Annotated in this window: 52 protein-coding genes and 1 tRNA gene (1 of these 53 running past the window's edge); 17 read left to right on the top strand and 36 right to left on the bottom strand. The window is 67.3% G+C overall.

Annotation, left to right across the window (positions count from 1 at the left end; all coding sequences use genetic code 11):
* Both def and recR read right to left on the bottom strand, forming a co-directional pair.
* On the bottom strand, window positions 1-303 hold the 5' portion of the coding sequence (gene def / locus LRP66_RS00265; RefSeq protein WP_230480445.1) for a peptide deformylase. 219 nt of this gene lie to the left of the window's left edge; the window shows 303 of its 522 coding nt (coding positions 1-303); it begins with the start codon at window positions 301-303; its stop codon lies off the left edge, out of view.
* A 44-nt stretch (window positions 304-347) separates the two neighbouring features.
* Window positions 348-944 carry a recombination mediator RecR gene (gene recR, locus LRP66_RS00260; protein ID WP_230480444.1) on the bottom strand — a complete coding sequence of 199 codons (597 nt, stop codon included), beginning with the start codon at window positions 942-944 and terminating at the stop codon, window positions 348-350.
* 54 nt (window positions 945-998) lie between these two features.
* Here recR and fmt point away from each other — a divergent pair, with 54 nt between their 5' ends.
* Window positions 999-1904, top strand: a complete 906-nt coding sequence (fmt, locus tag LRP66_RS00255) for a methionyl-tRNA formyltransferase (RefSeq protein WP_230480443.1) — start codon at window positions 999-1001, stop codon at window positions 1902-1904.
* On the top strand, window positions 1901-2650 hold the full coding sequence (gene truA / locus LRP66_RS00250) for a tRNA pseudouridine(38-40) synthase TruA (protein WP_230480442.1): 750 nt from the start codon (window positions 1901-1903) through the stop codon (window positions 2648-2650). The genes fmt and truA overlap by 4 nt, the downstream gene beginning before the upstream one ends.
* On the opposite strand, the gene LRP66_RS00245 is transcribed toward truA, so the two are convergent.
* The 10 genes from LRP66_RS00245 to smpB all read right to left on the bottom strand — a co-directional run bounded on the left by LRP66_RS00245 (window position 2632) and on the right by smpB (window position 15667).
* Complete coding sequence (locus LRP66_RS00245; RefSeq protein WP_230480441.1) at window positions 2632-3828, bottom strand: class I SAM-dependent RNA methyltransferase; 1197 nt, start codon at window positions 3826-3828, stop codon at window positions 2632-2634. The genes truA and LRP66_RS00245 overlap by 19 nt on opposite strands.
* Window positions 3829-3832: 4 nt before the next feature.
* Entirely contained in the window at window positions 3833-5212 is a 1380-nt protein-coding gene (locus tag LRP66_RS00240) for an NAD(P)H-hydrate dehydratase (protein ID WP_230480440.1), read from the bottom strand.
* Complete coding sequence (locus LRP66_RS00235; RefSeq protein WP_230480439.1) at window positions 5209-5586, bottom strand: hypothetical protein; 378 nt, start codon at window positions 5584-5586, stop codon at window positions 5209-5211. Before LRP66_RS00235 ends, LRP66_RS00240 begins: the two co-directional genes overlap by 4 nt.
* Window positions 5573-7294, bottom strand: coding sequence for a dihydroxy-acid dehydratase (gene ilvD / locus LRP66_RS00230; RefSeq protein ID WP_230480438.1), 1722 nt, complete (start codon window positions 7292-7294; stop codon window positions 5573-5575). The genes LRP66_RS00235 and ilvD overlap by 14 nt, the downstream gene beginning before the upstream one ends.
* Before the next feature lie 190 nt (window positions 7295-7484).
* The gene (locus LRP66_RS00225) at window positions 7485-7847 is read right to left on the bottom strand and encodes a response regulator (RefSeq protein ID WP_443026645.1); all 363 of its coding nucleotides are present in this window, start codon (window positions 7845-7847) and stop codon (window positions 7485-7487) included.
* Window positions 7848-7874: 27 nt separating this feature from the next.
* Window positions 7875-10283, bottom strand: coding sequence for a hybrid sensor histidine kinase/response regulator (locus tag LRP66_RS00220; protein WP_230480437.1), 2409 nt, complete (start codon window positions 10281-10283; stop codon window positions 7875-7877).
* Between the two features lie 75 nt (window positions 10284-10358).
* Window positions 10359-12392, bottom strand: coding sequence for a M13 family metallopeptidase (locus LRP66_RS00215; protein WP_230480436.1), 2034 nt, complete (start codon window positions 12390-12392; stop codon window positions 10359-10361).
* 67 nt (window positions 12393-12459) lie between these two features.
* Window positions 12460-14517, bottom strand: coding sequence for a M13 family metallopeptidase (locus tag LRP66_RS00210; RefSeq protein ID WP_230480435.1), 2058 nt, complete (start codon window positions 14515-14517; stop codon window positions 12460-12462).
* A 95-nt stretch (window positions 14518-14612) separates the two neighbouring features.
* The gene (locus LRP66_RS00205; RefSeq protein ID WP_443026644.1) at window positions 14613-15188 is read right to left on the bottom strand and encodes a DUF2062 domain-containing protein; all 576 of its coding nucleotides are present in this window, start codon (window positions 15186-15188) and stop codon (window positions 14613-14615) included.
* Window positions 15188-15667 carry an SsrA-binding protein SmpB gene (gene smpB / locus LRP66_RS00200; protein WP_230480433.1) on the bottom strand — a complete coding sequence of 160 codons (480 nt, stop codon included), beginning with the start codon at window positions 15665-15667 and terminating at the stop codon, window positions 15188-15190. Before smpB ends, LRP66_RS00205 begins: the two co-directional genes overlap by 1 nt.
* Before the next feature lie 138 nt (window positions 15668-15805).
* On the opposite strand from smpB, the gene LRP66_RS00195 reads away from it, so the two are divergent.
* A complete protein-coding gene (locus LRP66_RS00195; protein ID WP_230480432.1) occupies window positions 15806-16702 on the top strand; it encodes an endo alpha-1,4 polygalactosaminidase in 897 nt (298 codons plus the stop codon).
* A 7-nt stretch (window positions 16703-16709) separates the two neighbouring features.
* Here the strand turns inward: LRP66_RS00195 and LRP66_RS00190 are convergent, their stop codons facing one another.
* The gene (locus LRP66_RS00190) at window positions 16710-17021 is read right to left on the bottom strand and encodes a hypothetical protein (protein WP_230480431.1); all 312 of its coding nucleotides are present in this window, start codon (window positions 17019-17021) and stop codon (window positions 16710-16712) included.
* A 90-nt stretch (window positions 17022-17111) separates the two neighbouring features.
* A complete protein-coding gene (gene dapA / locus LRP66_RS00185) occupies window positions 17112-18011 on the bottom strand; it encodes a 4-hydroxy-tetrahydrodipicolinate synthase (protein ID WP_230480430.1) in 900 nt (299 codons plus the stop codon).
* Window positions 18012-18102: 91 nt separating this feature from the next.
* On the opposite strand from dapA, the gene LRP66_RS00180 reads away from it, so the two are divergent.
* The 4 genes from LRP66_RS00180 to LRP66_RS00165 all read left to right on the top strand — a co-directional run bounded on the left by LRP66_RS00180 (window position 18103) and on the right by LRP66_RS00165 (window position 21920).
* Window positions 18103-20109 carry a lytic transglycosylase domain-containing protein gene (locus LRP66_RS00180; RefSeq protein WP_230480429.1) on the top strand — a complete coding sequence of 669 codons (2007 nt, stop codon included), beginning with the start codon at window positions 18103-18105 and terminating at the stop codon, window positions 20107-20109.
* A gap of 30 nt (window positions 20110-20139) precedes the next feature.
* Complete coding sequence (locus LRP66_RS00175) at window positions 20140-20622, top strand: GreA/GreB family elongation factor (RefSeq protein WP_230480428.1); 483 nt, start codon at window positions 20140-20142, stop codon at window positions 20620-20622.
* Window positions 20623-20734: 112 nt separating this feature from the next.
* Window positions 20735-21115 (top strand): DoxX family protein, encoded by a 381-nt coding sequence (locus tag LRP66_RS00170; protein ID WP_230480427.1) that lies wholly within the window; start codon window positions 20735-20737, stop codon window positions 21113-21115.
* Window positions 21116-21140: 25 nt separating this feature from the next.
* The gene (locus LRP66_RS00165; protein WP_230480426.1) at window positions 21141-21920 is read left to right on the top strand and encodes an NYN domain-containing protein; all 780 of its coding nucleotides are present in this window, start codon (window positions 21141-21143) and stop codon (window positions 21918-21920) included.
* A gap of 280 nt (window positions 21921-22200) precedes the next feature.
* Here LRP66_RS00165 and LRP66_RS00160 read toward each other — a convergent pair whose 3' ends face one another.
* Together LRP66_RS00160 and ettA are read right to left on the bottom strand one after the other, a co-directional pair.
* Window positions 22201-23385, bottom strand: a complete 1185-nt coding sequence (locus LRP66_RS00160; protein WP_230480425.1) for a sensor histidine kinase — start codon at window positions 23383-23385, stop codon at window positions 22201-22203.
* Between the two features lie 173 nt (window positions 23386-23558).
* Window positions 23559-25238 (bottom strand): energy-dependent translational throttle protein EttA, encoded by a 1680-nt coding sequence (ettA, locus tag LRP66_RS00155; RefSeq protein ID WP_230480424.1) that lies wholly within the window; start codon window positions 25236-25238, stop codon window positions 23559-23561.
* Between the two features lie 105 nt (window positions 25239-25343).
* On the opposite strand from ettA, the gene LRP66_RS00150 reads away from it, so the two are divergent.
* From LRP66_RS00150 to bfr, 4 genes are all read left to right on the top strand, one after another.
* On the top strand, window positions 25344-26741 hold the full coding sequence (locus LRP66_RS00150) for a M20/M25/M40 family metallo-hydrolase (protein WP_230480423.1): 1398 nt from the start codon (window positions 25344-25346) through the stop codon (window positions 26739-26741).
* Window positions 26742-26932: 191 nt separating this feature from the next.
* The gene (locus LRP66_RS00145; RefSeq protein WP_230480422.1) at window positions 26933-27199 is read left to right on the top strand and encodes a hypothetical protein; all 267 of its coding nucleotides are present in this window, start codon (window positions 26933-26935) and stop codon (window positions 27197-27199) included.
* 145 nt (window positions 27200-27344) lie between these two features.
* Window positions 27345-27420: transfer RNA gene (locus tag LRP66_RS00140), tRNA-Ile, on the top strand.
* 93 nt (window positions 27421-27513) lie between these two features.
* The gene (gene bfr / locus LRP66_RS00135; RefSeq protein ID WP_230480421.1) at window positions 27514-28035 is read left to right on the top strand and encodes a bacterioferritin; all 522 of its coding nucleotides are present in this window, start codon (window positions 27514-27516) and stop codon (window positions 28033-28035) included.
* 52 nt (window positions 28036-28087) lie between these two features.
* On the opposite strand, the gene der is transcribed toward bfr, so the two are convergent.
* From der to LRP66_RS00110, 5 genes are all read right to left on the bottom strand, one after another.
* Entirely contained in the window at window positions 28088-29458 is a 1371-nt protein-coding gene (der, locus tag LRP66_RS00130; protein ID WP_230480420.1) for a ribosome biogenesis GTPase Der, read from the bottom strand.
* 86 nt (window positions 29459-29544) lie between these two features.
* The gene (locus LRP66_RS00125) at window positions 29545-30867 is read right to left on the bottom strand and encodes an outer membrane protein assembly factor BamB family protein (RefSeq protein WP_230480419.1); all 1323 of its coding nucleotides are present in this window, start codon (window positions 30865-30867) and stop codon (window positions 29545-29547) included.
* Window positions 30864-31532: a tetratricopeptide repeat protein gene (locus LRP66_RS00120; protein ID WP_230480418.1), complete on the bottom strand. Its 669-nt coding sequence runs from the start codon at window positions 31530-31532 to the stop codon at window positions 30864-30866. The genes LRP66_RS00125 and LRP66_RS00120 overlap by 4 nt, the downstream gene beginning before the upstream one ends.
* 116 nt (window positions 31533-31648) lie before the next feature.
* On the bottom strand, window positions 31649-32515 hold the full coding sequence (gene panB / locus LRP66_RS00115; protein ID WP_230480417.1) for a 3-methyl-2-oxobutanoate hydroxymethyltransferase: 867 nt from the start codon (window positions 32513-32515) through the stop codon (window positions 31649-31651).
* A 49-nt stretch (window positions 32516-32564) separates the two neighbouring features.
* Window positions 32565-32909: an ArsC family reductase gene (locus LRP66_RS00110; RefSeq protein ID WP_230480416.1), complete on the bottom strand. Its 345-nt coding sequence runs from the start codon at window positions 32907-32909 to the stop codon at window positions 32565-32567.
* Window positions 32910-33124: 215 nt separating this feature from the next.
* Here LRP66_RS00110 and LRP66_RS00105 point away from each other — a divergent pair, with 215 nt between their 5' ends.
* Both LRP66_RS00105 and LRP66_RS00100 read left to right on the top strand, forming a co-directional pair.
* Window positions 33125-35179: an NAD(+) synthase gene (locus LRP66_RS00105; RefSeq protein ID WP_230480920.1), complete on the top strand. Its 2055-nt coding sequence runs from the start codon at window positions 33125-33127 to the stop codon at window positions 35177-35179.
* 108 nt (window positions 35180-35287) lie between these two features.
* A complete protein-coding gene (locus tag LRP66_RS00100; RefSeq protein WP_230480415.1) occupies window positions 35288-35932 on the top strand; it encodes a GntR family transcriptional regulator in 645 nt (214 codons plus the stop codon).
* Window positions 35933-35935: 3 nt separating this feature from the next.
* Here LRP66_RS00100 and LRP66_RS00095 read toward each other — a convergent pair whose 3' ends face one another.
* Both LRP66_RS00095 and LRP66_RS00090 read right to left on the bottom strand, forming a co-directional pair.
* A complete protein-coding gene (locus tag LRP66_RS00095) occupies window positions 35936-36940 on the bottom strand; it encodes a zinc-dependent alcohol dehydrogenase family protein (RefSeq protein ID WP_230480414.1) in 1005 nt (334 codons plus the stop codon).
* A 63-nt stretch (window positions 36941-37003) separates the two neighbouring features.
* Complete coding sequence (locus tag LRP66_RS00090) at window positions 37004-38251, bottom strand: S1 family peptidase (protein ID WP_230480413.1); 1248 nt, start codon at window positions 38249-38251, stop codon at window positions 37004-37006.
* Between the two features lie 70 nt (window positions 38252-38321).
* On the opposite strand from LRP66_RS00090, the gene LRP66_RS00085 reads away from it, so the two are divergent.
* The gene (locus LRP66_RS00085) at window positions 38322-38552 is read left to right on the top strand and encodes a hypothetical protein (protein ID WP_230480412.1); all 231 of its coding nucleotides are present in this window, start codon (window positions 38322-38324) and stop codon (window positions 38550-38552) included.
* A 121-nt stretch (window positions 38553-38673) separates the two neighbouring features.
* Here the strand turns inward: LRP66_RS00085 and LRP66_RS00080 are convergent, their stop codons facing one another.
* The 9 genes from LRP66_RS00080 to LRP66_RS00040 form a co-directional block, all read right to left on the bottom strand.
* Complete coding sequence (locus tag LRP66_RS00080) at window positions 38674-39255, bottom strand: alpha/beta hydrolase (protein ID WP_230480411.1); 582 nt, start codon at window positions 39253-39255, stop codon at window positions 38674-38676.
* Between the two features lie 75 nt (window positions 39256-39330).
* Window positions 39331-39750, bottom strand: coding sequence for a hypothetical protein (locus tag LRP66_RS00075; RefSeq protein WP_230480410.1), 420 nt, complete (start codon window positions 39748-39750; stop codon window positions 39331-39333).
* A 186-nt stretch (window positions 39751-39936) separates the two neighbouring features.
* Window positions 39937-40545, bottom strand: coding sequence for a TetR/AcrR family transcriptional regulator (locus tag LRP66_RS00070; RefSeq protein WP_230480409.1), 609 nt, complete (start codon window positions 40543-40545; stop codon window positions 39937-39939).
* Between the two features lie 81 nt (window positions 40546-40626).
* Window positions 40627-42030, bottom strand: a complete 1404-nt coding sequence (locus LRP66_RS00065) for an amino acid permease (RefSeq protein ID WP_230480408.1) — start codon at window positions 42028-42030, stop codon at window positions 40627-40629.
* Window positions 42031-42072: 42 nt separating this feature from the next.
* Window positions 42073-42783 carry a GntR family transcriptional regulator gene (locus tag LRP66_RS00060; RefSeq protein ID WP_230480919.1) on the bottom strand — a complete coding sequence of 237 codons (711 nt, stop codon included), beginning with the start codon at window positions 42781-42783 and terminating at the stop codon, window positions 42073-42075.
* 8 nt (window positions 42784-42791) lie between these two features.
* Complete coding sequence (locus tag LRP66_RS00055) at window positions 42792-43706, bottom strand: dihydrodipicolinate synthase family protein (protein WP_230480407.1); 915 nt, start codon at window positions 43704-43706, stop codon at window positions 42792-42794.
* A gap of 70 nt (window positions 43707-43776) precedes the next feature.
* Window positions 43777-45570 (bottom strand): DUF885 domain-containing protein, encoded by a 1794-nt coding sequence (locus tag LRP66_RS00050; protein ID WP_230480406.1) that lies wholly within the window; start codon window positions 45568-45570, stop codon window positions 43777-43779.
* A gap of 16 nt (window positions 45571-45586) precedes the next feature.
* Window positions 45587-46597, bottom strand: a complete 1011-nt coding sequence (locus LRP66_RS00045; protein ID WP_230480405.1) for an Ldh family oxidoreductase — start codon at window positions 46595-46597, stop codon at window positions 45587-45589.
* Complete coding sequence (locus LRP66_RS00040) at window positions 46594-48969, bottom strand: glycoside hydrolase family 127 protein (protein ID WP_230480404.1); 2376 nt, start codon at window positions 48967-48969, stop codon at window positions 46594-46596. Before LRP66_RS00040 ends, LRP66_RS00045 begins: the two co-directional genes overlap by 4 nt.
* 99 nt (window positions 48970-49068) lie before the next feature.
* Here LRP66_RS00040 and LRP66_RS00035 point away from each other — a divergent pair, with 99 nt between their 5' ends.
* Window positions 49069-51810, top strand: a complete 2742-nt coding sequence (locus LRP66_RS00035; protein WP_230480403.1) for a DUF5695 domain-containing protein — start codon at window positions 49069-49071, stop codon at window positions 51808-51810.
* Here the strand turns inward: LRP66_RS00035 and LRP66_RS00030 are convergent.
* A complete protein-coding gene (locus LRP66_RS00030) occupies window positions 51756-52235 on the bottom strand; it encodes a (deoxy)nucleoside triphosphate pyrophosphohydrolase (RefSeq protein ID WP_230480402.1) in 480 nt (159 codons plus the stop codon). The genes LRP66_RS00035 and LRP66_RS00030 overlap by 55 nt on opposite strands.
* A 46-nt stretch (window positions 52236-52281) precedes the next feature.
* Here LRP66_RS00030 and LRP66_RS00025 point away from each other — a divergent pair, with 46 nt between their 5' ends.
* Both LRP66_RS00025 and LRP66_RS00020 read left to right on the top strand, forming a co-directional pair.
* On the top strand, window positions 52282-52461 hold the full coding sequence (locus tag LRP66_RS00025) for a Flp family type IVb pilin (RefSeq protein ID WP_230480401.1): 180 nt from the start codon (window positions 52282-52284) through the stop codon (window positions 52459-52461).
* A 125-nt stretch (window positions 52462-52586) separates the two neighbouring features.
* Complete coding sequence (locus tag LRP66_RS00020; protein ID WP_230480400.1) at window positions 52587-52760, top strand: Flp family type IVb pilin; 174 nt, start codon at window positions 52587-52589, stop codon at window positions 52758-52760.
* Between the two features lie 166 nt (window positions 52761-52926).
* Here LRP66_RS00020 and LRP66_RS00015 read toward each other — a convergent pair whose 3' ends face one another.
* The 3 genes from LRP66_RS00015 to LRP66_RS00005 all read right to left on the bottom strand — a co-directional run.
* Window positions 52927-53877: an acetyl-CoA carboxylase carboxyltransferase subunit alpha gene (locus LRP66_RS00015; protein ID WP_230480399.1), complete on the bottom strand. Its 951-nt coding sequence runs from the start codon at window positions 53875-53877 to the stop codon at window positions 52927-52929.
* Window positions 53878-53888: 11 nt separating this feature from the next.
* Entirely contained in the window at window positions 53889-54788 is a 900-nt protein-coding gene (locus LRP66_RS00010; RefSeq protein ID WP_230480398.1) for a tyrosine-type recombinase/integrase, read from the bottom strand.
* Window positions 54785-56414, bottom strand: a 1630-nt coding sequence (locus tag LRP66_RS00005) for a hypothetical protein (RefSeq protein WP_230480397.1), incomplete at its 5' end; no start/stop codon positions are given. The genes LRP66_RS00010 and LRP66_RS00005, both read right to left, overlap by 4 nt.

Below are 56414 nucleotides of genomic sequence, written 5' to 3'. Positions count from 1 at the left end.
CGAGAGGCAGCCCTCGTTATAGGTGGACAGCTCTTCGCTGACCGACAGGACCTCCGGGTTGATATAGGCCCTGGGGTTCTTGACCGGCTTGCCTTCCTCATCCTCTTCCTCCTGAAGATCGATGACGAGGACGCGCTTGTCGACGCCGACCTGGATCGCGGCCAGCCCGATGCCGTGCGCATCGTACATGGTGTCGATCATGTCGGTGACGAGCTGACGGATCGAGTCATCGACCGCCTCCACGGGCTTGGAGACGAGACGCAGGCGGGGGTCGGGAACTTCGACGATCGGGAGAATGGCCATGCCGGTTCGCTACGGCGCGGGCCGGGGACCGTCAAGACGGCGCATCAGACCACGGGCCGCCGCGCCCGCAACGCCTGCGCGAGCGTACCCTCGTCGAGATAGTCCAGCTCGCCCCCGACCGGCAGGCCATGCGCCAGTTGGGTGACGCGAACCGGAAAACGCTCGATCCGCTCGGCGATGTAATGCGCGGTCGTCTGGCCCTCCAGCGTGGCGTTCATCGCCAGCACGACCTCGTCGATCCCGCCCCCCTCGATCCGGCCGACCAGCGCGTCGATCGCGAGATCCTCCGGCCGGATCCCCTCCAGCGCCGATAGTCGCCCGCCGAGCACATGGAAGCGCCCCGGAAACAGCCGCGACCGCTCCAGCGCCCAAAGGTCGGCCACCTCCTCGACGACGCACAGCGCGCCCGCGTCGCGCCGGGGATCGACACAGATGGCACATGGATTGGCGGTGTCGATATTGCCGCAGAGGGCGCAGGTTTCCAGCCGCTCCTCCACCGCCGCCAGTGCCGTCAGCAACGGGGTCAGCGCCGCTTCGCGCTTTTTCAGGAGATGCAGCACCGCGCGCCGGGCGGAGCGAGGGCCAAGGCCGGGGATGCGCGCCAGCGCCTGGGTCAGCGCCTCGATCTCGGGGGATGCCATGACGAACAGATAGGGGGTTGCGCGCCATCCCGCCAGCGCAGAGAGACCATCGCCATGCGGATCATCTTCATGGGCACGCCGGGCTTTGCCGTCCCGGTTCTGGAAGGGCTGGCCGAGGCCGGACACGACATCGTCGCCAGCTACAGCCAGCCGCCGCGTCCCGGCGGGCGTCGCGGGCGCCAACTCGTCCCCTCGCCGGTCCAGCAGGCGGCGGAGGCACGCGGCATCCCGGTCCTGACACCGGTCAGCCTGCGCAATCCGGACGAGCAGGCGCGGTTCGCCGCGCATGACGCCGATGTCGCGGTGGTGGCGGCCTATGGCCTGATCCTGCCCCAGCCGATCCTCGACGCGCCGCGCCTGGGCTGCCTGAACGTCCATGGCTCGCTGCTGCCCCGGTGGCGGGGCGCGGCGCCGATCCAGCGGGCGATACTGGCGGGCGATGCGGTGACGGGCGTCGGGATCATGCAGATGGAAGCGGGGCTGGACACCGGCCCCGTCCGGCTGGAGGGATCGACCCCCATCGGGCGAAAGACCACCGGCGAGCTGACCGCAGAACTCGCCGCGATGGGCACCGACCTGATGGTCCGCGTGCTCGCTGATCCCGCACGCTATCCGGCCCGGCCCCAGCCCGCCGAGGGCGTCACCTATGCCGCCAAGATCGACAAGGCGGAAACGCGGCTGGACTTCACCCGAAGCGCGGTCGCGCTGGAGCGGCAGGTTCGCGCCTTTCACCCCGCCCCCGGTGCCTGGTTCGAATATCAGGGCGAGCGGATCAAGATCCTGGCCGCCGCGATCGAGGATCTGGACGGCAGCGCCGGTGAGGTGCTGGACGATCGGCTCACCATCGCCTGTGGCGAGGGGGCCATCCGCCCCGTCACGGTCCAACGCGCCGGGCGCGGCGTGTCCGGTGCCGACGACCTGCTGCGCGGCTTCGCGATTCCGGCGGGCACGCGACTTTGACGCGCTTCGCCCTCAGGGTCGAATTTGACGGGCGCCCCTTCATGGGCTGGCAGCGACAGTCGCATGGGCCGAGCGTGCAGCAGGCGCTGGAGGACGCGATCCATGCGATCACCGGCGAGCGGACCGCCGTCCATGCCGCCGGTCGGACCGATGCGGGCGTGCACGGACTGGCGATGCGCGCGCATGTCGATATCGCCAGGCCGATCGCGCCCTTCCGGCTGATGGAGGCGATCAACGCTCGCGCCCGGCCCGCGCCCGTGGCGGTCCTCGACTGTGTCGAGGTCGCCGACGACTGGCATGCACGCTTTTCATGCATCCGCCGGTCCTACGAATATCGGATCGTCAACCGCCGCGCGCCGCTGACCTTCGAAGCGGGGCTGGCGTGGCAGGTTCCACAGCCGCTCGACGAGCGCGCCATGGCCGAGGCCGCCCGGCATCTCGTGGGGCGGCATGACTTCACCACCTTCCGCTCGGTCCATTGCCAGGCGGACAGCCCGGTGCGGACGCTCGATCTGTTGATCGTCGAGCGGGACGGCGCGCGACTGTACGTCCGCGCCGCCGCCCGATCCTTCCTGCATCATCAGGTGCGGTCGATGGTCGGATGCCTTGCATTCGTCGGCATGGGCCGCTGGTCACCAGACGATGTCGCAGCGGCGCTGGCGGCGCGGGATCGGGCACGACTGGGCCTGAATGCGCCGCCCGACGGACTGTTCTTCGTCGCGGCGGATTATCCCGACGAAGCCTGACGCACGAAGCTCGCCGCCAGTTCGACATGCGTCGACCAGCGGAATTGCCCGACCGGCTGGACCCATCGCAACTGCCAACCCTGCTCGACCATCGCCTTGGCATCGCGCGCGAAGCTCGAAGGATTGCACGAGACATAGGCGACGGCTCGGACCTCCGCACCGGCCAGCGCGTCCGCCTGGTCGCGGGCGCCCGCACGCGGCGGGTCGAGCACGATCGCGTCGAACCGGTCCAGTTCCGCCTTGGTCAGCGGACGGCGATAGAGATCGCGGTGCTCGGCGAACACCGGGCGATGCTGCATGTTCGCAGCGCCCTTCAGCGACAGGATCGCATCGCGCGCGCCCTCCGCCGCATAGACCTTGCCCGGCAGTGCGAGCGCGAAGGTGCCCAGCCCGGCGAACAGGTCGGCGGTGGTGCGCGGCTGGCCGACGGCTTCGCGCACGGCGGCGACGAGCGCCGCCTCGCCGTCCGGCGTCGCTTGAAGGAAGGCACCGGCGGGCAACGGAACGGCGACCCCGCCCAGGGTGATGGTCACCGGCTCCGGCTCCCAACGCGTTTCGGCCCCGAGCCCGTCATCGACCGAAAAGCGTGCGACACCGTGGCGTTCGCAAAAGGCGATGATCGTCTCCGCTGCCTCCAGGCCATCCGGCGAGAAATGGGTCACAAGCACATCCGCGCCCTGATCCGCGATCGCCAGATGCACGTCGCCGCGCCGCCTGAACCCCAACCGCTGCAAAAGCCCGCGGAGCGGCGCGATCAGCGCGAAGAGGCGCGGATCGAGGATATGGCACTCGGCGATATCGATGATCGCGTGGCTCTTCTCCTCGGAAAAGCCGATCATCACGCGGCCGCCCTTGGCCTCGGCATGCAGGGTCGCGCGGCGGCGGCTGCGCGGGGGCGAAAGATGCGCCGGGCGCAAGGGCGCGGTCAGCCCCTGCGCATCGAGCGCCGCCGCGATACGGTCGGTGACGAAGCCCGCATAGCTCTCGTCGTCGAGATGCTGGAGCTGGCAACCGCCACAGCGGGGAAAATGGCCGCAGGGCGGCGTCTGGTGATGCGGGCCGGGGATGACCGCTCCGTCAGCCGACAGGGTATCGCCGGGCGCGGCAAAGGCGGCATGTCGCCCGGTCTCGGTCACGCCCTCACCTCGGGCAGCGACGCGGATGATGATATCGTTCATGCCATCAGCCTCTGACGGCGGAAAGTGCGTCTGCCAAGTCGTCCGCGATGAATGCCGCGCCGCAGGACCGCGCGGCCTGCGCATGGAGCCACACCCCTGCCTCCGCCGCCGCCAGCGGCTCCATGCCCGCCGCGAGCATCGCGCCGATCGCTCCGGCCAGCACGTCGCCGGTCCCGGCGGTCGAGAGCCAGGGGCTGGCCTCGGGGCACAGCAGCGCGCGGCCATCGGGCGCGGCGACGACCGTATCGGCGCCCTTGTGGACGACGATCGCACCGCTGCGCTCGGCCGCCCGGCGGGTCGCACGAAGCTTGCCGTCGGTGACGCTGCCGAACAGATGCTCGAATTCGCCGCCATGCGGGGTGAGGATCTTGGGCGGTTCGTGACGGTGCAAGGCCGCGATGTCGGCAAGGCGGAGCGCGTCGCCGTCGATCACCAAAGGTCGTCCGCTCGACAGCGCGGCGGACAGACGCGCCCGCGCATCGTCGTCGCGTCCGAGGCCGGGACCGACGACCAGTGCCCCGATCCGGTCCTCCGCAAGCGCGTCGGCGGAATAGCGGCGACGCACGATCGCATGAGGCTGTGCCGATGCCGCCGGATCGGTCGACAGATGAAGGACATAGCCCGCCCCTGCGCGCAGCGCGGCCGTCGCGGCCAGTTCGGACGCGCCCGACATGCTACCCGCGACGATCGCAACCATGCCACGGCTGTATTTGTGAGACGCCGCATCCGGCAGAGGCAAGGTCGGACGCCGCATCACGCGCGCCCCGCTATCGACGGCAACGCCGATCTCGACCAACCGCACCTGTCCCATATGCGACGCCGCCGGTTGTAGCAGGTGCGATGGCTTGACCGCGCCCAGCGCGAGGGTCACGTCGAAGCGTGGCACCTCGCCCAGAAGGATACCGTCGTCGCTCGCGATACCGCTGGGCAGGTCGATGGCGATGCGAAGCCACGCTTCCGATGCCAGACGGCGGAGAGCGGACTGCACCTCGCTCGCCGGAGCACGGGACAGACCGGTTCCGAAGATCGCATCGACGAGCACGGGCGCGCCGGGCGCTTCGGTTAGGCTGTCGACGGGACCGTCCCATCCGGCGCGCGCACGCCGGGCGCCCTCGCTCCGGGCCGCGTCACTGGCCGCGACCCGCACCGGCAGACCGCGCCGACGGAGAAGCGAAGCCGCGATATAGCCGTCGCCACCATTATTGCCGGGCCCACAGAGGACCAGCACCTCACGCCCGGCCGCCAGTCGCGCGACGGCTTCGGCGATGCCATATCCGGCGCGCTCCATCAGCGTGGCCTCCGTGGTGCCATCGGCCATGGTCCGACCTTCGGCCGCCCGCATCTCGGCGGCGGTCAGCACCGGGAGCCCCGCGATCGGGATCATCGCGGGCCGACCGTCGCGGGCAGGCGATAGCGATCCTCGCCGACTTGCACTTCGATCTGCCTCGCGTCCGCGACCGAGACCCGTGTCGGCTGCGCGCCGTCGGCGCTCGCCACGCCCTTGCCGTCATGGGTCACGCGCAGGCGGCGGAAGCCGCCATCGGGATGCCGCACGGTCAGGATCACGTCCTGACCGGCGGCCGACTGTTCGACCGTGCAGTCGCGGCTGAACCCCTGCGCACCCGCCAGCGCGCAATCGATCGGCAGGCCCGGCTTTTGCGCGGCGGCGGGGCCATCGGATTGCTCCGACCCCTGCCCGCCCGAACACCCCGCCAGCGCAAGCGCGCCGACCAGCAGCAGCCGATCAGATATCCGCATAGACATGGCGCTCGGACTTGGCGCCGGGATGGGTGACCGCGCCCTGATGCGCGGGGCCGACATTCTGGGCATAGCGCCACAACACGCCCGCCTGATAATCGTTCACCCGCGGGGTCCAGCGCGCGCGCCGTTCGTCGAGCACCGATGGCTCGATATGCAGGTCGATCGTCCCCGCCTCGGCATCGATACGGATGATGTCGCCGTCCTCGACCAGCGCGATCGGCCCGCAATCGGCCGCCTCGGGACCGACATGACCGATACAGAAACCGCGCGTCCCGCCCGAGAAGCGACCGTCGGTGATGAGCGCGACCTTCTCGCCCAGCCCCTGACCATATAGCGCGGCGGTGGTCGACAGCATCTCGCGCATACCGGGACCGCCCTTGGGCCCCTCATAGCGGATGACGACGACGGTGCCCTCGGTGATGGCCCGCGCCTCCACGGCGGCGAAGGCATCCTCCTCGCAGTCGAAGACCTTCGCGACGCCCTCGAACTGGAGGCGCTTCATGCCCGCCACCTTCACGATCGCGCCCTCGGGTGCCAGCGACCCGCGAAGCCCCACCACGCCGCCGGTCGGCGACAGCGGAGTCTTCACGTCGTAGATCACCTTCTGGTCGGGGTTCCAGGTAACCTCGTCGATATTCTCCGCCAGCGTCTTGCCGGTGACGGTGATGCAGTCGCCATGGAGATAGCCGCCCGCGAGCAGCGTCTTCATGAGCATATAGACACCGCCCGCCTCGTACATGTCCTTGGCGACATAGCGGCCGCCGGGCTTGAGGTCGGCGATATAGGGGGTGGTCTTGAAGATCTCGGCCACGTCGAACAGGTCGAAGTCGATCCCCGCTTCGTTCGCCATCGCGGGCAGATGAAGCCCCGCATTGGTCGATCCGCCGGTCGCGGCGACGACGCGGGCGGCGTTCTCGAATGCCTCGCGGGTACAGATGTCGCGCGGGCGCAGGTTGCGGGCGACCAGTTCCATCACCTGCTCGCCCGCCGCCTCGGCGATGCCGTGGCGATCGAGGAAGGGTGCGGGCATCATGTTGCTGTTGGGCAGCGACAGGCCGATCGCCTCGCCGACGCACGCCATGGTATTGGCGGTGAACTGGCCGCCGCACGCGCCGTGGCCCGGACAGGCGACCTTCTCCAGCGCGATCAGGTCGTGAAGCGGACAATTGCCCGCCGCATGCTGGCCCACCGCCTCGAACACGTCGACGACGGTCACGTCGCGATCCTGATGCCGACCGGGAAGGATCGATCCGCCATAGACGAAGATCGACGGCACGTTCAGGCGCAGCATCGCCATCATCATGCCGGGCAGCGACTTGTCGCACCCCGCGAAGCCGACCAGCGCGTCGTAACAGTGGCCGCGCACCGACAGCTCGACCGAGTCCGCGATGACCTCGCGGCTGACCAGCGAGGACTTCATGCCCTGATGGCCCATGGCGATGCCGTCGGTCACGGTGATCGTGTTGAACCGGCGCGGCATGCCTCCGCCCCGTATCACCCCGCCCTGCGCGGCATCGGCCTGCGCGTCGAGCGTGGTGTTGCACGGCGCCGAGTTGTTGCCCGCACTGGCCAGCGCGACGAACGGCTTGGCAATATCCTCTTCCTGGATACCCATCGCGTAATAGTAGCTGCGGTGCGGAGCGCGCTCGGGGCCGACGGAAACATGCCGCGACGGCAGGCGAGACTTATCGAATTGGCGTGTCATGGCGCAGGCCTATGTCGCGAGACCGGGCTTTGACGCAAGCAAATTTCGTTCGGGAGGGTCCGGATGACCCTCCCCGGCACGGCGAGACCTCACCACGGAGATGAGGGACGGCGGCTTTCCTCGCCGCGTGCCCGTCCACCACCGTTTCGTGGCGGTCCCCCTCCCCAAGCATGGCCTGGGGAGGATCGGATCAGAGAGAACCGAGGGCCTTGGCCACGCCGTCCATCGTGAACGGCTTTTGCAGGCGCGGGCGGTCGCGGAATCGCTCATCGACCGAATCGTCCGACCCGCCGGTCGCGAAAACGAAGGGCACGCCGCGTTCCGCCAACGCTTCGGCGACGGGGGTGCTCTTCTGGCCGCCACGCAGGTTGACGTCGAGGATGGCGGCGTCGATACCGCCCAGCGCGACACGGGCCAGCGCGTCATCCACGCTGTCCACGGTGCCCGCGACCTGTTTGTCGAGGACGTCCAGGAAATCCTCGAGCATCATGGCGATTAGGGGTTCGTCCTCGACGATGAGGATCTGCACGGGCTCTGTCATCGGCACCGCCATAACATGCTTTGCTCCGTCCGCCAGCCGCTAGTTGCGGGTCGCGTCCTGCGACAAGGCCGCCTGCGTCGCTTCCGCGAGCTGCTGGACCGAGAAGGGCTTAGGGAGAAAGCCGACATTGGGCAGCGTGATCGACTTGCGTAGCTGTTCCTCGGCATAGCCCGACATGAACAGGACGGCGAGGTCGGGATAGCGCTTGCGGACATGTCCGACCATCATCGGGCCGTCCATCGTCGGCATGACCACGTCCGAGATCAGCAGGTCGGGCTTGCCGTGTTTGTCGAGCATTTCCAATGCCGCCTCACCATTCTCGGCCGAAATCACCGTGTAGCCCTGTCGGGACAAGGCGCGCTCGGCGACGGCGCGGACCATGTCCTCGTCCTCGACCAGCAGGATCGTGCCCGAGCCCCAGGGAGTCGCGGCACGAACGGCTGGCTTTTCCGGCAACGCCTTCGCCGTCGGCATGGCGGGTGCCGCATGGACGGGCAGATAGATCGAAAATTTGGCCCCGCCCCCCGGCGGCGAATCGGCGAATATATAGCCGCCCGACTGTTTGATGATTCCATAGACCGTCGACAGCCCGAGCCCGGTGCCCTTGCCCAGCTCCTTGGTCGTGAAGAAGGGCTCGAATATCTTGGGCAGGATTTCCAGCGGGATGCCCGTGCCGTTATCGGCGATCGTCAGCGCGGTATAGTCGGCGGCGGGCAGGATATCGCTGCCCATCGTGCGAACGTCGGCCATCGACACCGCACGTGTCTGGATGGTCAGGATGCCGCCGCCCGCCGGTTCGTTCTCCAGGATCGCGTCGCGGGCATTGACCGCCAGGTTGACGACGACCTGCTCCAACTGCCCCGGATCGGCGCGGACCGGACCCAGGTTGCGGCCATGGCTGACGTCCAGCCGCACCCGCTCGCCGAGCAGTCGCTTGAGCAGGTTGGATACCTCCGACACCACGTCGGGAAGTTGCAGTATCTGGGGACGAAGCGTCTGCTGTCGCGAGAAGGCGAGGAGCTGGCGCGTCAGGCTGGCCGCGCGGTTGGAGTTGGTCCGGATCTGCTGGATATCGTCATAGTCGCTATCGCCGGGCGAATGGCGCATCAGCATCAGGTCGCAATGCCCGATGATCGCGGTCAGGATGTTGTTGAAGTCGTGCGCGACGCCGCCCGCAAGCTGGCCCACCGCCTGCATCTTGGTCGCCTGTGCCACCTCTCGCTTGAGGCGGCTTTCCTCCGAATTGTCCTTGAGGCTCAGCAGCACGGCCGCATCCCCGAGCCCGCGCGCGCCCGCGATGGTCAGCGCCACAGGTTCCTCGGGGTGATCCTTCAGCCGGACCGCCATGTCGGCGCTGTGGGTCGCGCCCCCGGCAAAGCGGCGGATCGCGTCGGCGACCGCGGCCTTGTCCTCGCGCACCACCAGATCGCCCGGATAGAGCGGCGGGGTCGCGCCCTTGACCCCGGCGGCGCGCATGAAGGCGGAATTCATCTGGATGAAGCGTCCGTCGCGATCGACCAGCGCGATGCCGAAGGGCATGAGCGAGACGAGGCCACGCACATGGCTGCCCACGCTCGCACCCGCCGGGGCGACCAGCTGCTCCTCCTCGTCGAGCAGAATGACCAGCATCGGTGCCGCCTCCCCCTCGACGAAGGGGATTTGCAGGATGCGCAGCGGTCGGCCATCGCCCTTGCCCAGTTCGGCGGCGAAGCGCACCTGCCCCCCCGGGTCGTGCATCAGGAAGGTTGCGAAGTCGCGACCGACGATCGACCGCATCTCCCCGCCCATCGCCCGCGCGCACAGGACACGATTGGCCGCACGGACCCGGCCGTCGGGGGCGATCAGCGCGGCCATGATCCCGGCGGCGCCCAGCCGGTCGCCCTGCAACCCGCCGATCAGTCGCTCGACCGTCTCGGCGAGATCCTGTTCCTGCGCGACCGCGAAGCGCCAGACCAGCATATCGGCTTCGTCGCCGGCGCGTGTGACCAGCACCGACAACTGGGTGCCCATCACCGCGATCCGGTCGGCACGACCCAGTCCGTCGCGCCACGCCGTCCGCCCCGCCTGCGCCAACGCCTCGACCGCCGTCGCATCGAGCGGCACGCCCGGCGGCGTCGGCATCATCGGGAAGAGCGAGGCATAGCCATCATTGGCGCAGACCAGCCGCCCCGCGCGATCGGTCACCGCGATCGCGTCATGGCTGGCATCGGCGACGACCCGCGCGAAATCCCAGTCGACGCTCCGCCGCGCCTGTTCGACTCGCGGCGTCAGCAGCCGCCACACCGTTATCATCCCGAAGGCGAGCAAGGCGGCGGCGAGGAACCCGGCCGCGACGATCCAGTTGCCCAGCGCCACGAACAGCAGCGCCGCCGCTCCCACCCCGCTCGCCGCCGAGACGAGGGCCGCGATGCGGACGGGGGTCAATATTGGGGGAGACGCGATCGCCATGATCAAACTCTTCGTCCGGCGACCCGGCACGGGTCAAGCGCGATCCTGCGCGCGAATGCGTCTCCCCACAGGACTTTACCAGATACGCACGCGCTGCTCCGGCGTCAGGTACAGCTTTTCACCGGCTTTCGGGCTGTAGGCGGCGTACCAGGGATCGAGATTGCGGACGACCCAGGCGCGCTGCTGCGACGGAGAATGCGGATCGGTCAGCAGGCGGTTGCGCAAATTCGCCTCGCGATAGTTGCGCCGCCACACCTGGGCCCAGCCGAGATAGAAGCGCTGATCCCCGGTAAAGCCATCGATCACCGGCGCCTTCCGTCCGCCAAGCGACGCGTGATAGGCGTCATGGGCGACCGACAGACCCGCCAGATCGGCGACATTCTCGCCCAGCGTCAATGCGCCCTTCACATGAAGACCGGGCAGCGGCTCATAGGCGTCATATTGCTTCACCAGCGCTTCGGTACGGGCCTTGAACGCGGCGACATCCTTCGGCGTCCACCAGTCGGTCAACTGACCCCTGGCGTCGAACTTCGATCCCTGATCGTCGAAATGATGGCTGAGTTCGTGCCCGATCACCGCGCCGATCCCGCCATAATTGACCGCGGGGTCCGCCTTGGGATCGAAGAAGGGCGGTTGCAGGATCGCAGCCGGGAAGACGATCTCGACCATGCCGAAATTGGCATAGGCGTTGACCGTCATCGGGGTCATGCCCCATTCCCAGCGCTGGATCGGCTTGCCGAGATGGCCGATATTGTCCTCATGCCGCCACTGCGCCGCGCGCAGCGCGTTGCCGAAGGCGTCGCCGGAGACGATCTTCAGCCCCGAATAATCCTTCCAGCGGTCGGGATAGCCGATCTTGGGGGTGAAGGCGGCGAGCTTGGCATGCGCCTTCACCTTGGTTTCGGGCGCCATCCAGTCGAGTTGGTCGATCCGCTTGCCCATCGCGGTCAGGACGTTCCTGACCAGCCTGTCCGCCGCCGCTTTGGTCTCGGGCGGGAAGTAGCGGGCGACATAGACCTTGCTCACCTCGTCCGACAGCGCGCTGCTGGTGAAGTCGACCGCGCGCTTCCACCGCTCCTGCTGTTGCGGCGTGCCCGACAGGACGGTGCCGTAGAAGGCGAACTGCTCCCGGTCGAACTTCGCGGGCAGCACGTCGGCGAACTCGTCGAGCGAGCGTGCCAGCAACTGGTCCTTCAGCACGCCGATCGGCGTCGACTGGATGAGCGCGGCGATGCCGGTCACCGCCGATGGCTGGGCCACGACGACCGTGTCGACCGGCGTGCCGACGCCCTTCAGGTAGGTGGCGAAGTCGAAGCCCGGCGCGGTGCGGGCCAGATCGGCGACGCTCGTCTTGTTATAGGTCTTGGTCCGGTCGCGGCTGTCGATCCGGGTCCAGTGGACCTTGGCGATCGCGGTTTCGAAAGCGACGATCGCCTGTGCGCGCGCCTCGGCATCGTTCTCCCCCGCCATCGTCAGCATCTTGGCGAGATGCGCCTGATAGGCGGCGCGCGCGGCGACCAGCTTGGGGTCGTCGCTGAGATAATAGTCGCGGTCCGGCATCCCGAGCCCCGACTGACGCAGCCCGACGGTGTAGAGGTTCGGTTGCCGCGCATCCTGTCCGACACCGGAGCCGAAGGGGATGCCGACGCCGTTTCGATCCGCCTCCGCGAGCAGCGCGGCATAGCCCGCCTTGTCGCTCAGCCCGTTGATCCGGTCGAGCCACGGCTTGATCGGTGTCAGCCCCTTCGCCTCGATCGTCCCGGTGTCGAGATAGGTGGCATAGGCCGTGCCGATCTGGTTCCCCTGCCCCTTGGCCTGCTCCAGTATCCGGTGCGTCCGCTCGCGCGACAGATCGGCGAGCACGTCGAACGCGCCGTAGCTGGATTTGTCCGCGGGGATCGCCGTCGTCTTCGCCCATTCGCCATTGGCGAAGCCGTAGAAATCGTCACCGGGCTGGACCGACTTGTCCATGCCCTTCTCGTCGAAGCCAAAGCGACCATAGGTCGGGCCCTTCGACGCGGGCGCGGCGGCGGGCCCTTGCGCGTTCAGCGCCACGGCGCCCGTGATCGCGGTCGCGCCCAGCAGCGCGGCGATGGCCAAGCTCTTCATCATGCTCTCCAGAAACAAAAAGGCCTCCCCCGATCTCGTATCGGGGGAGGCCATTGGATGATTGTGATTACCAGATCCGGACGCGCTGTTCGGGGGTCAGCGCCATCTTGTCGGTCGGCTGGACCTTGAACGCGGCGTACCAGGGATCGAGGTTGCGGACCGTCAGCACGCGCTCATGCCCCGGCGAATGCGGGTCGGAGAGCAGCGCCTGTTGCAGCGCCGCATCGCGCCACTTGGTCCGCCACACCTGTGCCCAGCCATAGTAGAAGCGCTGGTCGCCGGTGGTGCCGTCGATCACCGGCGCTGGCTTACCGCCGAGCGACTTGTGATAGGCGTCGAGCGCGACGGTCAGGCCCGCCAGATCGGCGATATTCTCACCCAGCGTCAGGCCACCCTGGACATGCTGGCCCGGCAGCGGCTCGTAGGCGTCATATTGCTTCACCAGCGCGTCGGTGAAGGTCTTGAAGCGCGCCACGTCCTGCGGCGTCCACCAGTCGGTCAGCTTGCCCGTCGCGTCGTACTTGCGACCCTGATCGTCGAAATGGTGGCTGATCTCATGCCCGATCACCGCGCCGATACCGCCGTAGTTTACCGCCGGATCCGCCTTCGGATCGAAGAAGGGCGGCTGGAGGATCGCCGCCGGGAACACGATCTCGTTCATCGGCGGGTTGGCATAGGCGTTGATCGTCATCGGCGTCATGAACCACTCGCCACGATCGATCGGCTGGCCGAGCTTGTTCAGGTCACGCTGGAATTCGAAGGCGTTCGAGCGCGCGACGTTGCCGACCAGATCGCCGCGCTGGATCTGCAGCGCCGAATAGTCGCGCCACTTGTCGGGATAACCGATCTTGGGCGTGAAGGCGGCGAGCTTGGCCAGCGCCTTCTGCTTGGTCTCCGGCGCCATCCACTCCAGGTTGCGCAGCCGGTCGCCCATCGCGGCGATCAGGTTCTTGACCAGCGCATCGGCGGCCGCCTTCGACTCCGGCGGGAAATATCTGGCGACATATTGCTTGCCGACTTCCTCGCCCAGCCCATTGGAGACGAGGCCAACGCCGCGCTTCCACCGCGCCTGCTGCTCGGGCGTGCCCGACAGGGTGGTGCCGTAGAAGGCGAAGTTGGTCTTGTCGAAATCGCTCGACAGATAACCGGCATAGCTGCGCAGCACCTTGAGCATCGCATAGTCCTGGAGGACGTTCAGCGGCGTCTCGCCATAGATCTTGGCCTCGCCGGTAATGGCGGTCGGCTGCGCGACCAGATAGGCCGGACGCCCCGCGACGCCCAGCGTCTGCATATATTGCGCCCAGGGGAAGCCCGGCGCCTTGGCGACGAAATCCGCCGCCATCCACTTGTTATAGGTCTTGTCGGCGTCGCGGCTTTCGATCCGGGTCCAGTGGACGTTCGCCAGCGCCTTCTCGAAGTTGAACACGGCCGCGGCGCGCGCATCGGCATTCTGCTCGCCCGCCAGCGTCAGCATCTTGGCGAGATAGGCCTGGTAGGCGGTCCGGATCGTCGCCAGCTTGGCGTCGTCCTTCAGGTAGTAATCCCGGTCGGGCAGGCCCAGGCCGCTCTGGCTGAAGCTCGGGATATAGGTGTCGGGCGCCTTGTCGTCCTGCCCCACATAGACGCCGAAGGGCGATCCGACGCCCTGGCGTTGCAGCTTGGCGATCTCGACCGCCAGCGTGTCGCGATCCTTGGTCGCGCGAAGCTGGTCCAGCCACGGCTTGACCGGGGTCACGCCCTTCGCGTTGACGGCGGCCTCGTCCATGAAGCTCGAATAGAAGTCGCCGGCCTTGTTGCCCGGCTGCTTGGCGGCGGCGTCCAGGATGGTTCGGGTCTGCTCCAGCGAGCGGTCCTGCAGGACGTGGAACATGCCATAGGACGAACGATCGGCGGGGATGGTCGTCGCCTTGTACCAGGTGCCGTTCGAATAATCGAAGAAGTCGTCGCCCGGCTTCACCGCCGTATCGCGACCGGCCATGTCGAAGCCGAAGTCCCCGATCTCGGGGCCGTTCTTGGCGTTGGGCTTTACCGGGCCGACGGCGGCCTTGTCGACCGGGTTCCTGGTCTGGGCGATGGCGGGTGAAATGGCGGTCGTGAGGAGAGCGGCGATCAGCAGAGAGCGCATCTGAATTCCCGAAAAGGAGATGGATGCGACTGTTGTAGCGAGCCGATACGCCTAGTCAAACCGTTAGAAACGCACGTCAAACCGCGATACCGCTATCAAATTGCAAGGGTTCTCCGACGGTTGCGCCATTTGCGCGCGATCCATAGCCGCCACCCGAGCGCGGAGGCGGCATAGCCGATCACCGCGCACGACGTGGTCAGGACGCACAGGCCCAGCCCGAAGGCGGGCCCCTGCTCCCACAGCCAGTGGAATGCGCTCAGCGCCCATTGCAGCCATCCGGTCGCCGCCTCCGCCACCGGCTGGGTGTTGAGTGGCGTTTCGCTTCGCAGCAGGAAGGTGCCGATGCGATAGGCGATTAGCCACAATATCGGCGTGGTGAGCGGATTGGTGATGAATGTCGTCAGCGCCGCGACCGGGACATTCGCCCGGAACGGCAAGGCGAAGACCGCCGCGATGGCGATCTGCGCCACCGGGAACAGGAACCCCGCGACCACACCGAGCGCGACGCCGCGCGGGACCGAGCGCCGGGTAAAGCGCCACAGTTCGGGTGCGAGCACGCGGTGCGCGACCGGGCGGAGCAGACGGTTCTTTTCCATCGAATCGCGGGTCGGCATGTTGCGCCGGACCCAGGCCATCGATCGCCCCCACAAAGTCGGCACGGCGGAGGCCATCAGCCGCGATCGCGCATGATGCGACCCTGTTCGCGCTTCCAGTCGCGCTCCTTGATCGAGTCGCGCTTGTCGTGCGCCTTCTTGCCCTTCGCCAAAGCCAGCTCCACCTTCGCACGCCCGCGCGAGTTGAAATAGATCATCAGCGGCACCAGGGTCATGCCCTCGCGCGCCACCGCGCCGTGCAGCTTGTTGATCTCCCGCTCATGAAGGAGCAATTTACGGGGACGCTTGGCTTCGTGGTTGAAGCGGTTGCCATGGCTGAATTCGGGCACGTTCGAATTGACCAGCCACACCTCCTCGCCGCGAACCTCGGCATAGGATTCGGCGATCGAGCCTTCGCCGAAGCGAAGCGACTTCACCTCGGTCCCGGTCAGGGCGATCCCCGCCTCGTAGGTGGTCTCGATCGCATAATCGAATCGGGCGCGCCGGTTCTCGGCGACGATCTTCTTCTTGTCGAAGGTTTGGGGTTTCGGGCGCATGGACGGGTCGATGTAGGCGCTTGGGTCCGTCGTGAAAAGCCGCTCTCGTTGGGCTTGTCCCGTTTCCGAGCGTCCCGGTCGCTTTGCACGCCGCGCAGAGGCTGGCCACGCGCGCCCCGACCTTCCAAAGCGCGCGCCATGGGGACGATCAGCTTACTCCGCCGGGCCCTGCCCTGCATCGCGATGACGATGGCGACCGCCTGTGGTGGCGGCGGCACCGGCGAGGAGAGCGAACCGAGCCCGATCGTCTCGGCCAGTCCGACACCGCAACCCACACCGTCCGCGACGGCGACGGCCCCGGCCACCGGATGGTGGCGTCCCGATCGCACGACGAGCTGGCAATGGCAGCTCAACGGCACGCTCGATACGCGCTACGACGTAACCGCCTATGATATCGACCTGTTCGATACGAGCGCGAACGCCATCGCCGACCTTCATCGCCAGGGGCGGCGGGTCATCTGCTATTTCTCGGCGGGCAGCTCCGAAAACTGGCGTCCCGACGACGGCCAGTTCGCCGCAACCGATCGCGGCAAACCACTCGACGGGTGGGCCGGGGAGCGCTGGCTCAAGATCGACTCCGCATCGGTGCGCGCGGTGATGACCGGCCGCCTCGATCTGGCGCGAAGCAAGGGCTGCGACGCGGTCGAGCCCGACAATGTCGACGGCTACACCAACGACAACGGCCTCGGCCTGACCGCCGCGATGCAGCGCGACTATAATCGGTTCCTCGCGGCCGAAGCGCATGTGCGGGGACTGGCGGTGGGGCTGAAGAACGATCTCGACCAGCTCGCCGAGCTCCAGCCCGCCTTCGACTTCGCGGTGAACGAGCAGTGCCACGAATTCGACGAATGTGCGGGCTATGCGACGTTCCTGGGCGCGGGAAAGCCGGTCTTCGTCGCCGAATATGCCGACCGCTACCGTACCAATAGCGGCGGCGCGCGCGACGCGATGTGCGCGGCCTCTCGCGATCAGGGCGTCCGCACCCTGATCCTTTCGATCAAGCTCGACGACAGCGTCCGCGACAGCTGCGACTGACCGCCCGTCATTCCTGCCGCCGCTTGCCGAGCGGGATCTTCAGCCGGATCATCGCGCGGTTGCTGGGAAAGCCACCGACCCCGACCTGCTCGGTTTCGGCCGACACGGTGCCGACGCCGGGGATCTCGGTACGGGCCTGCGGGAGCGTGAAGGGGCGCGAATAGTCGGGGACGGTCCCGATCCTGTCGGCGTCCGACGAACGTCCGCAGACCACCACATCGTCGTCGTCACCCGCCGGACAGCGACGCGCCGTCGGCGGGCGGCGTGGTGCGGGCAGGACGGGCCCGGCCATCGCGCCCGCCTGAAACGCGAAAATCATCAGCGTCCACATCCGTCCGCGCTCCCAAAGGTCGATCGCCCCTGGGATGCTGACGGAGGATTGCGGCCGAAACGGGGCCTGCCCGCCGGATCAGATCAAACCAGCGTGCGCCAGCGCGGCGTCGACCTGCGCGCGCGACGCCTCGGACGGCCAGGTCATGGGCAAGCGCACGCCTTGCGGGAAGTGCTGCATGATGCGGCTGAGGGCGTACTTGACCGGACCGGGCGACGCGTCGGTGAACATCGCCTCGTGCAGCGGGAAAAGCCGGTCGTGCAGTTCGAGCGCGCGCGCCATGTCGCCCTTTGCACAGGCGGTCTGGAAATCGGCGCACAGGCGCGGTGCGACATTGGCGGTGACCGAGATGCATCCGACCCCGCCCATCGCATTGAAGGCGAGCGCCAGATCGTCATTGCCCGACAGCTGACAGAAATCGGGGCCGAGCGCGCCGCGATGATGCGACACGCGGGCCAACACGCCGCTGGCATCCTTCACGCCGACGAAAATCTCGGGCGCGTCCCGCACGACGCGGATGAGCGTCGCGGGCTGGATGTCGGTCACCGTGCGTCCCGGCACGTTATACAGCACGATCGGCAGCGGCGCGTTCCGGGCCAGCTCGGCGAAGTGGCGCGCGATGCCTTCCTGGCTGGGGCGATTATAATAGGGCGGCACCATCAGTGCGGCATCGGCCCCGGCCTGCTGCGCGGCCTTGAGATTCTCGATCGCGACGATCGTGTCGTTGGAGCCCGCACCCGCGATCACCGGCACCCGTCCGCGCGCCTGCTCGACGCAGACGCGCACGACGTGGAAATGCTCGTCCTTGGGCATCGTCGCCGCCTCGCCCGTCGTGCCGCACGCGACCAGCGCCGACGATCCCTCGGCAATCTGCCACTCGACGAAATCCCGGAACTTCGCTTCGTCGAACGCGCCGCCGACATGATCGCCCTGATCGTCGAACGGCGTCACGAGCGCCGGAATGGATCCTGAAAACATGAGGGGAAACGCGCTCCTGCTGCGCCGAAATTAGGCCAGATTGGGGAATTTGTTCAGGACATGTACGGGTAGAGTCCCTATCCTGTCCACCATGATGGCATTGACAAAGGCGGGGGCGCTCCTCGCGACATTGGCGGGATCGATGATCACACCCGGCGGGCAGGACCAGCTCGACCGGTATCGTACCCAGATGGCGAATATGAGCCCGAACCAGAGTTCCGCGACCATGCCCGCCGCCGCCGACGGCGCGATTGCGGCGGCGCTGGGGCAATGGCGCGCGCTGCAACAGACCGACTCGCTGCCCTTCGACAGCTATGCGGGGTTCCTGATGGCGCATCCGGGCTGGCCGGGCGAGGCGAGCAACCGCCGCGCCGCCGAGCGCCAGGCGTCGAACTTCACCGCCGCGCCGTCCAGCATCGTCGCCTATTTCCGCCGCTATCCGCCGATGTCGGCGGCAGGCGGCGTCGCCTATGCCCGTGCGCTGCTCGCCACCGGCGCGCCGGGCGAAGCGGCGGAGGCCGCGCGGACCGCATGGCGGCGGGGCACGCTCTCTCCGACCGACGAGGCGCTGGTCATGTCGACCTTCGCCGCCTCGCTGACCCCCGAAGACCATGATGCCCGGATGGACTCGCTGCTGTGGAGCGGCCAGACCGGCGCCGCGCTGCGTCAGCTTGGGTATACGAGTGCCGCGCGCCGCCCGGTCTTCGCCGCCCGCCTCGCCTTTCGCACCAAGTCGGCGGATGCGGCGGCCCTGTCCGCCTCGACCGCCGAACTCTACGCCAATGATGCGGGCTATGTCGCGGACCGGGCGATGTGGCTGCGTGACACCGGCGACAGCCTGACCGCGCGCTCCTGGCTGGCACGGTCGCGGCAGTTGAGCATCCGCCCCGGCAATGTCGAGAAATTCTACGAGGCGTTGCTGGTCAACGCCCGCGCCGCCGCCGCCGACAACCAGCTTCAGACCGCCTATGACATCGCCCGGCAGGTCGACGACGCCTACCCCGCGGGCACGGACGTCTCGACCAAGCCCTATGGCGAGCGCGACGACTATACCAGCCTGGTCTGGCTGGCCGGGCAGACCGCGATGAAGCTGGCCCGCCCCGCCGATGCGATGACGCTGTTCGATCGCTATGGTCGGGGCAGCCAGTCGCCACAGACGCGCGCCAAGGGCTTTTACTGGGCGGGACGCGCGGCGGAGGCGGCGGGTCGCTCGACCGAGGCGGCCGGTTTCTATGCACGGGCCGCGCAATATCGCGACCAGTTCTACGGCCAGCTCGCGCTCGAGCGGACCGGCCGCCCGCTGGTCGCGCCGCCGACCATCGCGGCGACCAACGTGCCCCCCGCGACACGCGCCGCCTTCGACTCGCGCGAAACGGTACGCGCCGCCAAATTCCTCGGCAATATCGGCCAGTGGCAGGATCAGACGGCGTTCGTTCGCCAGATCGCCGCCGATGCCGAGAGCGAGAGCGACCATCTGCTCGCCGCTGACCTGTCGCGCACGATCAACCGGCCCGACCTGGCGGTAATGGTCGGGCGAAGCGCGATGCAGAACGGGCTCAGCGACTATTCGGCGGCGGGCTTCCCGATCGTGCCGGTGCCGACGGGCTATGACTCGAGCTGGACGATCATCCACGCCATCGCCCGCCAGGAGAGCCAGTTCGATCGCGCCGCCGTCAGCCACGCCGGCGCGCGCGGCCTGATGCAGCTCATGCCCGCGACCGCCGCCGAGCAGTCGGGCAAGATCGGCCTGTCCTACTCCCCTGCCGCGCTGACCACCGACCCCAATCTGTCGATCCAGCTCGGCGCGAGCTATTTCGAGCGGATCCGCAACAATTACGGCAGCTATCCGCTCGCCATCGCGGCCTATAATGCGGGCGGCGGCAACGTGAACAAATGGCTTCGGCTGAATGGCGACCCCCGCACCGGCGCGGTCGATATCGTCGACTGGATCGAGGCCATTCCCTATATGGAAACGCGCAACTACGTGCAGCGCGTGCTCGAGAATGCGGTGGTCTACGACCTCATGAACCCGTCGCGCGCCACCAGCCGGGGTCCGACCCCGCTAAGCTGGTATCTGGGCAAGTCGCGGCCGGGTTGATCGGCGCGGTATGCGCGATAAAGCGGCGTGATGGATCGTCCCAACTATATAACGCCAGCGGGCTATGCCGCGCTTCGCCAGGAATATGAGGCGCTGTTCGCGGTGGAGCAGCCCAAGCTGGTCGACACCATCGCCTGGGCGGCGGGGAATGGCGACCGGTCGGAGAATGGCGACTATATCTATGGTCGCAAGCGGCTTCGCGAGATCGACCGGCGGCTGGGCTGGCTCTCCAAGCGGATGAAGGCCGCCAAGGTCATCGATCCGGGTCGGCAGGAGGATCGCTCGAAGATCTGGTTCGGCGCGACCGTGACGATCGCGGACGAGGACGACAACGAACGCATCCTGACCCTGGTCGGCGATGACGAGGCGGATGCGGGCCAGGGCCGGGTCGGCTGGAACGCGCCGCTGGTGCGGGCGCTGCGCGGGGCATCGGTGGGCGACCTCCGCCGGGTCGTGCTGCCCGCCGGGGAACGCGAATATGAGGTGATCGCGATCGCCTACCCGACGGCATAGACAACCGGGCAACGGATCGTTTCGCAACCGATCCTTGCTCTCGATCAGCAAATCGGGAGGATGCGGGGCGAGGCCGTCGATCATCGCGGCCCGTGTCTAGGATGCCATGGCCATGCCCATTCCCGCCCGCTGGTCCGCGCCGCTGCTGTCGTTGTTCCGCGCCGTCTTCGGCCTGCTCTTCCTGTCGCACGGCGTCTCCAAATTCTTCGCCCTTCCGCCGTTTCCGATGCCGCTCAACCCGCTGTTGACCGTCGCCGGGGTGCTGGAGCTGGTCGGGGGCGCCCTGCTGCTGATCGGGCTGTTCACGCGGCCGGTGGCGTTCGTGCTGTCGGGGCAGATGGCGGTCGCCTATTTCATGGCGCACGCGCCGCAGGGCTTCCTGCCGCTCGCCAATGGCGGCGAGGCGGCGATCCTCTACTGCTTCGCCTTCCTCTATCTCGCGGCGGCAGGCGGCGGGTCGATCGGCGCGGATGCAATGCGGCGTGGCAGCTGACCAAAGCCTCTGATACTCAGGGCGGATGAACGCCCTGACCCGCAACATCGCGCTGCTCATCGACGCCGACAATGCCCAGTCGGCGGCCATCGATCCGGTCCTCACCGTCCTGGCGGAGCTGGGCACGGTCAATGTCCGCCGCGCCTATGGCAACTGGTCCAAGCCCGGATTGAAGGGGTGGCGCGACGTCATGGTCAAGCACGGCATCGAACCGCAGCAGCAGTTCGACCTGACCAAGGGCAAGAACGCCACCGACATGAAGATGACCATCGATGCGATGGACCTTCTCTTCCGTGGGCGGATCGACGGCTTCGGCATCATGTCGTCGGACAGCGACTTCATGCCGCTCGCCACGCGGATCCGGCAGGACGGCTTTCCCGTCTATGGCTTCGGCAACAGCCGCACGCCCGAGGCGTTCAAACAGGCATGCAGCCGCTTCATCGACGTCGGCGCGCTGATCGGCGAGACGATGCGTCCCACCGCCGCGAGCAAGCCGACCGCCGCCGACGTGCCGCTCGCCGATTCGCTGCCGCCCTCGATCGAACAGTCCAAGCGTACCGCGGGAACGCCGCGACCGATCGACGAGGAGCTGCTCAAACTGCTGGTCGATGCCTATAATTCGGTGAAGCGCGACGAACGCGGCTTTGCCAGCCTGTCGGCCATGGGGCAGCTCGCCGGCAATCGGTCGAGCTTCGACACGCGGAATTACGGGTTCAAGCGGCTGTCCGACCTGATCGAGGCGGTGCCCAATTTCCAGACCGAACGGCGCGAGGACGGCCGGACCTTCGTCAAGCGGGTCCGGTAAATCCTCCCCGGCACGGGCAGGATCTTAGGCCGGATCGACATTCAGCTTATTCTCCCCTCTCCCCTGGACAGGGGAGAGGGTTAGCGAAGCTTGCCAGCGTGCTGGCTAGCGCAGCTTGGGTGAGGGGTTGAGCGAGCCTTCGGCTCGCGCGCTCTTCGAGCGCTTCACCCCTCACCCAGCTCCGACTAGGCCTTTGCTACGCAAAGACCAAGTCTGCGCAACCCTCTCCCCTCTCCGAGGGGCGAGGGAAAGGACAGGCATAGCTGAATGTCGATCGGCCCTAGTCCCTGGGATCCGGCATGGTCAGCGTCGCGCGGGTGCCTGGATCCGCCGCATCGAAGCGTACCTCTCCCCGCACCTGCCGCGCCAGGCTCGCGATCATGCGCATGCCGAGCGAGTGGCGCGATGCCGCCTTCATGTCGAAACCGGCGGGCAAGCCCTTCCCCCGATCGCGCACCGACAAGGTGATGCTACCGTCGCGGGCATGGAGACCGACATCGATCGGGCCGCCACCCTCGCCATAGGCATATTTGATCGCGTTGGTGAGCAACTCCGTCAGCATCAGCCCGATCGGAATCGCGGTATCGGCGTTCATCTCGACAGGCTCGATATCGCAGTGAACCTGATGGTTCTGGGACTGTTGCGCGAGCTGTTCGGCGATGCCGCAGGCCAGATCGTCGAGGCAGACGATCCCGACCCGATCCCCACGCCATAGCTGGTCATGCGTCTGGGCGATCGCCGTGATCCGCGCCTGCGCATCGTTGAGCATTCGCAGGACACGGGGATCGTCGTCCTCCTGCTTTTGCAGATTGAGCATCGCCGACACCAGCGCCAGGCTGTTCTTGACCCGGTGACTGGCCTCTCGCGTCAGCAACTGCTGATGCTCGACCGCCTCCGCGAGACGGCGCTCGGCCTCCTGCCGTTCGATCGCCACGCCGATCAGGTTCGCAAAACCCTGCATGAACGCCAGATCGGCTTCCTCGAACCGCCCTTCGTCGGAGCTGTCGACCTCGAGCACGCCGTAGCGCTGCCCCGACGCCTCGACGAGGACGTTGATCGCCCGACGGATCTTGTGATCGGCCATGAATTGCGGGGTCCGGAACCGCTCTTCCTGATCGAGATGGTTCGAGATGACACCCTGCCCCGTCTGGAGCGCGAACCCGGCGGGCGAGCCGAGATCGGTCCGCATCTCGGTCGAGCCGACCACGCCCTCGCCCCAACCGACACCGTTGCGAACCAGAAGCGTCTCGCGATCGGCATGATATTCCAGAAACTTGCAGTAGCGCGACCGCATCCCCTGCGCGCATAATTCGGTGGCGCGCTGAAGCATGGGATCCAGGTCGCGCGCGCGCAGCGCCTCGATGCCGAACGCCGCGAGCACCGATTGCTGTTGCAGACGATAATGAAGCTGACCCGCGCCGACGCTTTCCCGGTCGGCGCCCTGCGCCCGTTCCACTACCGCCATTCGCTATCGAACCCCTGTCGTCCTCGCCCTCGTCCGTTTAGAATAGGGGTCCGGCGAAACGATTTAAACCCGCCGACCCTTCTTTTGGGGCGAGCCGGTCCACTTCCGACGACAAACGCCCCGCCCGATCGCTCGGGCGGGGCGTCATCGTCAACGCCGTGCGGCGTCCGGAATCAGCGGGTCAGCTTCTTATAGGCCAGACGGGTCGGACGGTCGGCTGCATCGCCCATGCGGCGGCGCTTGTCCTCCTCGTAGGATTCGTAATTGCCCTCGAACCATTCGACATGGCTGTCGCCCTCGAACGCCAGGATGTGGGTGCAGAGGCGATCGAGGAAGAAGCGATCGTGGCTGATGACCACGGCGCAGCCCGCGAAGGTCTCCAGCGCCTCTTCCAGCGCGCGCAGCGTCTCGACGTCGAGGTCGTTGGTCGGCTCGTCGAGCAGCAGGACGTTGCCGCCCTCCTTCAGCATCTTGGCCATGTGGACGCGGTTGCGCTCACCGCCCGAAAGCTGGCCGACCTTCTTCTGCTGGTCGGGCCCGCGGAAGTTGAACGCGCCGACATAGGCGCGCGTGCCCAGCTCCTGCTTGCCGAAGCGGAACACCTCCAGCTCGTCGGAGATTTCCTGCCAGACATTCTTGTTGGGATCGAGGTCGTCGCGGCTCTGGTCGACATAGCCGAGCTTGACGGTCGAACCGATCTCGATCGTGCCCGCATCGGGCTGTTCCTGCCCGGTGATCAGCTTGAACAGCGTCGACTTGCCCGCACCGTTCGGCCCGATCACGCCGACGATGCCGCCCGGCGGCAGCATGAAGTCGAGGCCTTCGAACAGCAGCTTGTCGCCGTAGGACTTGGTCAGCCCCTTGGCCTCGATCACCTTGCCGCCCAGGCGCTCGGGAATCTGGATCAGGATCTGCGCCTTGCCCGCGACGCGGTTCTCCTGCTTCTCCATCAGCTCCTCGAACGCGCGGATACGCGCCTTCGACTTGGTCTGGCGGGCCTTGGGCGTCTGACGCATCCAGGCCAGCTCGTCGGCGATCGCCTTCTGCTTGCCCGCCTCGTCGCGCTCTTCCTGCTCCAGGCGCTTGGCCTTCTTTTCCAGATAGCCGGAATAGTTGGACTCGTAGGTGTAGTAGCGGCCGCGATCGAGTTCGAGCACCCAGTTGACGACGTTGTCCAGGAAGTAACGGTCGTGGGTGACGAGGATGACGTTGCCGGTATATTCCTTGAGATAATTCTCAAGCCACGACACGCTTTCGGCGTCGAGGTGGTTGGTCGGCTCGTCGAGCAGCAGGATGTCGGGCTTTTCGAGCAGCAGCTTGCAGAGCGCCACGCGGCGCTTTTCGCCGCCCGACAGGCGGGAGACGTCGGCATCGCCCGGCGGGCAGCGCAGCGCTTCCATCGCCTGTTCGAGCTGGCTGTCGAGCGACCAGCCGTCGACCGCGTCGATCTTGGCCTGAAGCTCGCCCATCTCTTCCATCAGGGCGTCGAAGTCGGTGTCGTCCTTCGGATCGCCCATTTCGGCCGAAATGGCGTTGAAGCGATCGACCAGATCCGCGATCGGGCGGACGCCGTCCTTGACATTGCCCATCACGTCCTTGGTCGGATCGAGCTGCGGCTCCTGCGCGAGATAGCCGACGCGGACGCCATCGGCGGCCCAGGCCTCACCGGTGAAGTCGGTGTCCATGCCCGCCATCACCTTCATCAGCGTGGACTTGCCCGCGCCGTTCGGGCCGATGATCGCGATCTTCGCGCTCGGCAGGAACTGCAGGTGGATGTTGTTGAGGACAGGCTTGTTGGCGCCGGGGAAGGTCTTGGTCAGACCCTTCATCACATAGGTATATTGGACGGCCATGGCGGCGCGGGGCTCCGTGCTTTTCGACTGTAGGATGGTTTACCGCCCATGTAGTCGGTGGGCGGGCGGTTGGCAAACGGGACTGGCTGCGCAACAGTCCGGGTCATGAAGCCATTCCTCCTCGCGGCCCTCGCCGCCACCGCCCTGTCCTCTCCCGTTCTGGCACAGCGCACGCCACCGCCGATGCCCGCCGCCGTCGCGCCCGAGGTCGCCGCCCTGCGCGACGCCGCGCTGACCGACACGGTCGCATGGGACATCGTCGAGGGGCTGACGACCGAGGTCGGCCAGCGCCTGGCCGGGACCGAGGCGGAGGCGCGCGCCCGGCAATGGGCGGTCGCCAAGCTGACCGCACTCGGCTTCAAGAATGTCCGGATCGAGCCTTATCAGATGCCCGTATGGGAGCGCGGCGCCGAAAGTGCGGAGATCCTCGCCCCCTTTCCCCAGAAGCTGACGCTCGCCGCGCTCGGCAATTCGGGCGCCACACCCGCGTCGGGGCTGACCGCCGAGGTCGCGGTCTTCCCGAGCATGGCCGCGTTCCAGGCCGCGCCCGACAGCGCGATCAAGGGGCGCATCGTCTATATCGGGAATGCCATGCCCCGGACGCAGGACGGATCGGGCTATGGCGCCTATGGCACCGCGCGCTTCACCGGACCCGCGCTCGCGGCCCGGCGCGGGGCGGTGGCGATCGTCATCCGCTCGATCGGCACCGACCATCATCGTTTCCCGCATACCGGCACGACCAACTTTCCCGGCGGCGTGAAGCCCATCCCGGCGGCGGCGCTGTCCGTTCCCGACGCCGAGCAGCTCGAGCGAATCGCCAGCCGTGGCAAGCCGGTGCGGATGAAGCTCATCCTCACGCCCCGCATGGTCGGGACGCGCGAATCGGGCAATGTCATCGCCGAAGTACCCGGCAGCGATCCGTCGGCGGGGATCGTGCTGGTCGGCGGCCATCTCGATAGCTGGGACCTGGGCACCGGCGCGATCGACGATGCCAGCGGCGTGGCGATCACCGCCGCCGCCGCCAAGCGGATACTGGACGCGGGCACGCCGCGACGGACGATCCGCGTCGTCTGGTTCGGCGCGGAGGAGGTCGGCGGCATGGGCGGCGAAGCCTATGCCAAGGCCCATGCCGACGAGCGTCATGCCACCGCGTCGGAAAGCGACTTCGGCGCGGACCGCGTCTGGCGCTTCGAGGTCAACCTGCCCGCCACCGCCCGGCCGGTCGCGGACCGGCTCCAGACCGCGCTCGCGCCGCTCGGCATCGCGCGGGGCAGCGGCGTTGGCGGCGACGGGACCGATGTCGGCCCGACGCTCAAGCTCGGCACCGCCGCGATCGACCTCAACCAGTCGGGCTGGGACTATTTCGATACCCATCACACGCCCGACGACGTGCTCGACCGGGTCGACCCGGCGGCGTTGCGGCAGAATGTGGCGGCCTGGACCGCGATGCTGGCGGTGGTCGCCGACGCGCCCGAGGCGATCGGCCCGGTCACACCGCGATGATCGTTGGCCTCCAGTAACGCTTTCGTAACCCCAACGCCTTGAAAAAGCCCGATCCATGCCATCGGTTCGTCGCGAACCTTGCCGCCAAGTGAATTTTGCGGATTGACCGCGATGAACCGCGCGTTATTTGAGCCGCTTCGCGACGGCATTCGGGTCGGCCGCGATGATTGCTTATGCTTGGGAGCATTCGAATGAAGAAGATTGCCTTTATTCTCGCTGCCGCCGGCCTGATGTCCGTGGCCGCCTGCACGAAGTCGCCGGAAGCGGCCGCTGTTGAGAACAACGCGGACATGCTGGCCGACAACATGGAGATGCAGGCCGACAACCTCGAAGCGGTTGCCGACAACACCTCGAACACCGCCGCCGCCTCGACCCTCGAGAACGCTGCTGACAACATGAACGCCGCCGCCGACAACGTCCGTGACGCTGCCGACGCCAAGGCCGACAACATGCAGTAATGCCGCCTCGGACCTCCGGGTCCGAAGCGCCGACTGTTTGTCGGAAAAGGGCGCCTTCCTTCGCGAAGGCGCCCTTTTTCTTTTATGGGACGACCAATCCCCCGTTGCGGATGCGCAAGCCGTCACGCTACGGACAAATGCGGTGGGGCCTGTAGCTCAATGGTTAGAGCTGGCCGCTCATAACGGCTAGGTTGCGGGTTCGAGTCCTGCCGGGCCCACCAATTCACGAGCGAACTTTATCGCACCGGTGAAAAGCTGCTTGCGATCCCGCACCACCCGCCGATAGGGTGCGCCAAACCATCAAGGATTGGCATATGGCGGCTAAAGGCGACCCGAAGGTCATCGAATTTCTGAACGAGGCGCTCAAGAACGAGCTGACCGCGATCAACCAGTATTTCCTGCACTATCGCCTGCTCGACCACTGGGGCGTCTACAAGCTCGCCCAGTTCGAATATCACGAATCGATCGACGAGATGCGCCATGCCGACTGGCTGGCCGAACGCATACTCTTCCTGGACGGCCTGCCCAATTTCCAGCTGCTCGGGCGGCTGCGCATCGGCGAGACGGTCGAGGAAGTGCTCAAGGGCGATCTGGCCATCGAGGTCGAGGCCGTGGCGCAACTCAAGGGCGCGATCGCCTATTGCGAGGAAGTCCGCGACTATGTCAGCCGCGACCTGTTCCAGCGCATCCTCGCCAGCGAGGAAGAGCATGTCGACACGCTGGAACGCCAGTTCGAGATGATCGAACGCATGGGCATCCAGAACTATATTCAGCTCAACGCCATGGCGGAAAACGACACGCCCAAGTCGGGCGCGGCGCCGCATTTGCAGGGGTGATGGCGGTGGGGCGGGCCTTTATGGCCTGCCCCCAGCCCCCAGCCCTCTGCCCTCAGTCCTTATTGGCGAACGGGTTCTTCGGCGCGCGCAGCGTCAGGCGTACCGGCACCGCGCCGAAGCCCAGTTCGCGCCGCATCGAATTGACCAGATAACGCTCATAGCTCGCCGGTAGCTGATCAACACGCGTTCCGAAGATCACGAAGCTGGGCGGACGCGACTTGATCTGGGTGACGTAGCGCAGCTTGATCCGCTTGCCGCCCGGCGCTGGCGGCGGGTTGGCATCGACGGCCTTTTCGAACCAGCGGTTGAGCTCGCCGGTCGGCACGCGCTTCGACCAGGCCGCACGCGTCTCGAACGCCACCTCGATCAGCGTGTCCAGCCCCTTGCCCGTCGCGCCCGACACCGCGAGCAGCGGCACGCCCTTGACCTGGCTGAGCCCGTCCTCCAGCGCCTTCTTCACACCGTTGAACAGCGAGGACGGATTTTCCGCCACATCCCATTTGTTCAGCGCGATCAGGAGCGCGCGCCCCTCTTCCAACACGCGGTCGGCGATGCGCAGATCCTGCGATTCCAGCCCCAGCGTCGCGTCGAGCAGCAGCACCACGACCTCGGCGAAGTCGACCGCGCGAAGGGCGTCGGCGACCGACAGCTTTTCCAGCTTGTCCTGAACCTTGGCCCTTTTGCGCATTCCCGCGGTGTCGATCAGACGGACCTGACGCGGCTCACCGTTGCGGTCGTGCCATTCCCAGTCGATCGCGATCGAATCGCGGGTGATGCCCGCCTCCGGTCCGGTGATCAGGCGGTCCTGGCCGAGAAACCGATTGATCAGGGTCGACTTGCCCGCGTTCGGGCGTCCGACGATCGCCAGCTTCAGCGGCGCGAACGGATTTTCGAGATCGACCTCTTCCTCTTCCTCGATCTCCACGTCGATGAAGGGCAGCAGCGCCTCGAACAGGTCGCCGACGCCCTCGCCATGCTCGGCGGAAAGCTGGACGGGGTCGCCGAAGCCCAGCGCCAGCGCCTCGAGAATGCCCTGTTCGGCGGCGCGGCCCTCCGCCTTGTTGGCGGCGAGGACGATCGGCGTATCCGAACTGCGCAGCCAGCGGGCGATCTCTTCGTCCAGCGGCATGATCCCGGCGCGGCCATCGACCAGGAACAGCGCGACATCGGCCTCGCCTACGGCGGCCTCGGTCTGGCGGCGCATCCGTCCGGGAAGCGTGTCGGGATCTTCGTCTTCGTAACCCGCCGTGTCGATCACGCGGAAATCGAGGCCGAGCAGGTGCGCGTCGCCTTCGCGCCGGTCGCGCGTCACGCCGGGCCGATCGTCGACCAGTGCGAGCTTCTTGCCGACAAGGCGGTTGAACAGCGTCGACTTGCCGACATTGGGACGGCCGACGATCGCGACGATAGGGAGTTTTGCCATCGCCGTCCGTTAGCGAAAGGCGATCCGTTCGTCACGGTACAAACGCACCGTCCCCTTGGGCCAACGACCAAGGGGACGGGCTAAGGTCACTTATAGGCGGCGAGCCGACCCTTCTGGTCCAGCACATAGAGGACGCCGTTCGCGACGACCGGTGGCAGCGCGAAGGGGGTCTTGGACTCGACCGTCGCCTGCACCGAGCCGTCACCCGGATTGGCATAGACGATCTGCCCTTCCGAATTGGTCAGGATCAGGCGATTGCCCGCCAGGATCGGCCCGAACCAGGTGATCGCGCCGTTCTTCTTCTTTTCGTTGTGGAAACGCTGCAACTGCGCGATCCAGCGGGCCTTGCCGCTCGAACGGGCGAGCGCGACCAGCCGGGCGTCGTCGGTGACGAGGAACAGCCATTCGCCCGCGATCCAGGGGGTCGAGATTCCCGCGAAGTTCTGTTCCCAGAGGCGCTGACCCGTCGACAGTTCCAGCGCGACCATGCGGCCGCCCTGGCCCAGCGCGTAGACGCGGCCCTGATCGATCACGGGGGCGGCGTCGATGTCCGACAGCGTCGACACCGAGGTCGAAATGCTGGTCCGCGACAGCGCGTCCTGCCACAACATGCGGCCATTCTCATAGCGATAGGCATTGAGTTCGCCGCTCGAGAAGCCCGCGACGACCGTACCCTGGCTGGCGGCGGGGGCCGCGACGCCGAACACGCCCTGCGTCTCCAGCGTGCCCTGTCCGGCCCAGACGATCTTACCATCGGTCTGGTTGATCGCGTAAAGCTGGTTATCCTGGGTCAGGACATAGACATTGCCATTGGCGATCGTCGGCGACCCACGCAGCGGGCCGCCCGGCTTGGCGCGCCACAGCACCTTGCCGTCTGCGGCGTTGGCGGCGATGACGTCGCCAAGGCCGTCGGTCGCATAGACCGTGCCGCTGTCATAGCTGGCACCGCCACCGAACCGCGCAAGCCGATTCTCGTCACCCTCGGTGATGCCGGTCGACCAGAGGCGCGCGCCGCTGTCGGCGTTCAGCGCAAGGAGATTGCCCTCGACATCGACGACGAAGATCTTGTTCTCGGCGACGACCGGCGGGGCGCCCAGCGGGTCGCGCGCCGATCCGCCATTGATCGTGGCTTCCCACAGGCGCTGCGGCTGTTCGCCGAGCGCGAGCTGGCCCATCGACTTGGCGGCGTTACCACCGGGCTGCGCCCATTCGGCGTTCGTCTCGGGCGCGGGCAGCGTGACCTGGACGTCGGCGATCGTCTTGTCGGCCTCGACCCCGGTCTCGGACACCAGGATCGGAACCCGATTGCCCACGGTCGGGGTCTTTTTCGGCGCGTGCTTGAACACCCCACAGGCGCCCAGCGCCATCAACGCGGCCAGCGCGGCCGAGGTGCGGAAATGCTTCGTCATTGGGTCTTGGTGTCCTCACTCTGGCCGACGGCATCGACCCCCAATACGCTGGCCATCTGAACCGCGCGTTGCCGCAACGTATCGGGCACATCCTTCTCGCTGGCAATCTGGCCGAACAGGCGCCCCGCCTCGGCGCGCTTGTTGAGGCGGAGATAGGCCACGGCGACCATCTCGCCCGCGCTGCCGAAATAGGCATTGCCGGGCACCGCCATGCCACCCAGCCGGGCGATCACGCCCTCGGGCTTCAGCGTATCATATTCGGCCATGGTCTGGCGGATCAGCGCCAGGTCACGGAACGGCTTGGCCAGCGAGGCGTCGTTGGCGACCGAAGCAAACCGCGCGGCGGCCCCCTTCATATCGTCCCGCTGCAACAGGATGTCGGCCTGGGTGAACTGCGCCAGCGCGCGATAGGCGTCGACATTCGAGTCCGCCAGCGACTTCAGCTTGGCATCCGCCGTCTTGGTATCGCTCTGCGCCAGCGCGTCATAGGCGGCCTGCAACTGCTCGCCATCGGCCGCCGCCGCCTGGGCGCGATGATGCTGCCAGTAGAGATAACCGCCGAACGCCGCGAGGGCGAGGACGACCACCGCGCCGACGACCAGGCCCCAACGGGTCCAGAATTTGGTCAGCCGGTCGCGACGCAGTTCGTCGTCGACCTCGCTCATGAAGGCCTGGCTGGATTGGGGCGTTAGGGCCAAGACGGGCTCCGCTATTCTGGATCAAGGCAACAAGGAAGCCGCGACCTTTAGCGAGGAGCGGGCCCGGTGGGAAGAAGCTTGCGTCACGCCCCTTCGCGCGGCGCGTAAATCTGCTCGGCGCCTGGAAAGCGGCGGGCGCGAACATCCTCGGCATAGGCGCGCGCGGCCTCGCCGATCCGGTCGCCCAACGTCTCGTAGCGCCTCACGAAGCGCGCGGTACGGTCGAACAGGCCCAGCATGTCCTCCCCCACCAGTACCTGCCCGTCGCACTGCGCCGATGCGCCGATGCCGATCGTCGGACAGGCCACCCGCTCGGTGATCGTAATTGCGATCGGCTCGACCACGCCCTCGATCACAACCGAAAACGCCCCGGCCTCGGCGATCGCGACCGCGTCGGCGACGATCTTCTCAGCTTCCTCCGTCGTGCGGCCGCGCGCGCCATAGCCGCCCAGCACGTTCACCGCCTGAGGCGTCAGCCCGACATGCCCCATCACGGGGATGCCGCGTTCGACCAGGAAGCGAACGGTCGGCGCCATCGCCACCCCGCCCTCCAGCTTGACCGCCGCCGCGCTGGTTTCCTTGAGCAGCCAGGCGGCATTCTCGAACGCCTTTTCGGGGCTCGCCTCATAGCTGCCGAAGGGCAGGTCGATGACGACCACCGCGTGATAGCTGCCGCGCACCACCGCCGCGCCGTGCGCCGCCATCATCTGGAGCGTGACCGGCACGGTCGAGGGCAGGCCGTAGATCACCTGCCCCAGGCTGTCGCCGACGAGCAGCATGTCGCAATGCGGGTCGAGCAGTTGCGCCGACCGCACCGTATAGGCGGTCAGCATGACCAGCGGCGTCGCGCCCTTGGCACGGCGAATGGCCGGGACGGTCAGCCGCTTCATCGGAGCGGGCGTGGGATTGGCGCGACTCGTCGCGGTGTCGAGCGTGTAGGTCGTGGACATGACGCGCCCTTACCCTGCCCGTCCGGCTCGCTCCACCCCTCCGGCGCGGTTAGAGGATTTCGGCGTAGCGCTCCGGTTTGAAGCCGATCGTCAGCGTGCCGTCACGATCGAGCACCGGCCGCTTGATGAGCGAGGGTTGCGCTTGCATCAGCCGGATCGCCTTCTCGGCGTCGATATCCCGCCGCTCCGCCTCATCCAGTTTGCGGAAGGTCGTTCCGGCGCGATTGAGGAGTATTTCCCAGCCCACCTGATCGACCCAGCGGCGCAGGGTCGCCGCGTCGATGCCATCGGTCTTGTAGTTGTGGAAGCGATAGGCAACGCCGTGCTGGTCGAGCCAGGTCCGGGCCTTCTTCATCGTGTCGCAGTTGGGAATGCCGTAGAGTTGGACGGTCATGCTGTGCCTTGGAATGGTGGGGGACGTTCGCTCTTACCGGCGGCGGGCGAGGATTGCAGCAGGATAGGGTGGGACGTGGCCTTCGACGTCGCTCAGGCTGACCCGATTGAGGGATTGTCAGCCCACTTCCAAACCCGGTCGCGCCTGACCGCAGTCGAAGGCAAAGGGAATTCATCGGGGTAGCGCCCCCCTCCCCACCCCGCTATCCCGTGAGGATGCAGGATCACCCCTTTTACGCGCTTCACACCCATGGCCTGATCCGCGTCGCGGCGGCGACGCCCGCCGCGTCGGTCGGCGACGTCCAGGCCAATGCCGAGGCGATGCTCGACCTCGCGCGCAAGGGGGATGAGGGCGGGGTCGACCTGATCGTCTTTCCCGAGCTTTCGCTCACCTCCTACGCGATCGACGACCTCCATCTGCAGGGTGCCGTGCACGGCGCGACGCTCGAGGCGTTGGGCACGATGGTCGATGCCAGCGCGGCGCTGGCGCCGGTGATGCTGGTCGGGGCGGCGCTGCCGCGCAACGGGCGGCTTTACAACTGCGCGGTGGTCATCGCGCGTGGCCGGATCCTGGGCGTCGTGCCCAAGACCTTCCTGCCCAACTACCGAGAATATTACGAGAAGCGCTGGTTCGCCAGCGGCGCGGGACTGACCGGGTTGACCATCGAACTCGACGGCCAGTGCGTGCCCTTCGGCACCGACTTGATTTTCGCGGCGGAGGATGTGCCGAACTTCGTCTTTCATGCCGAGATTTGTGAGGATTACTGGGCAGCGACCCCGCCTTCGACGCTCGGCGCGCTGGCGGGGGCCACGATCTGCTGCAATCTGTCGGCATCGAACATCGTGATCGGCAAGGCACGCGACCGCGCGGTGCTGGCCGCCGCGCAGTCGGCGCGCGCCACCTGCGCCTATGTCTATTCCGCCGCCGGGATCGGCGAGAGCACGACCGACCTGTCCTGGGACGGACAGGGCCTCGTCCACGAAATGGGCGAGACGCTGGCCGAATCCGAGCGGTTCCTGCGCGAGCCATCGCTGACCGTCGCAGATGTCGATGTCGAGCGCATCGTGCAGGAGAGGCTTCGCTTCGGCACGTTCAACGATGCGGCGGCCTTTGCCGGTCATCCCGAAGCACGGTTTCGCCGGATCACCTTCATCCACGGCGCGGAGCCCGTCGATCACGGGCTTCGGCGTCCGGTTCACCGCTTCCCCTTCGTCCCCGACGATCCCGCCCGCCGCGACGCCGACTGCTACGAAGCGTACAACATCCAGGTCGAGGCGCTGGCCAAGCGGCTGGACGCCAGCGGGGCCACCACGCTCGTCATCGGCGTCTCTGGCGGGCTCGATTCCACCCACGCACTGATCGTCGCGGCGAAGGCGACCGACCGGCTGGGATGGCCGCGCGAGCGTATCCTGGCCTTCACCATGCCGGGCTTCGCGACCAGCGAGGGGACCAAGGCGAATGCCTGGGCGCTAATGCGCGCGCTCGGCGTCAGCGCCGAGGAGATCGATATCCGCCCGGCGGCGCAGCAGATGCTGGCCGATATGGGCCATCCCTTCGCGATGGGCGAGCCGGTCCACGACGTCACCTTCGAGAATGTCCAGGCGGGGCTGCGGACCGATTATCTGTTCCGTCTGGCCAACCAGCGTGGCGGGATCGTGCTGGGCACCGGCGACCTGTCGGAGCTGGCGCTCGGCTGGTGCACCTACGGCGTCGGCGACCAGATGAGCCATTATGCCGTCAATGCCGGGGTGCCCAAGACCCTGATCCAGTTCCTGATTCGGTGGTGCATCCGGACGGACCAGTATGACGCGCAGACCGATGCGGTGCTGACCGCGATCCTGGGACAGGAGATTTCGCCCGAGCTGGTCCCGGCCGATCCCAACGGCGCGATGCAGTCGACCGAGGCGATGATCGGGCCCTATGCGCTCAACGACTTCTTCGCGCACCATGTCATCCGCCATGGTCTGAAGCCCTCTAAGATCGCCTTTCTCGCCTGGCATGCCTGGCACGACGCGGCGGCGGGCGGTTGGCCCGAGGATCTGCCTGCGGACGCGCGGGTCGCCTATGATCTGCCGACGATCCGTCACTGGCTGGAGCGGTTCCTGACCCGCTTCTTCCAGACCAGCCAGTTCAAGCGTTCGGCGCTGCCCAACGGGCCCAAGGTGTCGCCCGGCGGCGCCCTGTCACCGCGCGGCGACTGGCGGGCGCCATCGGACGGTCGCGCGACATTGTGGCTGGCGGAGCTGGGACAGGCCCTGCCGCCGCTTTGATTACCGACACTTGGCATCGCGCCGCGAACGGGTCTATGCTGGTGCACCGATTACCGTATTAATCCATGAATTACAGGCTCCTCCTGGCCTGTCGGCACGAGAGAGACCATGAGCCTTGTCGTTCGCACCCTGTCCGAACAGATCTTCACGATCATTCGCGAACGGATCATCAGCGGCGACCTTCTCGAGGAACAGCCCATCCGCCAGGATGCGCTGGCCAATGAGCTGGGCGTCAGCAAGATTCCGCTGCGCGAGGCGCTGGCGCGTCTGGAGCAGGAAGGTCTGCTGACCAGCCAGGCCAATCGCGGCTTCTTCGTCCGGTCGCTAGGCGCGGGCGAAGCGGAAGAGATTTACGAGCTTCGCCTCGCGATCGAACCCGACGCCGCCGCGCGTGCCAGTCGCGTCGCGACCGCCGCCGACCAGGCGGCGGCCAAGGCCGCGCTGGTCGCGCTCGACGTCGCGGCGCACGAGGCGTTGCACGAGGTCGCACTTCTCAACCGCGCCTTCCACCTGGCGCTGGTCCGCCCGCTCGGCGCCGCGCTGACCTTCCAGCTCATCGAGCGGTTGCAGGTGCTGGCCGAACGCTATGTCGTCCAGCACCTCAAGCCCGCCGGGCGCGAGACGCGGGCGCACAAGGAGCATCACGAGTTGCTCGACGCGTGGCTGGCGCGGGACGAGGCGCGGGTCGCCGGATTCCTGACCGACCATATCGGCGCGACGATGATCGACCTGCGCGCGCAACTCGGGCGCTGATCCTCACCAGGTCACGGCGATCTTGCCGAAATGGCCGCCGCTTTCCTGAAGGCGGAAGGCCTCGGCCAGTTCGACGAGATCGAAGCGGCGATCGATCACCGGCCGTAGCGCCGCGTCGTCCAGCGCGCGGACGAACTCCATCTGCATCCGCCGACTGCCGACGATCAGCCCTTGCAACCGCGCCTGTTTGGCCATCAGCGTCGCGGTCGGCACGTCGCCCGCCATGCCTGTCAGCACGCCGATCAGACCGATATGCCCACCGATCCGCACCGCGTCGATCGACTGGGCCAGCGTCCCCGGACCGCCGACCTCGATGACGTGATCGACGCCCTCTCCCGCCCAATCATGGATCTGTCGCCCCCAATCCCGATGCGTGCGGTAGTTGATCGTGTGCGCCGCCCCGAGCGCACGGGCGCGCTCGAGCTTTTCGTCCGATGACGATGTGACCGCGACCCGCGCGCCCATCAACCGGGCGATCTGCAACGCCCAGATCGACACCCCGCCGGTGCCCAATACGAGCACGCTGTCCCCCGCCTTCAGCCCGCCGTCGACCACCAGGCTTCGCCAGGCGGTGAGCCCCGCCGTGGTGATCGTCGCCGCTTCGGCATGGTCATATCCCCTGGGCGCGCGCGTGAAGGCGGTGGCGGGCGCCACCACCACGTCACATGCATGGCCGTCGATCCCGTCGCCCGGCACGCGCGAAAAGTCGCCGACGCGCGGCGGTCCCTCCTGCCAGTCGGGGAAGAAGCAGGCGACGACCGGATCGCCGGGGGCGAAGTCGGTCACCCCATCGCCGATCCCCTCGACGATGCCCGCGCCATCGGCCATCGGAATGCGACCATCCTCGGTCGGCTTCCGCCCCGCCACGACGCCATAGTCGTGATAGTTGAGCGAGGTGGCATGGAGGCGGACGCGGATCATGCCCGGCCCCGGCGTACCCGGATCGGGCCGCTCGACCAGCCTCAATCGGTCCAGCCCGCCGGGGGCGTCGAGGATCATCGCTTTCATGCCATCGCCTTCATCATGCTTCTGGATCGCTCCAAAAACGCGGACGCGGTGACATGCGATCCCTCAGCCGGTCGCCAGGACCCAACCGTCGGGCAGGTAATCGAGCGACATATAATAATAAAAGGCGCAGCTCCCGTCGCCACGATAGCTGCCACCCTTGACGATGCCGAAGGCCGTGCCGCCGAGGAAGACCGGCCCGCCGCTGTCTCCGCTGCGACAGGTCGGCCCGCGCACCGCGACCCAGGTCGGCGTGCAGCCGCCGCCGCACAGATCGCCCGCCGGTGCGAAGTCGGGCATCCACACCTCCGCGCAGCTATAGCCCGTCCGCTCGCCGCGATGGCACACGATGTCGCCAGCGCGGGTCGAGCCCCGCGCACGGGCGCCGGTCACCGTCCGTTCGATCGTCTTGGCGGTGTCGCTCCGGAATACGGGGGCGAGCGCGACGTCGCTGACGTTCACCTGCACGTCCTGATAGCCCCAACCCCATTGTCCCGCGTAGCGGAGGGGATGCGCCATGCCCGCGACATCGATCCACGACAGATCGTCCGGGCAATGCGCCGCGGTCACGATCGCGCTCCCGCCGCCGCGCCGGACGACGAAACCGCTGGTGCAGGCATAGCGGCGGCCATTGACCGGATCGACCCCGACCAGCCGCATACCCCCCTGAAGGTCCGCCAGATCGATATCGGGCGTCTCCAGCGTCGCGATCTTGACCGGCACGCCCGCAATCCGCGCGATCCGGTCTCGCATCGCGTCCGCCGGTTCGATCGCCAGATCGGCGCTGGCGACCATGACCACCAACGCACCGATCCGGGGGTCGACGCCGATACCGGGCGGCTGCGTCAGGCTTGCGCGGATCTCCGTCTGGTGCAGCGCCAGCGCCACGACGAGTTGCCGGTGCGTCGCGAAGGCGCCGGTGCGGAAGCGGATCGCCACCGCCTGCCCCGCCAGCGCGACGACCCGATCGGCGACGGGTGCGTCTCCGGTCAGCAGGACGTCGATGCGAAAGGGCGAATGGCCGACCGATATCCCCGCCAGCCGATCGGCGAATTCGACCTGCAACGCGTCGGTGATCGGAACCGACGCCTCCTGCGCATCGAGTTCCTGCCGCGCACGAATATCCGACAGCCCGACGCTTGCGGCATATTGGACGGAGTCGAGCGCGAGCGCGGAATTGCCGTCCAGGGGCGCCGCCGCCGGAGACTGCGCAACGGCCGCCGTCGCGGCCGATAACGTCATCGCCAGCACGGCCACCAGCCATCGCAAAGCCCAGCTATCGACGCGGAAAGAATAGCGTTGGTTATATCCCATCGATTTGGTATGTATTACTCACTGGAAGCCGGAACACGGCGGAAGATGCACAACTCAGGGGACCGATACGATGTTGCGACGCCATGGCCTACCGCTGATCCTCCTCGCCGCAGCCGTCAGCGTTGCGGGCTGCTCGCGCTCCGGGACGGAGAATATTTCGGCGACCGACAATACGGAATCGACGGCGCTGACCAACGATATCGTCGCCAATGACGAAGAGGCGTTGCCGGACAACGAAGCGCTGGCCAACGACGTGCTGTCGGATAACGCGGCCATCCCGGCCCCCGCCAACGCCAACTGACTTTCCCTCGGTGGCGGGCCCTTTTGCGAAGGGCCTCACACTGCTCCTGCTCGCCAAAGGAAGCTCCCTAAGGCGATCGACTGGCCCGGCGAATGGTACTCGCCGGGCCATTTTTTGTTCGTCAGCGGTCGAAATGGCCGAGCGTGCGGAGGACGCGAAGATCCTGCTCGACCACCCCGGCCGAGAAACGCTCGATCAGGCGCTGTGCCTGGCGCCACATGCCGGTCGGCGGCGGCGCGGCGACCGGCGCCGCGAGCAGGCGCCCGCCGCAGATTTCCGCCAGCGTGGCCCCATGGGTCGAGCCATCGACGATCAGCGACGGGAATGGCAGCGCCGCGTCGGGCGAGGCGAACAGCTGTCCGCCACTGCGGTCGAGCGCGGCGGTGCCCGGCGGCTGGAAGAACAGCGCTCCGGCGACCTTCGAGACATAATGACTGGGTGAGAGTCGCGCCCACCAGATACTGGCAAGGCACGCCGCGCCTTCGGCGACGAGCAGCACCGCCTTGTCGGCCTGCGCCACCGCATGGTCGAGCCGCGTCGCCCAAAGGTCGCGCGCCTCCCGCGAGACATTCTCCAGCGAGAGCTGGACATCGCCCTGCCGCGGCCACGCGAACATATGCTCCCACGGCATGGCGCGCTCGGCGCCCGCCATCGGCAGGGTGATGATCGAGAAGGGGTCGTTCAGACGCAGTTCGGCCGTCATGGTCTGCTCCGTCGTTGGCGCCCCTAAGCTACGCCTCCTGCCGACAAGGGCAAGACCCGTCGGCGTATTCCCGGGTCATTCCGACGTGGCGAGCCGCATCGGGCGCCGGGTGCTGCTGAGCGCGGTGGAGATGCTGTCGACCATCAGCTCATACTGGTCGGGCGAATATCCCGCCGCCAGAAAGGTACGGACCTCGTGCGAGGGCACGCTGTAGCCGTGATGCCAGCTCAGCACGGCCATCCGGCGAAGCGCTTCGAGCGAAGGGTCGGCAAGCCGCGGATTGCGCGAGTCGCCGAAGATGCTGCCCAGCGCCCGGCCGAGCTTGGACGGCGCGCGCAGGCTGGAGACGCGATCGCGCCGTGCCAGCGCCACGACCTGCCATTCCAGCGCCGAGAGACGCGCGTCGGGGCGGATGGCGGCCGCGCCCTGCTGGGTGATGGCGGCATCGACCGCGACGCGAGCGGCACCGATTTCCTGAAAAGCGACATAGGCCATGAGACTTCCCCTTCCGTCGCGCGACATCCCGCACGCCGGGCCACCGCCCGCCGCGATCGGCAGTCCTTCGTCCGCCGCCGTGCTGTCTCGCTTGATTATCCAACCGGAAGGCCCGAAGCGCCTTCCATACCGAGTGGTATATTAACCGATCGTCAGCGCGTCAAGCACTTTTATACCGGCTGGTATTTAACGCGTCGGCCAGAGCGCCATGCCGGTTTCGACCAGCGTTTCCAGTTCCGCGCGGGTCGCGCCCGATCCGGCCTGCACCGCCATCCCCTGCAACAGCGCGTAGAGATACTGGGTCAGCCCGTCGGGATCGACGCCGTCGCGCAGGTCGCCGTCCTCCTTCGCGCGCTGGAACCGGCTGAGCAACGCCGCCTGCGCCGACGCGCGGCGCGCCACGACCTCGGCCTTGATCGACTCGGCTTCGGCCCCGCAGGCCACCGAATGGATGACGCCCAGGCAGCCCTGCGGCTCGCTCTTGCTGGTCTGCGCCTCCACCGCGCCGCGCAACAGATGCTCGGCCACCGCGCGTGCGGTCGGCTCTTGCAGCGACTCGCGGATATAGGCCATCTTCTCGGCCTCGTAGAGATCGAGCGCCTTGTGGAACAAGGCTTCCTTGTTGCCGAACGCGGCGTAGAGGCTGGGCTTGGTGATGCCCATCGCCTCGGTCAGGTCGGACATCGACGCGCCTTCATACCCCTTGCTCCAGAATACCCGGAGCGCGGCCGCAAGGGCCTTGTCGGTGCAGAATTCGCGTGGTCGCCCCTTACATACGGGCAATAGGTTTTTCATAACACTCGGTATAGAATTATCCGAGCGCTTTGGAAAGCCCCGGCGGACGCATCGATCCGCCGGGGCTCGTCCCGATTGGGATCAGGCCTTGGTCAGCGCGCTGCGGCGGCGGCCATAGGCGAAATAGAAGGCCAGTCCGGCCGCGTTCCAGATGACGAAGCGGATGATCGTCGAGCTGGGCAGGCTGAACAAGAGGTAGACGCAGCCCAGGATCGCCAGCGTGCCGACCAGATAGGGTTGCGGACAGCGGAACAGCCGCTTGGCATCGGGCGCCTTGCGCCGCAACACCATGAGGCAGGCGCCCACCGCGATGAAGGCGAGCAGCGTACCCGCATTGGCGAGCTCGGCAATTTCGTCCAGCCGGAAGATGCCCGCGACCAGCGCGATCGACACGCCGGTGACCAGCGTGATGCGGGTCGGCGCGCCGCTGCGCTTGCTGACCACCGCCAGTGACTGCGGCAACAACCCGTCGCGCGCCATGGTGAAGAAGATGCGGCTCTGCCCGTACATCATCACCAGGATGACCGAGGGGAGCGCGATCACCGCCGCCAGCGCGATCAGATGCGCCGCCGTCGGCTGGCTGAGCGAGCGCAGCACCAGCGCCAGCGGCTCGGGGGAATTGGCGAGCTGCTGGAACGGCATGGCACCGATCGCCGTGACCGCCACCGCCATGTAGATCAGCGTGCAGACCAGCATCGACCCGACGATCCCGATAGTCAGGTCGCGGCCCGGATTCTTCGCCTCCTCCGCCGAGGTCGCGACCGCGTCGAACCCGTAAAAGGCAAAGAACACGATCGCCGCCGCCGCCATCACGCCCCGCTTGGCGCCGTCGACTTCGTGTGCGCCAAAGCCATAGGGCATGAAGGGGTGGAGATTGTCGGCGTTGAACGCCGGGGCGGCGAAGGCGATGAACACGCCCAGCGCGACCAGCTTCACGATGACCAGGATGATGTTGAGCGTCGCGCTCTCCCGCGTGCCGGCGACGAGCATCCCCATGACCGACAGCGCGACGAGCACCGCGGGCAGGTTGACGATGCCGCCGCCATGCGGACCGGACAGGAGTTCGGGCGGCAGATGCACCCCCGCCGCCTGGATCCAGCCGACCAGATAGCCCGACCAGCCGACCGCCACGGTCGAGCAGGCCAGCGAATATTCGAGGATCAGGCTCCAGCCCACGATCCAGGCCAGCGTTTCGCCGAGCGCCGTATAGCTGAAGGTATAGGCGCTGCCCGCCGCCGGGATCATCGTCGCCAGTTCGGCATAGGCGAGCGCGGCGCAGGCGCAGACCGCGCCCGCGATGGCGAACGCCAGGATCACGGCGGGCCCCGCACGCTCCGCGCCGACGCCGGTGAGTGTATAGATTCCGGTGCCGACGATCGCGCCGACCCCCAGCGCGATCAGGTGCGGCCAGCTGAGCGTCTTGGCCAGCGCCTGCCCCGCGCCATGCTGGGTCGCGCTGCCCAGCGGTTTGAACGGTCCGAACATGGTTGCAGATCCCCCCGCCCTGTGGCTCGATGTCCTATGGGCTTATGATTGTCGGTCGACGGGCGCGAACCCGCCTTTCAGATCGGTCAGCGTGGACCGGATATGCGCGTCAAGCAATCCCCGAAGCCGGGCGACATCGCGCGCCAGAAAGGCGTCGAGCTGCTCGCGATGCTCGAGATGCGCGCGTGCGTCGCGTCCGGCGGGTTGCAGATGCGCGACCACATAACGCTCGGCCAGGACGGCGAGCTGGCGGACGATCTGGATGGTCAGCGGCTGGCGGACCGGCCGGACCATCGCCATGTGGAATTGACGGTTGCAGATGGCGACGCGCGGCAGATCGCTGGTCGCGGCCTGGTCCAGCGCCTCGAACGCGGCAACCAGCCTGGCGCGGTCGGCATCGTCGGCGACCAGTGCCGCCCGCGCCGCCGCCATGGGTTCGATCCTGAGGCGAAGGCCGTAAATGTCCTCGGCCTGTTCGGCACTCAGCGCGCCGATCATATAGCCGCGATTGGCGACGCCGTGGAGCAGCCCCTCCTGCTCCAGCCGGGCCATCGCCTCGCGCAGCGGGATCTTGCTGACCCCCAGTTCGGCGGCCAGCGCATCCTGTCGGATCGGGCGATCCGCGGGGATGGTCCCCGCGACGATCCGCTCGCGGACGATCGCGAAGATGCGATCCGCGAGCGTCTGGACGACGATGACACCCTCGCCCCGGAAACGCCCGTCATCCAGCGCGGCTTCCGGGGGCAAGGGCATCGTCGCCATCAGGCGGCCTTGGCCTGGCCCAGCGTCGGGCGCGTCGCGGCGGCCTTTTCGACCATCGCGATCACCTCGGCGCGGCGCTCGCCTTCCAGCACGTAGCGCGGCGGCAGCACGCGTTCCGAACCACGGCCCATCACCTGCTCGGCCAGCTTGATCGACTGCACCAGGTCATGCTCGGCATCGAGGTGGAGCAGCGGCATGAACCAGCGATAGATTTCCATCGCCTTGGCATGATCGCCACGGTCGAACGCCGCGACCAGCTCGACCGACTCCTTGGGGAAGGCGTTGGTCAGCCCCGAGACCCAGCCCTGCGCACCCAGATACAGCCCCTCGAGCGCGACGTCGTCCAGCCCGGCGAACAGCGTGTAGCGGTCGCCGAACGCGTTGCGGAAATCGGTGAAGCGGCGCGTATCGGGCGCCGATTCCTTGACCGCGACGATGTTCTTCACATCGACCAGCGCCTGGAGCACCGTCTGGTCGATGACCGTGCGATAGGCGGGCGGGTTGTTGTAGAGCATGATCGGCAGGCCGGTCTGGTCGGCCACGCCCTTGAAATGGTTCACCAGCTCATGCGCCTTGGGCACATAGACCATCGGCGGCAGCAGCATCAGGCCATCGGCCCCGGCCTTCTCCGCCGCCTGCGCATAGCGGACCGCGCGACGGGTGTCGTATTCGGAAACCCCGGTGATGACCGGCACGCGTCCCGCCACCGCCTCGACGATCGCGGTCAGCACCATGACCTTCTCGTCATAGTCGAGCGAATTGTTCTCGCCGACGGTGCCCAGCGCGATCACGCCGGTCACGCCGTCATTGACCAGATCGTCGACGACGCGCTGCGTATCGGCGAGGTCGATCGACAGATCCTCCCGCACCTGGGTCGTCACCGCGGGGAATACGCCACGCCAGCCGATGCTCACAATCTGTCTTCCTGATATTGTTCTAGATACCGTATACTTTTTTAGCGGAGGATCGCCGATCGGTCAACGATCATTCCTCATCGGGATAGGGGCCCTTGCCACCTTCCGCGATGAAGCGATCGGTCCGCTGGTCGATCACGCCGAGCGGAACATAGCCCAGTTGCAGCATCGCGTCATGCCAGGCGCGGATGTTGAACTTCGGGCCCAGCGCCTTCTCCGCCTCGGCCCGCGCACGCTGAAAGGCAAGTTGCCCCATATAATAGGACAGTGCCTGACCCGGCCACGCGATATAGCGATCGACCTCGGTCTCGATCTCGTGATCCGACAGCGCGGTATTGTCGTGGAGATAGGTTTGAGCCCTTTCGCGGCTCCAGCCCATGGCATGGATGCCGGTATCGACGACCAGCCGCGCGGCGCGCCACGCCTGATAGGACAGCATGCCGAACCGGTCATAGGGCGTCTTGTAGAAACCCATATCCTCGCCCAGCGCCTCGCAATACAGCGCCCAGCCCTCGCCATAGGCCGACAGATAGCTGTCCCGGCGAAAGGCGGGCAGCCCCTTGTTCTCCGCCGCCAGCGGCATCTGGAACGCATGGCCCGGCGCGCTTTCGTGCAGCGTCAGCGCGGGCATCGCATAGAGCGAGCGCGACGGCAGGTCATAGGTGTTGACCAGATAGACGCCCGTCCCGCCCCGCCCGGCGGTGTAGAATGGCGCCAGGTCGGCGGGCACCGGCTTGATCGCGAAGCGGCTGCGCGGCAGGCGACCGAACCAGTCCGATGCGATCCCGTCGAAGCTCTTCGCCAGCCAGGCGGCGCGGTCGAGCAGATCCTGCGGCGTCTTGGCGTAGAATTGCGGGTCGGTACGAAGGAAGGTGAGGAAGGCCGGGAAATCGCCCGCGAATTTCACGTCCTTCATCACCTGGTCCATCCGCGCGCGGATCCGCTGCATCTCGGACAGGCCGATCGCGTGGACCTGTTCCGGGGTCATATCCTCGGTGACATATTCGCGGATCTTCGAGCGGTAATAGGCCTTGCCGTCGGGCAGGTCGTAGGCCGCCGTGCTGACGACGGCGCGCGGCATATAGTCGGTGCGCAGGAAGGTCAGCAGGCGCTGGTGCGCGGGCAGGACATCGTCGCGGATCGCCGCCTTCGCCTCGGCACGCAAAGCCGCCACGGTCGCTGGCGCCATGGTCGACGGCATCGACTTGAAGGGCGCGTAGAAGGGCTGGTCGTCGCCCACCCCCGCATCCACCACCTGCGCCACCCCGATATCGCGTCCTTTCAACGTGATGCGCGGGACAGTGAAACCCCGGTCGAGCCCGGCGCGCATGTTCGCGATCTGCTGATCGTAATAGCGCGGCATCTGGTGCAGCATCGCCAGATATTCGCGATACTGGCTTTCCTTGGTGAAGCTGTCCCGCGCCCAACTGGCGAGATTTCCCCAGAAGCTGGTATCGGCGGTCAGCGGCTTTTCATATTCGCGGAAACGCTGCGCGGCGAGGAGGGCGTCGATCTGGCCGCGATAGACCATATAGTCGGTCCGCATATCGGGCGACAGACGCGCCGGATCGATCGCGTCCAGCGCCTTCGCGGTCGTCGCCCAGCGCGCGAGCCGGGCGGCCTGCGCGGCGGGGCCGACATCGGGGAGTTGGCGCGATCCCGCGCTGCCGCCGTCGTCATCGGCCGCGCTTTGGGTAATACGCCACTTATATTCGGCCTCGGACAGGGCGCGGAAACGAGCATCGGCGCTCTCGCCGGTCGTCACAGCCGATCGCCGCGCCGCCTTCACCTTCGCATCGGCCTGACCAACGGGCAGGATCGCCAGCGCGACGCCGGTCAGCAGCATCATGGTCCGCTTCGTCATGCACAATCCCCCTTCATCAACCGTCCAAGGCCGTCACGTCGCGGTAGAGATCGGATGAAATCTCCACCCCTTGTGCCAGCGAAATCCTGCGGGCGGCGTAGCGCCGTGCGGAGGGCAACCGTGCGCCCTGCCCCGTGATCGCATCGAACATCGCTTCGGCCCGCGCCTGATGCTCGGGCAGAAGATCGCCCAGAAAGCCCCTGGGATCGATCGCGACGATCAGCTCGCCGCCCAAGGGCGACCCACCCCGTCCCGCGTCCCACGCGATCGACTCGCGGCTGGTCATGTCGCCGATCAGCGGCCCGGCGAGCAGTTCGACCATCGCCGCCAGTGCCGAGCCCTTATGCCCGCCAAAGGTCCGCATCGCGCCCGACAGGATCGCGGCGGGATCGGTCGTCGGCCGACCCTCCGCATCGACGCCCCAGTCGTCCGGCACGGACTTGCCCGCGCGGCGATGCAACTCGATCTCGCCGCGCGCGACCATGCTGGTCGCAAAATCGAAGACGAAGGGTGGACCGTCGGGGCGCGGCCAGCCGAACGCGATCGGATTGGTGCCGAACACCGGCTCCGCTCCACCCGATGGCGCGACCCAGGCATGGCTGGGTGTGAAGGCCAGAGCGACCAGCCCCGCCTCCGCCAGTTCCTCTACCTCGGGCCAGAGCGCCGCGAAATGCACCACGTTGTTGAGGGCGAGCGCCGCGATGCCATTGGCTTTCGCCTTGTCGATCAGCATCGACTTGCCGGTCTGAAAGGCAAGCTGCGCGAAGCCGCCACCGCCATCGACCCGGACCAGAGCGCGCGCCGGTTCGGACAGCACGGGCTTGGCATCGGGGACGACGACGCCCTTGGCGATGCTGGAGACCGCGACCAGCAGACGGTAAATGCCATGCGAGGTGCACCCGTCCCGCTCGCCCGCGACCATCGTCTCGGCGACAGCTTCGGCATGGGCAGGCGCGAGACCCGCGCCGAGCAGCTTGGCGCGCGCCAGGGTCCGAAGCTCGTCCAGCGTCATGCGGACTCCGGTCATGCGGTCGGCGCCTTCCTGGCGGTGAACAGCCGCATTCCGAAGATCGGGCCCGCCGTGCTGCGGTCATGCGGCACGACGCGGACGCGCACGCTCTTCTTCCCCTTGGTCAGCGGTTCGGGCAGCGGATAGTCGACGTTGAAGAACTTGCCCGGCTTGTCATTCTCCAGATGCTGGGTCGCGACCTTCACATTGTCGACCAATATGTCGAAATCGCGCGCCCGCTCCTCACCCCAATAGGTCGCCTGGAGGATAACCGGGCCGGGCCGCACTGCCATGGTGAACTCGAAATAGCCGCCCGACCGCGCGTCGCGGCCCTGCTTGCCGAGATACGAGACGGGATAGGATATGTCCGAGGTCAGCCCATGGTCGCGCTCGGGCTGCATCTCGCCCAGATACATGACGTCGACCGAGCGCGCCGCGACGTCGCGCGCCGCCGCCTGCTCCGCAAGGTAGCTTGCTTCCTGCGCTTTCCAGCCGCCCTCGGTGAAGCGCTTGAAATAGACCGCGCTGCGCCGCTCATACTGGCTGTAGAAGGGGACGAAGCTCAGTCCCATCGGGCGGAATGCGTCGCCCACCGCATAGCGCGGCTTGGCCGGATCGGCGGCGGTGAAGGCGGACAGCGGATTGGCGCCGACCATCGCCGGGTCGGGCGCGTCCCAGGGCGTCGCGCCCGCGCTGAGGTCCGCGGCCATCACCATCGGCCCGCGAACGACCGCGACGACGCTGTCGTCGCCCGGCGTGGTTTCCAGCCGCAGGTCGAGCGGCAGACGGATCTCGACCTTGTCCCCCGCCTTCCACCGGCGATCGATCACGGCGTAACCGCGCTCCATCACCGGCGTGACCGGCTGACCATTGACCGAGAGCGCCGCCTGTCCGTTGGTCCAGCCGGGTACGCGCAGCGCCAGCGGGAAACGCCCCGGCCGCGCCAGATGGGTGAAGGTCACGACGCTGTCACCCTCCATCGGATAGGCGGTGTCGAGCGTCACCAGCGCGCCCCGCTTTTCCCAGCGCGCTTCCGAGGGGATGTAGAGATTGACGAACAGCGTCTCGCCGCCTTGCCAGAAGATGGACTCGCCATGCTTGGCATGCGCCTCCATCCCCGATCCGACGCAGCACCAGAAGGCATCGTCGGCGGTTGAGGAAAAGCTGCGCGCGGCGCCCGACATCAGCGGCGTCATATAGGTGAAGCCGCCATTTTCAGGATGCTGCGCCGCCATGGTGTGGTTCAGATGGGCGCGCTCATAATAGTCGAACAGCCGCCCGTCGGGCTTCCAGCCATAAAGATGCCGGGTCAGCTTCATCATGTTGTATGTGTTGCAATGCTCGCACGTCTGATCGGTGACGTGCCGCGCGATCGTGTCGGGCGCGGAGAAATATTCGCGGTCGGCATTGCCGCCGATGACATAGCTGTGATGTCCGGTCACGGTTTCCCAGAAGAAGCTCGCGCCCTTCGCCGGTTCGGCCTTGCCGGTGATTTCATGAATGCGCGCGAGCCCGATCAGCTTGGGAACCTGCGTATTGGCGTGGAAATTGGCGAGCTTGTCCTCCCCCGCCACCAGCGGATCGAGCACCTTGCGATCATAGATGCGCTCCGCCAGCGCCAGCCACTGGCGATCGTTCGTCCGCTGATAGAGTTCGGCGAAACTCTCGTTCAACCCGCCATATTCGCATCCCAACACGGTCTGCATCTGCGCATCGTCGAGTGCCGCGAAGACCCGCGCGAAATAGCCACCAAGCTTGACCGCGACGTCGAGCGCCTGGGCATTGCCCCAGCCGCCATGAATGTCGAGCAGGCCGGCGAAAAGCTTGTGCACCGTGTAGAGCGGCGACCAGCTCCCGTTCAGGTCGAAGCCGCCCGACTTGATCTTGCCCGCCATGATCTCGGGAAAAATCTCCTCGCCATCGACGACCTTGCCGTCCGCCCGCTTCCGGCCCAGCGCGCCGACATAGCCCGTACCGCGCCTGGCCTGCGCCTCGGCCAGTTCGGTCACGATATAGTCGGCGCGGCGACGCATCTCGGCATCGCCGGTCTGCTGCCAGGTCAGGACCAGCGCGGACATGTAATGGCCCAGCGTATGGCCCGCGATCGTGTCGCTTTCCCACCCGCCGTAAATCGGCGCCCTGGGCTCCAGTCCGGCATAGGCGCGGAAGTTGTGGAGCAGCCGGTCCGGGCTGAGGCGATAGAGATAGCGGCGGTTGACCTCGACCGCCGTGGCATAGATCGAGGGGCGCAGCCGCACCGCCGTCAGCGGCAGCGGTTCCGCCGTGGCGGGCAGGATCGAGCCGCTTGCCGCGACCGCGCGCGGCGTCACGCTCATCATCGCGACCGTTGCCGCGCCCCGCATCCAGTCCCGCCGGTTTGTCCGTAACATCTTGCTCTCCCGCCTATACTGTATACCATATCGGGCGAGGACATGGGGGTCAATCGCGGCACGCTTGGCGCAGGAACCTCGGATTGGGGAGAAAAATCAATGCGCCAGAGCCTTTTCCATTCGCTGTCCAACAGCGTGGCGATCCTGTCGATCCTGGCGTTCGGACAGGCTGTCGGCGCCGCCCCGTCGGCCAAGCGTCGCGCGTCGCCGACCGCCCCCGCCCCGACGCGTGTCGGCGGATTCCGGCTGACGCTCGATCCCGTGAGCCAGACGGCGCGCAGCCTTTCGCCCGATACGACGCCGGGCTTCGACTTCCTGCCCGTCGGCCGCGCCAAGGAGCGTGCCGGTAGCGGCTACAACCATCTGGGCGACATTCATGTGCGGGTCCGTACCGGCACGGGCCCTTGGCGGGATTTCTCCTCGTCGCGCGAGCGAAGGCCTGTCCGCGTGCTGCCCGTCCGGGGCGCGCGACTGGCGGCGGCGGACATCACCACGACGATGGGCGACGGCCTGCCGCTTCGGATCGTTCGCGAATGGGTCAATGAAGACGGCCTGCCCGCCCTGCGCTTCACCCTGACCAACACCTCGCCCGAGCCCGTCGAGATCGGCGGCCTCGGCCTGCCGATGGTGTTCGACAATATCATCACCGACCGCAGCCTGGAGCAGGCCCATGCGCAAGCCAGCTTCGCCGACCCCTATATCGGTCGCGACGCGGGCTATGTTCAGGTCACCCGGCTGAATGGCGCGGGCCCGGCGCTGCTCGTCCTGCCGGAGCGGGGCACGCCGCTGGAGGCCTATGTGCCGATCCCCACATTGCGCGAGGCGGGGGGCAAGGCGGTGATCGTCGAGGCAAGCCCACGCGCGCAGACGTCGGAGGGCTTTTACGACTGGACGGTCGCCAGCGCCGCTTATGCCCAGACCGACTGGACCAGGGCGGGGCAGCCGTGGAACGCGCCGACCAGCATCCGGCTGGCGCCCGGCGAAAGTCGTCGCATCGGCCTTCGCTTCGCCGCCGCGCCGAGCATCCGTGCGATCGACGCGACGCTGGTCGCGCAGGCCCGTCCGGTCGTGGTCGGCGTGCCCGGCTATGTCGTGCCGACCGATCTCGACGCCTCGCTGTTCGTCCATTCGCCCTCCGCCATCACCGCGATCGACAGCTATCCGGCTGGCGCCCTCGTCGTGACGCGACAGCCCGGCGAGCCCGGCTGGACCCGCCTGTCGGTGCGCGGTCGGCAATGGGGCCGGGCGCGTCTGACCCTGACCTATGCCGATACCAGCGTGCAGACGATCCAGTATTTCGTCACCAAGCCGCTCGAACAGACCATGGCCGATCTCGGTCGCTTCTCGACGACGCAGCAATGGTTCGACGGCAAGCGCGATCCCTTCGGACGTTCCCCCGCGATCCTGACCTATGACCGCGAGGCGAACCGGGTCGTCACCGCGGACCCGCGCGTGTGGATCTCGGGAATGAGCGACGAGGGCGGCGCGGGCAGCTGGGTCGCCGCGGTGATGAAGCAGCTCGACAATCCCGACGCCGCCGAGATCGCGCGAATCGAGGAGCTGGTCGACAGGACCGTCGTCGGACGCCTCCAGATCGCCGACGGTCCTCATGCGGGCGGCGTGAAGAAAAGCCTCTTCTACTATGATCCCGCCGCCTTCCCCGACCTCTACCGACCCGCCAGGGACTGGCAGAGCTGGACCTCCTGGAAAAAGGATCAGGCCGACGACCTCGGCCGTGCGTACAATTATCCCCATGTCGCGGCGGGGCATTGGGTGCTGTACCGCATCGCGCGCAACCATCCCGGCATGACCAGGGTCCATGGCTGGGACTGGTATCTCGACCATGCCTATCAGACGATCGTCGCGATGATGCGCGACGCGCCGCACTATGCGCAGTTCGGCTTGATGGAGGGCGATGTCTTCGTCGACATCCTGACCGACCTGAAGCGGGAGGGCTGGACCAGCAAGGCCGCCGAGATCGAGCGACTGATGAAGGGCCGCGCCGATCACTGGCGCACGCTGAAATATCCCTTCGGCAGCGAGATGGCGTGGGACTCGACCGGCCAGGCCGAGGTCTATGCGTGGATGCGCTATTTCGGCTACGGCCCTCAGGCGGACGTCACGCGCGAGGTGATCCTCGGCTATGATCCGTCTATCCCGCACTGGGGGTATAACGGCAATGCCCGCCGCTATTGGGACTTCCTCTACGGCGGGAAATATCCGCGGCTGGAGCGGCAGATCCATCATTACGGATCGACGCTGAACGCCGTTCCGCTGTTCGACTCGTTCCGCCGCAACCCCGCCGACATGCATCTGCTCCGCGTCGCCTATGGCGGCCTGCTTGGCGGGATCACCAATATCGATCAGCGCGGTGCGTCCTCCGCCGCCTTTCATAGCTGGCCGGACAGGATGGAGTGGGACCCGTATAGCGGCGACTATGGCATGGGCTTCTTCGGCCATGCCTATGCGGCGGCGACCTATCTGGTCGACGATCCCGCGCTTGGCTGGCTGAGCTATGGCGGCAACCTGTCGCGGCGTGCCGGGACGATCCATGTCGAGCCGCGCGACGGCGCGCGCAGCCGGGTCTTCGTCGCGCCCGCCGGATTGTGGATGACGCTGGAGGCGGGAAAGATCGCGTCGTTCGACTTCGATCCCGCGACCCGGGTCGTCCGCCTGACGCTCGATCCCGCGACCGCCGCGACACCGGCGGCTCGGCTGTTCGTCGAGACGACGACACCGGGCGGGCAAGCGTATCGCCCCGATCGCGGGACGGCGGAGCGTGGCGGCTACACCGTGCCGCTATCGCCCGGCGTGACCGATGTGACGCTGTCCGCCAGATAGGCCCGCAACTGACGGACCAGCGGCACGTCGGCGGGCGGCATCGGCCGCGCCGCCATCGCCGCCGGTTCGCACCAGATCAGATCATCCGCCTCGAGCGGAACCGGCGTGCCCGTCCAGTCGCGAACGACATAGAGCAACAGCAGGAGATGGCGACCGGGCAGCGACTCGGTCGCAAACCCGGCAGGTTCCAGCGCGGCCTGGTCCACGGTGATCGCCAGCTCCTCGTGCAGTTCGCGGATCAGCGCCGCTTCGGGGCTTTCTCCCCGCTCGATCTTGCCGCCGGGAAACTCCCAAAGCCCGCCCCAAGACTTGTTCGCCGGGCGTTGTTGAAGACAGACACGCCCCATGCCGTCGACCAGGGCCGCGGCCACGACCGGTAAAATAGGCCCCGAAACGGATGCGATCGTCGTGGTTTCATCGAACATTTGTTAACCCTCGCACCCATAAGCCCACGGCACCATGAAAGCGCCCATGATCCTGTCCAGCCTGCGACGCGTCTGCGCCGATCATCGCGGCGCGACCGCGGTCGAATATGGCCTCGTCATCGCCTGCATCATCATCGTCCTGTCGGTCGCGCTGTCGCAGCTCAGCGTCGGGCTGAACGGACTCTTCCAGTTCCTGGGCGATCACCTGCATCTCAGCGACGGCTGAATTCCGGAAGTCCGGTTAATTTTTTAAGCCTTCGTCAACTAGTAGGCGGTTAAACGGCAGCAAGCTGATCCGGCGCTCCGGCTCAGCCGGGTGATAGACAGAGCATTAGACGCACGGAGACCGGTATGAAGACGATCCGCAAGATGGTGAAGAACAACAAGGGCGCGACGGCGATCGAATATGGCCTGATCGCAGCGCTTGTTGCCGTTGCCGCCATCGCTGGCATGAGCAAGCTGGGCACCAGCCTGGGCACCGCTTTCAACACCATCGGTGGCAAGCTCGACACCAACGTCCATTGATAGCTGCCGAAGCGGGGCAGGTCAGGCGCGGCCATGACCTGCCCCCCTTCGTAATGCAGATCCGGTGGCGGGTGCCCTTTCGGGCGTCCGCCATTTTTGCGTCCGCCACCGCCGGACATTCGATCCCTTCGAACCGGGGACGGCGCGCGACCGCCCCCGATCGATCTTACAGCCGCCCCATCGCCAGGAATTTGGCCGCACGACCGCGCTTCAGTTCGTCGCGACCGACACCGCCCAGATCGCCCAGCGCCTTGTCGATCGCATCGCCCAGATTGGCGATCGCGCCGGGATGGTCGCGGTGCGCCCCGCCGACCGGTTCGGGAACGATCGTGTCGATCACCCCGAAGCTCTTCAGATCCTGCGCCGTGACGCGCATCGCCTCGGCCGCTTCCGCCGCCTTGTCCGCCGTGCGCCACAGGATGGAGGCGCAACCCTCGGGCGAGATGACCGAATAGACGGCGTGTTCGAACATCAGCACGCGATTGCCCGCCGCCAGCGCCACGGCGCCGCCCGAGCCGCCCTCTCCGACGATCGCCGAGACGACCGGCACGCCCGCCGCCAGACACGCCTCGGTCGAACGCGCGATGGCCTCCGCCTGGCCGCGTTCCTCGGCCTGGATGCCGGGAAACGCGCCCGAGGTGTCGACCATCGTCACGATGGGCAGGCCGAATCGGTCGGCCAGCTCGACCAGCCGGATCGCCTTGCGATAGCCCTCGGGCTTGCCCATACCGAAATTGTGGCGGAGGCGGCTGGCCGTGTCCTCGCCCTTTTCATGGCCCAGCACCATGACGCGGCGGCCACGGAACTGCGCGAAGCCGCCCATGATCGCCTGGTCGTCGCCAAAGGCGCGGTCGCCCGCCAGCGGCACGAATTCGTCGAACAGCCCGGCCACATAATGCTTGAAGTGCGGGCGCTGCGGATGGCGCGCGACCTGCGTCTTCTGCCACGGGGTCAGCCTGGCGAAGGTATCGCGCAGCAGCTTGTCCGACTTGGCCTGGAGCTTGGCGATCTCCGCGCCGATATCGACCGTCCCTTCGGCGGTCGTGTCGCGCAGTTCGTCGATCCGGCTCTGCAGCTCGGCGATCGGTTTCTCGAAATCGAGGAAGGTCGTTGACATGGGCCTAGCGCCTAAGGGTGCTTGTTCCGAAAATCAACGAGCGGGTGGCGGACGTTGACGAGTTCGACCAATCGCGCCGCCTCGACATGGGTGTAGATTTCGGTGGTGGCGATGTCGGCATGGCCCAGCATCGCCTGCACCGCGCGCAGATCGGCCCCGCCGCCCAGCAGGTGCGTGGCGAAGGCGTGGCGAAGGACGTGCGGGCTGACCCGGTCGGGCGGAATGCCCGCATCCGCCGCCAATTCCTTGACGAGCTGGTACAGGCGAATGCGCGTCAGATGCTTGTTCCCTCCCGGAAACAGCCACGGCGACTCGGCGGGCACCCGCGTCCGCCAGAGCGCGACCGCCGCGGGCGCACGGTCGGAGATGGGGACCATCCGCTCCACGCCGCCCTTGCCCTTCAGGATCAGGAAGGGCCGGTCGGGGTGGACGGCACCGCGCGGCAGCGCGACGAGTTCGCTGGCGCGCAGCCCCGATCCGTAGAGGAGCTCGATCAGCGCGCCGAGTCGCAGGTCGCCGGACGAAGGATGCTCCACCCCGGTCCGCTCGCCGATCGCCGCGAACAGCCGGTCGATATCGGCATGGCTCAGCACCTTGGGCAGCGCCCGACGCTGTCCCGGTCGCGGCAGCACCGAGGACGGGTCATCCTGCCGGAGTCCTTCTTCGTGCAGGAACGCGTAGAAGCGCCGGAGCGCCGCCGCCTTGCGCGCGACCGTGGCATTGGCCAGCGCCCGCCAGCCGTCTGCCAGCCCCTTCAGCGCCGCCTCGCTCGCATCGGCCAGCCCGCCCATCGCGTCGCCCGCCAGCCGCAGGTCGGAACGATAGGCGGCCAGCGTATTGCCCGCCGCCCCCGCCTCCGCCGCCATCATCTCGAGAAATCGTTCGAGCAGTGCGGCGTCGCGCGGACTCATGCCCGCGCGATCGCCTCCGCCGCGATCATCCGTGCGTCGGTATCCAGCCCGACCGAACGAAGCGCCGCCACGATGCGATACAGCGCCTGTGGCGGCACGCCGCGCCAGTCCCCGGTCTGCATCCCGATCGCGCAGAGCAGCACGACCATGCCCGTCTGCTGGTCGGCGATGGCGCGGTCGAGCGCGTCGGTCCAGGCGTTCCGCTGTCCGATCCGCACGTCGAGCGCCTCGGCACCGCGTTCGATATCACCCTTCGCCAGCCGACCGAGCCCGGCCATCCCCGCGAAGAACAGCCGCTGCTTGAGGGCATCGCCCTGCCCGTCATAGCCGCCGATCCGATCGTAACCGACCTGGCCCTGCTGATCGGGATCGCTCAGTTCGATCATCGCCCATGCGTTGCCGTTCTGCTTGACCGCCCCGCGCCAGCGCGCCGCGCTGCGATCCAGCCCGGCCGAGAGCATCGACGCCACCAGCCGATCCGAATCATTCTCCGACGCGGTGACCGGCAGGCGCGCGACGGCGCGGGCGGTCAGGATCAATCGACCATAGGGCGTGCGATCCTCATCGCCCCAAAGCGAGCGGATCGCGGACAGCCGCTGCCCCTCGTCATTGGCGGCATAGGCGTTGCGCAGATCGTTGCCGATCGCACCCTGCGCGCGGCTGGCCTGATCGTCGTCGGCCAGGCCCGCATAGAAATCGACCAGCGCGGCGTTGGACAGCACCCCCAGCGCCGCCGCCTGATCCACGACGCTGGCCCGATCGGTCGCGGCGATCGTCGCCGCCGTCGCAAGCCAGCCGCGCACCTGAGGCCCGGCATAGGACAGATATTCGGGCGGAACGGTCAGGCCCGACGCGGTGGCCAGCCCGTAGCGCCACGTCGTGAGACGATCGGCACCGCTCCAGTCCACCGTGACCGCCCGGCGTCCACCCGCGCCCATCAGCTTTTCGGCGAGCTTCAGGTCGAAATCCTCCGCGACCCGCTGGCGCCGGACCTGACGCAGGATCGCGGCGCCGCGCGCGCCCTCGCCCGCCAGCGTGGCGCACAGCGCCTGCGCGACACGGTAGCCGCCCAGCCCGGTGACGCCCGCGCCACGATCGGCCAGCGGGCACAAGCCCGCCGGATCGCTCGACGCGAGCAGCGCATTCAGCCCGACCTGATAGAGTTTGGGCGTGTAGTTGCCCGCATCGACCGACTGGACGACCGCGCGCGCGACCTCCGCCTCGCCCATGCGGAGCAGCAGCCAGGCGCGCTCGGCCGCGAAATCCGCCCCGTTGACGCCGCGCGGCGTGTCCATGCGCGCGGCCAGCGTGCGGCGAAGCAGGATCGAGACCCAGCGCGACGGCAACGGCGCGGACAGCCGCCGCATCAGCACTTCCGCCACGCGACCGTCGGCGCCCGCGAAAACCTGCGCGTCGAGGGCGCCTTCGCGCGGCCCGGCGGGCCCGACCAGATCCAGCGAGCGCCGCGCGGAGGCGGGCAGTTCATATTCGGCCAGCGTCCTGGGATCGACCGTGGCGCTGGGGGACGGCGTCGGTGTCGGCGTCGGCAGCGACTGGATCAGCGCACCGACCGCGTCGACCGGCGTCGGCGCCGGGCTCGGCCCGACGACCGGGGTCGCCGCCGCA

Source organism: Sphingomonas sp. Leaf21 (genome assembly GCF_916858675.1).
Classification (GTDB): Bacteria; Pseudomonadota; Alphaproteobacteria; order Sphingomonadales; family Sphingomonadaceae; genus Sphingomonas.
Note: the sequence above shows the minus strand (reverse complement) of the source record. Positions and strands in the feature narration are given on the sequence as shown.

What these genes read in the sequence shown, in the direction of transcription:
- LRP66_RS00190 (WP_230480431.1), bottom strand. Translation starts at nt 17,021, where the DNA reads ATGATTTTCGCGTTTCAGGCGGGCGCGATGGCCGGGCCCGTCCTGCCC.
- LRP66_RS00150 (WP_230480423.1), top strand. Translation starts at nt 25,344, where the DNA reads ATGAAGCCATTCCTCCTCGCGGCCCTCGCCGCCACCGCCCTGTCCTCT.
- LRP66_RS00100 (WP_230480415.1), top strand. Translation starts at nt 35,288, where the DNA reads ATGAGCCTTGTCGTTCGCACCCTGTCCGAACAGATCTTCACGATCATT.
- LRP66_RS00205 (WP_443026644.1), bottom strand. Translation starts at nt 15,188, where the DNA reads ATGGCCTCCGCCGTGCCGACTTTGTGGGGGCGATCGATGGCCTGGGTC.
- der (WP_230480420.1), bottom strand. Translation starts at nt 29,458, where the DNA reads ATGGCAAAACTCCCTATCGTCGCGATCGTCGGCCGTCCCAATGTCGGC.
- LRP66_RS00045 (WP_230480405.1), bottom strand. Translation starts at nt 46,597, where the DNA reads ATGACCGGAGTCCGCATGACGCTGGACGAGCTTCGGACCCTGGCGCGC.
- LRP66_RS00225 (WP_443026645.1), bottom strand. Translation starts at nt 7,847, where the DNA reads ATGGCGGTGCCGATGACAGAGCCCGTGCAGATCCTCATCGTCGAGGAC.
- panB (WP_230480417.1), bottom strand. Translation starts at nt 32,515, where the DNA reads ATGTCCACGACCTACACGCTCGACACCGCGACGAGTCGCGCCAATCCC.
- LRP66_RS00050 (WP_230480406.1), bottom strand. Translation starts at nt 45,570, where the DNA reads ATGACGAAGCGGACCATGATGCTGCTGACCGGCGTCGCGCTGGCGATC.
- LRP66_RS00195 (WP_230480432.1), top strand. Translation starts at nt 15,806, where the DNA reads ATGGGGACGATCAGCTTACTCCGCCGGGCCCTGCCCTGCATCGCGATG.
- LRP66_RS00030 (WP_230480402.1), bottom strand. Translation starts at nt 52,235, where the DNA reads ATGTTCGATGAAACCACGACGATCGCATCCGTTTCGGGGCCTATTTTA.
- LRP66_RS00160 (WP_230480425.1), bottom strand. Translation starts at nt 23,385, where the DNA reads ATGGCGGTAGTGGAACGGGCGCAGGGCGCCGACCGGGAAAGCGTCGGC.
- LRP66_RS00015 (WP_230480399.1), bottom strand. Translation starts at nt 53,877, where the DNA reads ATGTCAACGACCTTCCTCGATTTCGAGAAACCGATCGCCGAGCTGCAG.
- LRP66_RS00220 (WP_230480437.1), bottom strand. Translation starts at nt 10,283, where the DNA reads ATGGCGATCGCGTCTCCCCCAATATTGACCCCCGTCCGCATCGCGGCC.
- LRP66_RS00080 (WP_230480411.1), bottom strand. Translation starts at nt 39,255, where the DNA reads ATGACGGCCGAACTGCGTCTGAACGACCCCTTCTCGATCATCACCCTG.
- LRP66_RS00035 (WP_230480403.1), top strand. Translation starts at nt 49,069, where the DNA reads ATGCGCCAGAGCCTTTTCCATTCGCTGTCCAACAGCGTGGCGATCCTG.
- fmt (WP_230480443.1), top strand. Translation starts at nt 999, where the DNA reads ATGCGGATCATCTTCATGGGCACGCCGGGCTTTGCCGTCCCGGTTCTG.
- LRP66_RS00090 (WP_230480413.1), bottom strand. Translation starts at nt 38,251, where the DNA reads ATGGGATATAACCAACGCTATTCTTTCCGCGTCGATAGCTGGGCTTTG.
- LRP66_RS00180 (WP_230480429.1), top strand. Translation starts at nt 18,103, where the DNA reads ATGATGGCATTGACAAAGGCGGGGGCGCTCCTCGCGACATTGGCGGGA.
- LRP66_RS00165 (WP_230480426.1), top strand. Translation starts at nt 21,141, where the DNA reads ATGAACGCCCTGACCCGCAACATCGCGCTGCTCATCGACGCCGACAAT.
- LRP66_RS00210 (WP_230480435.1), bottom strand. Translation starts at nt 14,517, where the DNA reads ATGCGCTCTCTGCTGATCGCCGCTCTCCTCACGACCGCCATTTCACCC.
- ilvD (WP_230480438.1), bottom strand. Translation starts at nt 7,294, where the DNA reads ATGACACGCCAATTCGATAAGTCTCGCCTGCCGTCGCGGCATGTTTCC.
- LRP66_RS00085 (WP_230480412.1), top strand. Translation starts at nt 38,322, where the DNA reads ATGTTGCGACGCCATGGCCTACCGCTGATCCTCCTCGCCGCAGCCGTC.
- ettA (WP_230480424.1), bottom strand. Translation starts at nt 25,238, where the DNA reads ATGGCCGTCCAATATACCTATGTGATGAAGGGTCTGACCAAGACCTTC.
- LRP66_RS00095 (WP_230480414.1), bottom strand. Translation starts at nt 36,940, where the DNA reads ATGAAAGCGATGATCCTCGACGCCCCCGGCGGGCTGGACCGATTGAGG.
- LRP66_RS00215 (WP_230480436.1), bottom strand. Translation starts at nt 12,392, where the DNA reads ATGAAGAGCTTGGCCATCGCCGCGCTGCTGGGCGCGACCGCGATCACG.
- LRP66_RS00065 (WP_230480408.1), bottom strand. Translation starts at nt 42,030, where the DNA reads ATGTTCGGACCGTTCAAACCGCTGGGCAGCGCGACCCAGCATGGCGCG.
- LRP66_RS00235 (WP_230480439.1), bottom strand. Translation starts at nt 5,586, where the DNA reads ATGCGGATATCTGATCGGCTGCTGCTGGTCGGCGCGCTTGCGCTGGCG.
- LRP66_RS00175 (WP_230480428.1), top strand. Translation starts at nt 20,140, where the DNA reads ATGGATCGTCCCAACTATATAACGCCAGCGGGCTATGCCGCGCTTCGC.
- LRP66_RS00040 (WP_230480404.1), bottom strand. Translation starts at nt 48,969, where the DNA reads ATGTTACGGACAAACCGGCGGGACTGGATGCGGGGCGCGGCAACGGTC.
- LRP66_RS00020 (WP_230480400.1), top strand. Translation starts at nt 52,587, where the DNA reads ATGAAGACGATCCGCAAGATGGTGAAGAACAACAAGGGCGCGACGGCG.
- dapA (WP_230480430.1), bottom strand. Translation starts at nt 18,011, where the DNA reads ATGTTTTCAGGATCCATTCCGGCGCTCGTGACGCCGTTCGACGATCAG.
- LRP66_RS00245 (WP_230480441.1), bottom strand. Translation starts at nt 3,828, where the DNA reads ATGAACGATATCATCATCCGCGTCGCTGCCCGAGGTGAGGGCGTGACC.
- LRP66_RS00075 (WP_230480410.1), bottom strand. Translation starts at nt 39,750, where the DNA reads ATGGCCTATGTCGCTTTTCAGGAAATCGGTGCCGCTCGCGTCGCGGTC.
- LRP66_RS00170 (WP_230480427.1), top strand. Translation starts at nt 20,735, where the DNA reads ATGCCCATTCCCGCCCGCTGGTCCGCGCCGCTGCTGTCGTTGTTCCGC.
- LRP66_RS00010 (WP_230480398.1), bottom strand. Translation starts at nt 54,788, where the DNA reads ATGAGTCCGCGCGACGCCGCACTGCTCGAACGATTTCTCGAGATGATG.
- LRP66_RS00125 (WP_230480419.1), bottom strand. Translation starts at nt 30,867, where the DNA reads ATGACGAAGCATTTCCGCACCTCGGCCGCGCTGGCCGCGTTGATGGCG.
- bfr (WP_230480421.1), top strand. Translation starts at nt 27,514, where the DNA reads ATGGCGGCTAAAGGCGACCCGAAGGTCATCGAATTTCTGAACGAGGCG.
- LRP66_RS00120 (WP_230480418.1), bottom strand. Translation starts at nt 31,532, where the DNA reads ATGAGCGAGGTCGACGACGAACTGCGTCGCGACCGGCTGACCAAATTC.
- LRP66_RS00070 (WP_230480409.1), bottom strand. Translation starts at nt 40,545, where the DNA reads ATGAAAAACCTATTGCCCGTATGTAAGGGGCGACCACGCGAATTCTGC.
- LRP66_RS00105 (WP_230480920.1), top strand. Translation starts at nt 33,125, where the DNA reads ATGCAGGATCACCCCTTTTACGCGCTTCACACCCATGGCCTGATCCGC.
- LRP66_RS00110 (WP_230480416.1), bottom strand. Translation starts at nt 32,909, where the DNA reads ATGACCGTCCAACTCTACGGCATTCCCAACTGCGACACGATGAAGAAG.
- LRP66_RS00240 (WP_230480440.1), bottom strand. Translation starts at nt 5,212, where the DNA reads ATGATCCCGATCGCGGGGCTCCCGGTGCTGACCGCCGCCGAGATGCGG.
- recR (WP_230480444.1), bottom strand. Translation starts at nt 944, where the DNA reads ATGGCATCCCCCGAGATCGAGGCGCTGACCCAGGCGCTGGCGCGCATC.
- LRP66_RS00025 (WP_230480401.1), top strand. Translation starts at nt 52,282, where the DNA reads ATGATCCTGTCCAGCCTGCGACGCGTCTGCGCCGATCATCGCGGCGCG.
- LRP66_RS00145 (WP_230480422.1), top strand. Translation starts at nt 26,933, where the DNA reads ATGAAGAAGATTGCCTTTATTCTCGCTGCCGCCGGCCTGATGTCCGTG.
- smpB (WP_230480433.1), bottom strand. Translation starts at nt 15,667, where the DNA reads ATGCGCCCGAAACCCCAAACCTTCGACAAGAAGAAGATCGTCGCCGAG.
- LRP66_RS00060 (WP_230480919.1), bottom strand. Translation starts at nt 42,783, where the DNA reads ATGCCCTTGCCCCCGGAAGCCGCGCTGGATGACGGGCGTTTCCGGGGC.